Source organism: Frankia sp. AvcI1, from assembly GCF_001420875.1.
Classification (GTDB): domain Bacteria; phylum Actinomycetota; class Actinomycetes; order Frankiales; family Frankiaceae; genus Frankia; species Frankia alni.
The window spans coordinates 2,360-43,240 of the sequence record NZ_LJFZ01000045.1 but is presented as its reverse complement, the minus strand read 5'-3'; the positions used below and the strand labels follow the sequence as shown (position 1 = coordinate 43,240).

Here is a 40,881-nt window from a genome sequence, read left to right as displayed (position 1 = left end):
GTCGCAGTCGGTGCCCTCACCGGCCACACCGAGCCAGTCAACGCGGTGGCAACGCTGGCGCTGCCCGACGGCCGGGTACTGCTCGCTTCCGCCGGGGATGATCGAGCGATCATCCTCTGGCAGGCGTTGGCCGGCACTGTCCTATGACGGTGACTCGCCCTCGATTCACCTTCGGCGACCTTCACCGAGGGGATCGGAGAGGGGCTCGTGAGGGTATCGACCNCTTGCTGGATCGATCCAAGGTCAGTCGGCAGCAACATCCATATCGGGGCTCGTAGAACGTTGACACATCGGTTGATCATGGATTTCTTTTGGCGCTGTGGNGGGTGCCGAGGAGCTGACAGGAGCGTACGTGCGTGTAGACGCAGGGCCGTGCAGAGCTCAGGGATGCGCTTGGCCTTCTCGATCGTCTGCTATTTGTCGGTGCCTGTGGTCTTGCTGAGAAGGTCGAGATCGCCGCGCGCGACATGGGGGTAATCAGGTTTCCGCCGCTGACGCNGCCAGGAACCTTCAGGGAAGATCGGCAAGTCGATGGCCACGTGATCCTCGAGGCCGGACTGGGTCAGTCTCGCCGCCCTCGACTCCTGGCTGCTCGGCGGGGAGGCCTGGAGCACAGTTCCGCGCGTTGAGGTGGACACCCGGCCTGGGACTGGCCTCCACGGCGACGAGATGGTCGCGCAGCGGTATCGACGAGTTCAAAGCCTCGGCCGCAGTTCGGGCGGAGCTGAGCAGGGAACGCAGCAGGGGCTCCGGCAACCTTCCTGCCTCCAGGCCCGAGGAGGTCAGCACGTCGACAAGTGCACTGCCCTGCTCACTGGTCAAGTCCGCCGCCCGCGTGTCTGGATGTCGGAGCACGTCGCGGGCGGCGTAGCCGTCTCCGGCTTTGATCACTTCGTCGNCCACCTGAGCGAGGACGCCGTTGGCTGCCGCCCGGTCGGTCGTCCTGGCGAGCGTGGCGACGGTGAGTCCGAGCTGGGCACGGAAGACCACATAGCCGGGCATCGGTTCCTGTCCGACGAAGTGCTCGATCATCTCGTCGATGTTCCGGCTGNCCGGAGTCCCGTCGGTGCACATCACGTTCAGGCAGGAGGCGACCTGGAGCTCCCATGGTTGTTCCGGGGTGNTGCCGGCCAGTGCCGTAATCGCCGCCGCTGGGCGTCCGTTCAGGCAGTGAGCCAGGATCTTCNCCTGCCGACCTTCCATGAGGTGTAGGCCGATCCCTCGGTGAGCGCGCGCATGGGCGACGGCGTCGTCCCACCGTCCGGCGAGAGCCAGTGCGCGGATTCCGTCCCCGACGAGATGCAGCCACACCCATTCGCGCAGCTTGTGATGGTCGTGTCGCGTGCCGGTGAGACCGGTCGACGGCAGGGCGTGGCCGTCGACGACCAGGTCGGTGTGAGACGTGACGGCCCGGTACATCGACGTCAGCAGCCGCAGCGCCCGGTCGTCGGCGCCGGCGCGGAAGTGGAGCCGGGCGAGGTTGAGGACGGGTTCGAGCATGTACCTGGTCTGGAGCACGGTGAGCGGACGGTCGGCGGAGCGGTAGATGTTGATGTGCTGCCAGCACAGGTCGCGGGCCAGAGTCGGCATGCCGCAGTCGCTCGCCACCAGCGCGGCTTTGTTCAGGGCGTGCGCCCCTTCGGCCAGCCCGTCCGCGCCTTCCTGCACCGCGCCCTGTGCGATGTCCGCGATCTCGTTGACGCGATCGGGGAGAGCGGGGCAGGCGGGCCGGGGACGGCCGACGAGGGGGAAGCGGCGGGAGGCGGCCAGCGTCGCGGGATTCATGGTCAGCTCCGGGGCAGGAGGGCTGTGGTCGCGGCGCGGGCGAGGATGCCCTGGCTGGCGGCGGACAGGCCGAACCGGTTCCAGTGAAAGATCAGCACATGGGTCATGATCGCCCGGACCCCACGGTCCAGGCCACCTCGCGCGGNGGCGTCGTCGAGCCGGCGGCCGGCGGTCTGGAACGCGGCAAGCCAGGGCGCGGCGTGCTCGACNGGCCCACCGGAGGTGAACAGTTCACTGGTGGACAGGTCAGGGATCGACAGGAGAGCGCGCACGTTCTGCGCCAGGCGTTCGATCCGGGCGGCGTCGGCCTCGGCTGGTGTAGGNCGCAGCCGGGCAACCCGGTCGAAGACGTCGCCGCACTCGAACACGTCGAGTCCTGNGGCGCGGAGGAGGCCGCCGAGCAGCAGGANCGACAGTTCGCGACGGCCGAGGCCGGGAGCATCATGGCGCACGTAGTCGAGCACGCCGCGGGAATNGGCGCAGAACAGGTCGTGGGCGACGTCCATCCCGGCCGTCCCGCCGAAAGCGGCGGTCTCAGGCTCGTACACCGTCGGCCACCAGCGTGCGACGACCCCGGTGTCGGTCAGCTCGTCGAGCACCCGATCGACGGCGCCGCGGTCCGCACCGGGCAGGCGCAGTCGCCAACAGGGATACTTGCGCAGGAANCACCATCCCTCGATCTCGCCGCCGNCCTGGAGTCGGTCCAGCCGCGGCCCGAGCCCGGTAGCACCGACCGCCTCGGCAGCCGACCAGTCGGGAAACTGGACACACACCTGGTAGCAGGCGTGCTCGGCGGATCGTTCCAGCGCTGCGAGCCCGGCGGCCTGGAAGACCTCGACGGCTTCGTNAAGGTCAATCGGGTCCAGAGCGCTGTTGGCCGCGGTGACCTCNAGATCGGCGCCCGCGAGCACCGCGAGGACACCGGCGGCGAGGCCGTACGGGGACGTGACGATCAGGTGATCAGCAGGCATGCGTCCCATCCCGTACGTGGCGGCCCGGTGTGNCGGGCGGTTTCCAGCGCCAGGGCCACCCCTGCGCTTCCGGTCAGCAACCCGCCCTTGTCGTCCTGATCCCCGAACGGACCTGCGTGCTGGGCCAGCCGGGCGGCCAGCGCGGGAAGCCGGCGGCCGAGGGCGGGGGTCTGCGCGTCGCGGGCGGCCCGGTAGGCGGTCTGGTAGATCCCGGCCATGCCGTGGCACAGGCCCGGCTCGGTGATCCGATCGAGCTGGATGTCGGTCAGGCTCGCGGCCAGGGCATCCTCTGCCGCTTCGACGCGTCGGGGGTCGCCAGTGGCGATCGCGGCGAGCTGCTGGGCGCGGGCGATGCCGGCCGTCCCGTAACACCACGACCCTCGGTCGGGACGGGGCTGGGCGGGACGGCCGGTCCCCAGCTCCTCCCGGGTGATCCACTGCGGCCACCACGGCCCGTCCGCGCCGTCTTGGCGCCATCGGTCGAACCAGCCGGTCAGAACGGCGATCGCCTCGGGTTGGCCGTCGACCAGGCAGCCGCGGGCGGCGGCGAGAGCGAGGAAGGCGAGCAGCCCGGCCGCGCCGTGCGCCATACCGAAGTTCGCGTGGCCGCCGGGAGTCGGCAGGATCTCATCCGGGTCGTGCGCGACCCACCATCCCGGCAGCTCGATGCTGTCCTGGCGGTGTGGCCTGGTCAGGCTGATCACGTACCGCAGGATCTCGGCGAGGACGTCGCTACCGGGACTACACCGCAACAGCAGCGCACCGATCCCCGTCAGCCCATAGAAGACGTCGAACTCGGCGAACGTGGCAGCCTCACCGCGCTCGATCCTGCCGGCCGCGGTCGCCAGACGCCGACGGGCCAGGGATAGCACGTGCTCGATCAGCGCCTCGGAGGCCGCGCGGTATCGCGGATGTTGATCGGAGACGGTGTGCAGCAGGAAGGCGAGGGCGGGCGCCCCGTAATACAGGCCGGTGTGCTCGGCGGCATCGACCGGCCCGGNCACCGCCCGCCGGATCGTCGTCCGAGCCGTCTCCCAGTCCCCGGAGCCGGCCAGGGCCCGCTCGACCTGCAGCAGCGCTGTCCCCACCGCGCCCCGGGCCAGGGATTGCCTGGTCGCCTCGGCAGCGGTGAGCGTCACCAGGCCGGTGCCCTCGGCGGGGTTCACCGGGCACCAGCCCGAGCANGGCGGCGCAGCGCGGCGGCGCGGGCGAGTCGGCCGGTCTCCCGCTCGTGCGTCGGATCGACGCCGATGGCGCGTACGTGGTGCTCGTGCAGCAGGGTGCGAAGCACGGCTGCCGGATCGCGCTGCTCGGCGAGGGCGCGATGGTAGGCGGTCAGCGCGGTGTCCCTGGCGGCCCAGGCCGCCGCGACCGCATCCCCGCCCGGCAGGGTGCGAATGGCTCGATATCGTCCGTCGGCCTCGGCCAGGCCAAGCGCGTGGTCGCGCAGCGTCCGGTCCAGCGGCCCGTGTTCCTGACGCAGGCAGGCGACGAGCGCCCGACATCCGGATTCCGGTTCGGGGGCGAAGGCAGCGGCCAGGTGCGCCATCGACGCCGCGGCCAGCGCCTGCGCGGGAACCCCGGAGGCCTGCGCCGTCGCGATCTGCGCGATGGCGGCTGCGGTGTCGGTGGCGAACACGCGCTCGGCCGCAGCGAGCGCCGGGCCGTCGCCGTAACGGGCGGGATGCTGCGGGTGGGAGGCGAGGGTGAGCTGGCAGGGGAGCCCGCGCGCTTCCAGCTCGGACGCGAAGGCGGCCACCTTCGCGGCGGCCGGTCCGTACTGTTCGGGGCTGCCCAGGTGCAGGAACACGGCGAGATGCTGATCGGACTCGGGAAGGATCAGGTTGCGGTGCCGACGCACCCACCAGAACCGGACCAGACCATCGAGGTCGTCGAGGAACCTGGGCAGGTGAGCGGTGAGGATCTCGTCGAACCGCGCGGGGTTGCCCACCACCTGCGCGTGCAGCACCGCGGAGTCACCTGGTCGAAGGACGGCGCCTGGCGCTGCGGTCGCTGGTAGCGGCCGGGCGGGCGAGGTGATCGCGGTCAGTGGGATCAGCAGCTCTGCCGGGCGCCCGATCCATCCCTCGCAGCCGGCCGGACCGGCTTCCTGTAGCTCGACTCGCCCGGCTCGCTCCGCCTGAGCCCGTAACAGGGCCCGGTCCAGCTCCTGATCGAGGTCGAGGGGCAGGCGCAGCTCACCGTGGCACAGCACGATCCGGGCCGGCACCCGCCACCGTTGTCGCCAGGAACCCAGAGCATCCTGCGCGCCGCCGCCGGCCGGAGGGCCGGGCAGGTCCGCGGCGGTGAGAATCCAGCGGGCGGCGGCCAGCACCGTACGCCGGTACCGGATACGCGGCACGTAGGGCAGGACGCGGGCCGCGCCAAGGTCGAACCCTCCGAACCGCGCGCTGCGCGCATCGGCGACCTCGGCGAGGAACCGGGCCAGCGGTGGGCTCTGCACAACCGTGTCCAGAGCATGGGGAACCCGNGGGATCACCCGCCGACCNGTGGAGCGCTGAACCAGGTACATCTGGTCGGCATCGGCCGTTACAGCCAGGTCGTCGACCTCGATCACCCTGACATCAGGGTGGGTGGATTCAGGATGCTCCGACAGCGAGACGACGTCCGGGAGCAGCGGCGCGACGCGCACCACGTTCTCGTTGTGCGGCCGACGTGGCGGGAAGGACATCTGCACCGCCACCGCCCCGTCCGGCGCTCCCGCCTCGGGTTCCGCGGTGAACGTGGCGGCCAGCCGGGCGCGGTCGGCGTCGTCGAGCAGGTGGGCGAACCGTCCGGCCATGCTGGTGGGGGCGCGCGGCGCGGCGGTGACGCGCAGCTGGAAATCGCCGCGGTCGATCGCCTCGGTCGAGACGGCGTGCACCTCGACCCCGAGTTCGATCCGCTGTGGCGGGACGATGTCGGCGTGCTCCCCGATGGTCAACGCCTCGATGTCTGCGTCGGTCAGCTCGATCTCCTCGGCCCCGTCCACGGTGGCCTGCTGGATCAACGCCAACAGGGCGGCGTCGCGCTCGGTCAGCATCCGCCAGGCGGGCCTGGCCCGGGGCGCACCGAGATAGCCGGTGGGATATCCGAGCCCGGAGTCGGCGACCATCTCCCGGACCGGCACCAGCGCGCCGGGACCGTAACGGGCGCGGAACCGGGCGTGGTAGTCCAGCCAGGCCGCCGAGCCGAACGGCTGCGTCGTCACCCGCAGCAGCACGCTGGCCGCGAGCGCAGCCTCGGTCAACACCCGCTCGGGGACAGCGATCCGCGCGTCGAGCCGCACGTCGGCGGCCAGCGCGTGCCNGGCGACGGGGACGAGCGCGGTCATCTGCCCGATGACCGCGTTCCGGATCTTCGCCGCCTGCTCCAGGTTGGAGGTGNTGTTGTGGCAAGCCAGCTGCGCGCTGATGTNGTCGAGTTCGTGCAGCAGCGCGCCGAGGTCGGCCAGGTCCTCTCCCCCGGCCGAACGTAACGCGCAGATCAGATAGGCCAAGGCGTCGACGGCCGTCATCGGTGGCCACAGGCTCGTGATCAGGAAGCCCCCGTCGACCAGACCGTCCAGCACCATGCGGATCTTGCCTGGGGAGGCGGACGGNAACCTGGTGGTCATCCGGGCGGCGAGGGCGTCGAGCCGGATCGGCGAGCCGGCCGCAGCCAGCGCGACCTGGACGGGCCGGGTGAGCCGTACCGACGACTCCCGCAGCGGCCCCGGAGATGATGCGCCCACCTCGGCCCGGCTGTGCACGATGACCCGGCCATCCCGCACGGTCCGGGTGTTGTCGGCCACCACCGTCAGCCGGGGGCGCAGCTCCGGGCGTCGTTCGAGCTGGTCGATCAGCGTCGTGACCCATTCCGCGTCCGCCCGCACCACCGCCCGGTGCCCCGCCCCCACCTCGGCCATCGCGGGGCCGAGGGCGGCGGCGCCGACCCCGGCGAACAGGCCGAACGGGGTCGCGCGCCGCTGCCACCGCAGCAGATAGGACGCCACCGAGACGATGGCGCGACGCATCTCCTTCGCCGTGTGGGGCCTGGCGCCCTCGTCGAGGAGCTGGTCGATACGCGCGGCGAGAGCCGTGCTGGCCAGCTGTAGCGCCTCGCGTACCTCCGGGCGCACCCAGATCTTCGCCAACCATGCCCGGCCTTCCTGCTCGACCGCGGCAGGGTCGGACAGGTTCAGCCAGGTCGGCAGCTCGAGGTCGCCGGGGTCCGTGGTCGCACGAACCAGGACGGCGCCGGTGTGCTGGAAGCGCAGGGACACGGTCATGGCGATCCCATCTCGTCGCACCGGACCGCAGCCGCCGCCGGCGCCGGCGCCCAGCGACTCAGGCGGCGGCGCGCCGCGTCAGGACGGGTCGTTGGACGCGGTGCTGCAGGCGCTGGTGCTGCAGCTGCTGCCGCAGCCATCGCTCGTGTCACACATCATGATCACGAGTCGCGTGGTGGACTCCACCACGCGCATGTCGAGCTCGAACTCCGCGTCGTCGATCGCGGAGTCCGTGGACTCGGGGCGATCGACCGCAAGCACTGGCGACATTGAGGCGACTCCTCACGTTGCTGGGGTTGGGGTGGTGCTTCCTGGCCTGCGGTGATGGTCAGCGGGCGGTCGGCCAGGAGATCGTGACCAGGCCNTGGGTCTTCTCCAACGCCGCCGTGCCCTCGCCGATCGGGGTGCGGTCGGCGCCGGTCGGCCAGTAGGCGAAGGTGGGGGCCGGGCCGCTTCGGGCCCAGCGGTCCCAGGCCTGGATCTGTTCGACCATGGCGGTGGCGGCGGTCTCGCCGCGTGCCCCATAGGCGCGCGCGCCGAACTCGACTCCGGCGCCTTCCAGGGCCGGGCGCACCGCCAGGTAGGCGAAGGAGTCATCGCGCACGACCCCGAAGGGGAACCAGCTCCGGCGTTCCGCGGCCAGATCAGTTCCCTCATCCACCGCCAGCTTGCAGAATCCGCGCAGGAAGCTGGCGAACCACAGGTGCAGGTCGGCGAACGAGACGCCATGCCTGATCGTGACCCCGGACCACCTCTCGTCGCGCTCGGTCGCCAGGACTCCGTCCAGCAGACTCATGTCCTGCGGCACGTCGCCGTCGAATCGCAGCTTGACGTTGCGGCCCTGCGCGTCGGGAAGCAGGAAGACCCGCTCGTCATGTGCGCCCGATCCCTGCATCGGGACGAACCCGCACACCTGCGCCGAGGTGCTCACCAGATGGTCACCCTCGCGGCGGAAGCCGATCGAGCGAGTGATTCCGTTCATCCGCAGCGGAACGACGATCCTGCCGTCCTCGGACAACTGCGCAAGCCAGGTCGGCGCGATGTNCCACGCTCCGACCGTCACAAGAATTGCGTCGACCCTCTCGTCGAGGTCGGGCACGCCGTCCTCGGCGTCGGCCCGCACAACCGTGACCCGGCCGCCGTACCCGGTCGCCTCCAGCAGAGCGCTGGCCCGGTCGGTCACCTCCGAGTCGATGTCCACGCTGACCACGCGGCCACTCGGACCGACGACCTCGGCCAGGAGAGCGGCATTGAAGCCACCGCCGCCGATCTCCAGCACGCTCATGCCGGGCCCGAGCCCGGCCTGCTCGATCATCTGGGCCTGGATGAACGGAGCGCTGACCGAGGAGATGATCACGCCGTCCTGGTCGCGTTTGACCGCCACCGAGTCGTCGGCGTTGTAGGAGACCTCCAGCGGCGTGCCCTCGGGGACGAACAGGTGCCGCGGCACCGTGCGGAAGGCCCGCTCGACGACGGGCGAGGTAATCACGCCGTCCGCGCGAAGCTTGTCNGTCAGGGCATTACGGATCTCCGTCGCCCGGTCGCGACCGGTGGACGTGTCAACCATCTGAGTCATCCAGCTGCTCTCTGCCAGTCGGTGGTGAGGATCGGCCAGTCGTGGTGCGGATCGCCTGCCTCCGTCGCCAGGGACAGCGACTATTCAATATTGGAGTGAATATCAGGCAGCATGCCACAGCCTGGCAGCCCGGGGAAGGAGGTTACGGCTGAAAGTCGCGGGCGATGGTGCCCAGCCGGGCCCGCGCCGACTCGCCGAACTCGGCGGCGTTCGCCATCACCTCGAACAGCTGCAGGTAGGTGGCGATGTCGCGGGGGTCGGTGACCGCGACGGTGGCGTGCTCCAGGCCGATGGTGACCAGGCGTTCGTCGAAGATCTCGTACCCGTGCAGCGGGATGTCGCCGGGACGGGCGGTCAGCGGGATCACGCCGATCCGGACGTTGCTCAGGGTCGACAGCGAGGCGATGTGAGCGGCCTGGGCGGCCATGACGTCGTCCGGGCAGAACCGCCAGCGCAGAGCCGCCTCGGTCAGGATGAAGGTGAACTGCTTGCCCGGCGCGTGCAGCGCCTGCTGACGCTGCTGGCGGGCGGCGACCGTCCGAGCCAGTTCCGCGCCGGTCAGCGCAAGCGTGAACACCCGCCGCATGTACTCGGCGGTCTGCAGCAGGCCGGAGATCCCGCCCGGGGTGAAGTACCGCAGGACGGTCGCGTCCGCCTCGACCTCGCCGATCTCGGCCTGCTTGCGGGCGGCGCCGCGATGCAGAATCGTCCGGTTGCTTTCCAGCGNGGCATGCAGGCGGGCGGCCAGGGCGAGCAGCGCGGAGCGTTCCTGCCCGTCGGCCCGGTAGAGGTCGAGCAGGATCTCGACATCGTGTTCGGACGGNAGCAGCCGGCCGTTCTCCAACTTCGAGATCTTGGGCTGGGACATGCCGGTGCTCGCCGCCGCCTGCACGCCCGTCAGCCCGGTCGCCCGACGGAGCTCACGCAGGCGGGCAGCGAGGGTCTCGCGGTCGGCGACGTAGCGTTCCGGGTCCATTCAGCCGCGGTTCCTCGGATCTGTGACCGTCACGCAGGCCAATCCTGCCAGTTCCGCCGCCAGTACTGCGGATGCCCGGCCCAGTAGGCGGGGAAGGGGACCGCCGCCGCCAAGGCCGCGTCCCGGAACGAGACGTGTGCGGCTGCGGCGATCGGATCGTCGAGGAGCTCACCGCCGACGAAGTTGCCCGCCGCGTCGTAGTGCATCCGCAGGACGAGCCGCTCGTCGAACATCCACCAGTCGTAGTCGGGCAGGGCCGGCGGGTCGGGAGTCTCCGCCAGGTCGAGCACGAAGGTGCGCTGCCCGGCCCGCTCGGTCGCCGGGTAGGACCACTCGCATTCCCAGCGCTCGTAGGCGCTCAGCGGACCCTGCAGCACCCNCACCTTGCGGAACCTCAGCCCGCCGGCGACCCGGTCATGGATCTCCGCCAGCCACGCCGTCGGCTCGCTGGCCTGGTCGTAAGGCTCACCAGCCAGGTAGGCGTGTAGCCGTNGCTGCTCGACCGTCGTGCTGTACGTGTGGTGGCCCTCCAGCCGGAACCACTCCGACCGCGCGTCGTTGAACAGCGGGTCGAGCTCGGACTCACTCAACACGCCCGAGCACCTCGGCTACCAGCTCGGCCGGGATCTCCACCACCGACTCGCCCGAGGGAAGCGCGCCGAGCTGCCCCAGCNCTTCCTCGTCGGTGACGTTCCAGCCCTGGACGATCACGGTGCCGCGATCGGTCCGGTACAGGGTGGGGCAGGTCTTGACGTCGTTGCAGGTGCCGCGGACACGGTCGATCTTCACAGGATCTCCTTCGGGAGCCGGGCCGACTCCAGAATCATGCACGACCAAAGTGAATATGCCAAGCGGCCCAGGTATAGACTGCGCCAGGCCGGGGTGGCTCTCGGTCGATCGGTCTACCTCGGCGAGGGGCCGGACCNCCCAGCCGACCGGGACCCGGGACTGGAGCAGAGCAACGTCGCCGCGCCGAGNACGGATACCGCAAAGAGCCGAAGGGATGGATACCGACGGCGAAGGAGGTCGCCTTTCGTTCTCACCACGGTGGCGCGGTCCCGCCGCCGCGGTCAGCCCGCTACAGGTTGAACTCCCGCTACAGGTTGAACTCGCCGTCGCGGGCACCAGCCAGGAAGGCGGCCCACTCGCTCGGGGTGAAGACGAGTACCGGGCCGTCGGGGTCCTTCGANTCACGGACGGCCACGACGTCCGCGACACGGGCGATCTCCACGCAGTTGGTCTGGGTGGCACTGTGGCTCGACTTNCGCCACTCGGCTCCGGAGAGGTCCACCGNGGCTCACCTCCGTTCGTAGCCGTCGGCCGCGGACGTCAGGAACTCCGCGGACCTGATGGGGTCGAGTGCTTGTCCTGCCAGCGTATCGGCGGCTTGTAGGAAGGGCCGGACGTCGGCGGGTTCGTCGACGAAGAGGCTGGATCGCAGGTGCTCGAGGTGGACGATGCTCNGCGCCTTGTCGAAGTCGAAGGCGACATAGGAGCCGTGNACGCCGAGGTGCGCGCCGACCCCGAACGGGATGACCTGCACGGTGATCGAGGGGCGACGACCGGCGGCGATGAGTTGGCGGAGTTGGCTGGCCATGACGTCCGCGCTGCTCACGGGCCTGCGGATCACCGCCTCGTCGAGGAGCACGTGCAGTTCGGGTGGGTCGGATCGGCTGAGCACGGTCTGTCGGCCGAGGNGGGTGACCACGCGGGCTTCGACCTCGTGCGCAGCGACCCCGCCGTCGACCATGACCGCACGGGCGTAGTCGGCCGTCTGAAGCAGGCCCGGAACCAGCAGCATCGAGACATCCACGATCCGCCTGGCCTGCGACTCGAATCCGATCAAAGCGGGGAGCTGGCTCGGTAGTCCGGGCAGGCCGGTCTCCCACCAGCCGGGGCGGTCAACTTCGCGGGCGAGGGACAGCAGCCGCTCGCGCTCTGGGCCCGTGACCTTGTAGACGACGAGAAGCGCGGCCACATCCTCGGCGCTGATGCCCCGCAGGNCGTTCTCCAGTCGGCTCAGGGTGCTCGGGGACCAGCCAAGCTGCGCGGCGACGGAGCGGCTGGTGAGTCCATGACCTGCCCGCAGGTCCCGCAACTCGGCGCCGAGGCCACGAGCACGCGCGGACGGTGGTCGCCGGGGCATCACCACTCCCCTTTCGATCATGATCTCGGTCAGATCGGACGCTACACGGGCCAGGCCCGCGGGACCTTTTCGACCCTTGCGCGCCGTTGCAGCAACGTTCATAGTTGCTGCAACATCCGCATCGTAGCGAGTCGATCGCCTCATGGGGTCGCGCGCGGCACCGGAGGCATCCGGTCGGGAAGGGACGGGGTGAAGATCCTTGGAGACGAACTCATCCACCACCTGGAGAGCCGGCGAGGTCAGCCAGTCCCCGCCACCAGATCCTGCGGCCGCCGGGTTGCCGCGTGTTCACCAGCGTTGCGTGTACGTCCGAGTGCTGTGGGACGACCAGCAGGGTTCCGCTGCGGACCTCGGCCGGGCTGCCGCATGACGCCGACCGGGTCCGCGCACATCCGCCTCTTCCATTTTCCGGTGTCCGACACGGNCGCTCGGGCCGCCCGCAGCCGTGCCCGAGAGACGATTGAGAGCTGGCACATCGACCCCGAGACCACGGACAATGCGGTCCTGCTCGTCTCCGAGTTGATCACCAATGCGGTCAGAGCGTCGACGACCGTCGCCGCGTCGCTCGACCCGTCAGAGGTGCCGAGGCAGGAGAGGGCCATGGCGTCCGTCTCGCTGCGGATCAGCAGGATGGGCTCACGGCTCCTCCTCGAGGTCTGGGACCGCGACGTCCGCCCTCCGGCGTTGCAGGATCAGACGCCTACCGCCGAAAGCGGCCGTGGGCTGTTTCTGGTCGACGCGTTGAGCGCACAGTGGTCCTGGTACCGGCCCGTGACCGGTGGAAAGGTCGTCTGGGTCGAGCTGCGGACCGCGCCTTCCCCAACACCCCACGAACAGTTCGTGCAGGCGGACCCCGGGCCGCCGGAATCACTGGCGAGGCGCACGCGGACCGCTGTGCCGGACGCGCCGTTTCCAGTGACCNTCATCGACGATCCGATGCTGCTGAGACGGGCCGTCGAGGGACTACGCAAACTCGATGATCGGCAACGTGTCCATGTCGGCGGTCTGCCGATCAGACCGAACCGTCGTGACGATCCCGGATGCGATCATGAAGGGCTCGGTGTCTCGGNGATCTCCTCGTCAGGTTCGAGGCGGGCGGTGCCACTCGGATGAGCACGCCACGACCGCGGCTGCGAATGACCGCGCATGCCTTACTGATCGACTCGTCGGGGCGGGTGCTGCTCATCCGCACCGAGACGGGGACGTGGGCGTTGCCGTCGACTGTCCTGACATTCGAGGTGCAGCCCTATCGGCAAACCGTCGCGTTTGTTCGCCAGGTCCTCGGGATCGAGGTGGCCGAGCGCGACCTTCTCCTCGCCCACATCAGCGCCCACCGGTCCGTCACTGGTCTGGCCGGTCTCGGCCTCGTCATCAGCGTCGGACACTGGATCGGCCAGCCTGTGCCCACCCGCGCCAGCGTCACTGACACACCGACCCGGCAGCCGACCAGGCAATGGTGCTCGCCGGGACAGCCACCGGCGCCGCTGGCCGCCTGGGACGCGGCCGTCCTCCCCGCGCTGCTGACCAACACCCCCTATGCCGAGATCGGTTGGAACCCCTGTCCGACTCCGGACTCTGCCCGAGCCCCCTCATGAAGCCGATGAACGCCCTCACGGACCGAGTCGGTCCTGCAGGTGCCTGGCCAGCGGAACCCTGGACGACAGGAGCACGGGTATGACGGCCGACGACCAGTCACTGGGCCGCCCCGGCCTCATCGCACCGACGACGCCNGCCCGGATCGTGGTCGGGCAGGACCTCGCGGGAATGTTGGAGGCGTTCGTCTCCCGGCTGGCACCCCGCCTCTTCGCCCTCGTCGAGATCACCCCCGAGCGACGTAAAGATCCGGTCGTCGCCTGGGGACTCCAGTTCGACGACCAGGTCCACGTCGTTTCCTGCGACGGGCAACTCCGCGGGTCGTTCTCCTCCCCTGACCGCGCCCTGTGGCTGTTCTCCTACCGGGGAACGGAAGTTCGCCTGGTGTGGTGCACCCCGGCCGACCGCCGTCATCACCACCCGCCACGGCGACGCACCATCCGACGTTCCCGCTGACCGTGTCCGGGATGGCCCCCGAGCTGTTGACCAGCACAAGGAACATTCTGGGGACCATCGCCCGGACGAGACGACCGGAACCGCCTCGCCAGCCTCGACCTGCTCGGCAACCACCGGGACCGGCCCCGGCCGGACACCCGGACGTGGGTCGCGCTACGCGGTACTCCGGCCGCGGATGCGATCAAGCGCGTTGAGGGCCGTCTCGTCGGCGGTCGGCAGGGTNTGCAGGTAGCGCTGGGTGGTGGCGATCGAGCCGTGGCCGAGGCGCTCCTTCACGACTTGGAGGTCCGCTCCGCCGGCGAGGAGCCAGGAAGCGTGCGCGTGCCGGAGATCGTGAACGCGGACGCGTCGGCCGATCCCGGCCGCCTCGACCGCCGGATGCCAGACCTGCTTGCGGAACCAGTCGCCGGGGATGTGACCGTCGGTGTCGCGGCGGCGCCGCTTGCGTGGGTTGTCCTTGCCTGCTGCCCGTCGCTTCGCTCGATAGGCCGCGTATGCACCCTTGCAGGGCTGNCATCGGCAGGGGGCCATCGAATACGCGGTGATCGTGCCGTGCCGGTACTGCCTGCCCTTCGCGTTCGGCTCGGTCAGGGCAGGCTCGTCCGGCTCCGTCGGCAGCCCGATCTGGACCGCGGGCAGGTCCTGGTCCGGCATGGGGAACAGCAGGTCGTCTGTTCCGAGTCCCGTCGACTGGATGTACGTCTGGAGCTTGTCGACCACCTGCCGGCTGATCTTGAAGCGGCGGTACTTCTTGTTCTTCGGGTACTCCTGCACGAGGAACCGGCCGCCGGTCGGGTGANCCTTCGGGCTCAGCTCCACCACGGCCCGGCTAACGGTGACGATTCCGGTGGTGAGGTTGAGGTCCCGGGGACGCAGCTCCGTCAGCTCGCCCCAGCGCATCCCACTCTCGATGTCGACCTCGACGAGGAGTTGGAGGACCGCGTCGCTCAGCTTTCCGTAGATCAGGTCGAACTGCTCGGGAGTGATGATCTGTAGCGGCTTCTTCGGAACTTCGGGGATCTTCACGCCACGGCATGCGTGCAGGAACGTCATCTGATCGTTCAGCGCGGTGGTGAAGATCGCGCTGAGAATCGTCATGTTCTTGTCGATCACGTTCGGGCCAAGACCCCGGTTGCTCTGGTCGGTCACCCACTCGCGGACGTCCGCCGGCATAATCTCGGCCATCCGCATCCCGGTGAACCAGGGCAGGATGTGCGCGTCGAGGTTGTACCGGTAGGTCTCGCGGGTGCGCGNCTCCATCACATGGTTGGGAAACCAGGTCTCCTGGACGTACTCACCGAACGTCCGCCGGCCACGCCGCGGGTCGCCGACCCGGCCCTCGCGCTGCTTGACCTCCGCCTGCTGCCAGGCCCGGTCCGCGTCCCGCTTCCCGGTGAACGTCCCTGCCGACCGCACCCGGCCACGCAGATCCAGGTAGCACGCCGTGTACCGAGGCTTGCCGTCCTTACCAATCCGCTTCTTCGCGTAGCCCATCCCGACCACCGTCCCACTGATCATCCGTCCGTGATTTGTCCGTGGACGCGGACGAACCCGCCGGTAACATCCGACAGGAGGCGACACGAAAAGTACCGTCTGACCAGCAGTTTATGGCTTGCCCGAGATCGATTGAACAGGCGTACTTGGACGCAAATGCTCCCTCGCACGGAGGAGGCCAGGGGTTCGAGTCCCCTCACCTCCACCCCGCAGCGTGACGAACCGCCTGACCTGCAGAAACAGGTTGGTTCGCACGTTGTGGACGTGCTCGTGCCCGCCGAAACTGCAGGTCGGCGGGCCGGGNAGGTGGTTCGAGTCTCCTTTGGCTCTGGAGCAGTCGAGTCCTGTCGGTAGCCACCGCTGCTGGGACTGGGTCAGCATGCGGTCGTTCGCGGCCTTTGATCCGGGCTGGAGACCGCCGGAGCCGGACACACCACCCGCGCCCCGCGTCTCCCTCGTCCACGAAGGCCGGTACCAGCAGGCGCTGGCCGACTACGCCGCCAGGTCGACGAATGGCACCGGCGTGCCGGTGGCACGGCTTCCGATCCGGTGACCGTCGAGCGGGCCAGGCTCGTCACGTGCCCGAAGTGCGGCGCCCCCGCATCAAGCCCGTGCACGGACGCTGCGAAGCCCCGGAAGGCGAATCTATCCGTGCTCGCGTTGCAACGTTCGCAAGAACATCAAGCTTGTCCCTCGCCATGCGAACCAGCGGCCGTGGCCAAGCAGCACAACAAGCCGGCTGCCACGCCTCTGTCTGGACAGGGTGTGGCAGCCGGCTTGACGACCATCCACCGTGCGGCTCGTCAGCCGCCCAAGGACGTAGACAGCGTGGTCAACACCTGCTTCTCGGTCGCGGGGTCAGGGTNGGATGCCCGCAGTGCGCTCAGGACGTCGTCGATCCGACCGTCGAGGAACGTCCAGGCATTGCCGTCCATGGGCTTGAGCTTGGACTGATCGTCGTCCCAGGCCGTCTCGAGATCCTTGATCCGAGCCGTGGCACCGCTCTGGTCGCCCGAGTCCAACCTGGTGAGCGTGTCGTCGACGATCGTCTTGAAGCTGGCGACGTCGGCCTTTGGGAAGTTGGCGACTGCCTGAGCGGGCGTGAGCTGGATGTTGTTGGAGGCCGATCCGCCGCCCTCCTCCGCGGCGAGCGGNGACGTGTGCGGGATCTGCGAGGTGTGGTGGAGCAGGAGCCCGGCCGCGACCGCAGCCACGACGTAGAGGCCGAGGGCGAGTGGCTCTCGGCTGGGACCTGAGCCGTGGACGCGGGTGTCCGGGGCCTCCGACTCGGGGATGACGTCCGCCTTCGACCAGGTGAGGTAGAGGACGGTGGCCCCGATGGCGACAAGGAAGATCACACTGGTGAGAGCGGTGCCGAGGCCCAGTCCCTGCTCGGACTTCGGGGTCGCGAACCAGTCGCCGATGTTGGCGCCCAGCGGCCGGGTGAGGATATAGGCCAACCAGAAGGCGAGCACCGGCTGCCCGCCGAGCCGCCAGGCGACGACGACGGTGGCGATGAGGGCGGCCGGGAGCAGGACCGACTTGCCAGGGCCCCAGCCGCTGAGCTCGAGGGTCCAGTCGCCGGCCGCCGTACCGAGTGCGAAGGTCACCAGGACCGCGAGCCAGTAGAACGCCTCGCGGGGCGTCGAGGCGATGCTGTGGATCGACAGGGTGCGCTCGCGCGCGTACCAGATGCCGAAGACGATCGCCAGGAGGACAGCGAAGACCGTGGTGCTCACCTTCAGCGGAACGCCCCGGCTATCCGTGAGGATGTCGGTGTAGAGCGTGCCGGTGATACTCACGACCACGACGGTGAGCCAGTAGGCCAACGGCACGTATCGGCGGAGTCGCATCTGCACGTAGAGCACCGCGGCCAGGACGGCGGTGAAGATGAGCGCCGTGTTGGTGAGGCCGACGCCGAGCGTCGTGTTGATCCAGTCGGCGAAGCTCTCGCCGACGGTCGTACAAAGGATCTTGATTACCCAGAACCAGATCGTGATCTCGGGAACCTTGTTCAGCATCTCGCGCGCCCGGGAGGATGGTGGGCCCAGGGGCAGTTCGGTAGTCATGTCCGGCAGCATCGCGAAGGGATCCTGCAATCAACCTGTGCGAATGTCGGNCCGGGTTCGTGGGTCAGGGTGGCGATGACGGCACTCGCAGCCGCAGGCGTGGCCGCCAGGCTCGCCGATGAGTTCGAGGTGCCCGCGTTTTTCTCGGCCAGGCATCGGCTGATCGCAAGGCGCTGCTGCTGGACGGCCCGCGACGCTGGCGACGAGGCAAGAACCCTCCCACCTCATCGTGAGGGCCCGGCTCGGCCGCTGGCAGCGGCCGGGGAGGTCCCTCATGGGCGGACCTCCCGAGCTGGGTGAGCTAGTGTGCTGGGAGAAGTGGAAGGAACATCTCGGCGAGGACGTCCCGGACGTCGCCGCGGGCCTGCAACCATCCTGAACAAACCTCCGTCCGAGATGCGGCTCCCGCTGGCCGATGACCCCATCAGACGATCAGTGCGTGCGCTCCGGGGCTGCGGCTACTGGGCTCACGCCACGGACAGATCGTGAGCCCGACGTTCAGCTACGCAGGTCTCGCGTGTGGGGCTCTCTACCGGGCCGAGGCTCGCACCCTGTACCGACCTTCAGCCCGCCCGACGCCNCCGTAGCGCGGCACATCTCCGCCTGGCNCTCGCCGTCAAGGTTGCGTGCAGGTTCTGCTTGTCACCATGCGGGGACATGAAGGGTCGCGCAGTACTGACGGAGGAAGCGATGATCGCGATCGGGGTATGCGAGGACCAGGAATCCATCCGGACCATCCTTGTCCGGGGGCTGCGCCAGGCTGGCTACGAGGTGGTCGTCGCCCATGATGGCCGTGAGGCGCTCCGCCAGTTCAGTCCGGACAACAACATCAGCGTGATCATAATGGACATCGGCCTGCCGGACGCTGACGGCCGAGATGTCGTCCAGGCGCTTAAGTCAGCCGGGCAGCACGCTCCCGTCCTCTTCCTGACTGCGCTCGATGCGACGCACGACCATCTTGCTGGTTTCGCCGCTGGCGCGGACGACTACGTCACCAAGCCGTTCGACCTCAAGGTGCTTCTGGCACGCCTCGAGGTTCTGGCGCGCCGTGGACCTGCCGGCGGCATCAGCGCCGACGGGCTTGTTCTCGACCCAATCACGCACTCGGCCCGGACCGCGGCGGGACAAGTGCGCCTCAGCCCCACGGAGTTTCGCATGCTGGCGGCGATCATCGCTCGGCCGCACGAGGTGGTGCGCAGAAGGAGCGTCATCGCCGCGGCATGGCCCGACGGAGCGATCATCAGCGACAATACCGTCGACTCCTTCATCCACCGCCTGCGGACCAAACTCGAGTCGATCGACTCACCGACTGGAATCGAGACGGTTCGAGCAGTCGGATTCACGATGACGCGGATGGATGGCTAGGCGAACGGTGGCGAACTGGGCTTCACGGGTTGTGACCTGGTGGCGGGAGTGGCGCGACCGACTCAGTCTGCGGGCACANCTCGTCACGATCANGGCNGTCCTCGCCAGCGCCATCGCCGCCGGTCTGGTGATCGTCGTCCAGATCTCCCTCGCAGGCGCCGCGAGCAGCACCACGGAGCGGATACTGAACGATCACGCCAGGGCCCTGGTGACCGGCATCAGTGCGGCATCGCCCGACGGCGTCCTGAACGTGCCGCGGTCCCAGCTCGACCCGGGCGTCGCGGTCTACGACAAGTCGGGGTCACAGGTCGCCGGAACCGTTCCGCCCTCGATGCAGGAGGAGTTCAAAGGACTGTCCGTAGCTACCAAAAAGCGCATTGTCGAAGGCGGTGACCGCTTCGCCATCATGGCCCTGCCATTCATGACCTCTCCGAAGCTACAGGGGGTGGTGATCATCACCGAGCCCTTAGCTCCATACGAGCGGAACGAACAGGTAGCGATGGTGGTCTCTATCATCGCTGGTGCGCTGCTCGTCCTCATGNCCGCCGGCTCGGCGGCGTGGATCAGCAAGCGGGTGCTGAGCCCGGTGGCGCAGATGGCGCGTACAGCCGACGAGTGGAGCGAGCACGACCTCGAGCGCCGGTTTGCACTCGGAGCCCCGACCAACGAGATCCGAGCTCTCGGCAACACCCTAGACGGGCTGCTGGACAAGGCGGTCACTGTCATCAGGGCCGAGCAGCGTCTCACTTCGGAGCTCGCCCACGAGCTTCGGACGCCGTTGACCACCATCCACGGAGCCGCGTACCTGCTTGCGCTGCGAACCGATCTGGACGACCAAGCGCGCGAGGACGTCGCGCTCATCAAGAACTCCAGCGCGTCGATGTCCAACACGATCAGTGTGCTGCTGGACCTTGCGCGCCGCCACAGCCAGGCGCTTCACAGCGACCGTACGCAGCTAGACGACCTGGCGGTCGAGCTCGAGGGCCTGNCTATGCCCGGCGGCCACCTGAACGTCGACCTGTCCCCGGCACTTTCGATCAACGTTCCCGCGGCACTCGCAATCCGCGCGGTCTCTCCGATCCTGAACAACGCACTCCAGGTCTCAGACCGCGCCTGGGTCAGTGCGCGGGCCGACGGCCGAAGCGTGGCTCTGCTCGTGGCCGACAGCGGCCCCGGGGTGCCAGACCAGTGGGTGGAGACGTTGTTCGAACCTGGCTGGAGCGGGAACGGGGGCTCTGGCCTCGGCCTCTCGCTTGCGAGGCGTGTGGCGCGCAGCGGCGGAGGCGACGTCTCGCTCGTCGAGCAGCGCAACCAGCATGGCGGCGCCACGTTCGCCGTCACGTTTCCGGGCGGCCGCGCCGCCCGAACAAGCCCAGCCCGAGGCGGGTGAATCGGTGAGTCAGAGCTCGAAGTGCGTAGCTCGCCGAGGAGGGCCGAGTCCGGCCCGGTAGGTGCTCTGGCAGTCCAACCGCAGCCCGGAGCGTGCGCAGCTCCAATGCCAGATCAGCGTTCGGTCGGNCGGCCAGGTGGTGGATATCGGCGCGGTCAAAGGAGGTGCCTGGTGCGCTGTCAGTCGTGGCGGGCTCCGGGCGGCGGATCGGGTAGGCGACCGGATCGACGCCAGCGGTCTCGCAGAGCCGAGTGAGCCAGTGGTCGACAATGGCGAGACCGTCGCGGATCGCACCACGGTCGATCGCAGCCAGGGTCGGGTTGAGGGCAGCGGGGAGCGATCCGGCGTCGAGGAAGGCGTGGATCGCCGCGGTCGCGCGGTCGGCCGGCCGGACCACGGATGTCCGGCCGGCCGTGCGCTCCGGGGCGCGACATGAACGATGGGGTCCTGCTGGATTGCCCAGCGCCGGTGGCAGGGCGGAGTTGGCGGCGCAGGGCGGTCAGCTCGGCCAGGGTTGTACTCACGGCGCAGCCGGACGACGGCCGCGTCCGGGGCGAGGGCCTGGACGAGCCGGTCAGTCCGGGAGGCGGCCAAGTGGCCGGCCAGCCGGTCGAGCGGGTCACCGCGGGATCATCTTGACAGGCAGGGCAGCGGGAAAGCCGGTCCCTGCCACTGTGCCGCTGCCGGACCTCGGCAGTTTGCGACATCCATCACCGCATCTCGGCAGCAATCCGAAACTCGGCCAGAGGGTACACATCGGCGGCGGTGGCGGGCACCCGTCGCGCGTCAGACCGAACGCATCAGACTCCAAGCCCAAAATACTGGCCGGGGTTACCCCCTTCATCGATCCCGTACACGTCGGATGGCTACGTCCTGTCGGACTACGACCAAGACCACCGGGTAAACCAGGCTAGGTCGTGCCGAGGATACACACCGAGCTATGCCCGGTGTTCGCTGTAAGAACGCATGTGTCCGNAATGTAGAGAAGGGANCAGCCCATGCCTACGTCTACCGCCGTCCGGCATAGTCCAATCGCCAGCATCAACCCATATAACAACGAAATACTTNGCGAATTCCCTCCCATGGGCGAGNAGGACGTCGACCGCGCGATCCGAGAGGCACATCAGGAATTCCAGTCCTGGCGCGGTACCAGCGTTGACGATCGGGCCGCGCTGGTCGGTCGAGCCGCNCAGCTGGTGCGTGATCGCTCCGAGCACCTGGCCCGACTGGTGACCCTTGAGATGGGCAAGCTCATCCGGCACAGCCGCGCCGAGATTGACCTTTCCGCNCGGATTCTGCAGTACTACGCCGACAAGGCCCCCGTGCTGCTCGCCGACGAGCCGCTGGATTTCAGAGACGGTTCGGCCGCTGTCATCAATGATCCACTGGGGGTGATCCTTGGCGTCCAGCCCTGGAACTTCCCGGTTTACCAGACCGTCCGGTTCGCGGCGCCCAACCTGGTGTTGGGGAACACCATTCTACTCAAGCCCGCAAGCAATACGCCACAGTCGGCGCTGGCCGTGGAGCAGCTGTTCGCCGACGCGGGCGCACCGCGAGGCGTGTACACCAACCTCCTGATTCCCGGCCGCGAGGTCTACCGGGTGATTGAGTCTGATGTCGTTCGGGGCGCATCGCTGACCGGAAGCGACCGGGCCGGCGTCAGCGTCGGTGAGACCGCCGGCCGAAACGTGAAGAAGAGCGTCCTCGAGCTGGGCGGCAGCGACCCGTTCATCGTGCTNGACGACAACAACCTCGACCGCACCGTCGAAGCGGCCCTGATCGGCCGCCTGCACAACATGGGGCAAAGCTGTGTGAGCGCCAAGCGGGTGATCGTGATATCCGAGGTATTCGACCGGTTCGTGACCGCGCTGGCCGAACGGATGCTCGAACTGGTTCCGGGCGACCCCGTTGACGAGGCCACCANACTGGCACCGGTGTGCTCCGAGCCGGCCGCCCAGACGCTGGTGGACCAGGTCCGCGACGCGCTGGACAAGGGAGCGACCGCGGTCGTCGGCGGCGGGCACGTCGACCACCCCNGAGCGTTCGTGCAACCGACGGTCCTCGTCGGCGTGACGCCGAAGATGCGCGCCTATCACGAAGAGCTGTTCGGGCCGATCGCAGTCGTCTATCGGGTACAGGACGATGACCAGGCGGTCTCCTTGGCGAACGACTCGCCTTACGGTCTCGGCGGTGCGGTGTTCAGCAGCGACATCTCCCGGGCGCGTGCAGTCGCCAGCCGGATCGAGAGCGGGATGGTGTGGATTAACCATCCGACGTCATCCGAGCCGGAACTGCCCTTCGGCGGCATCAAGCGGTCCGGCTACGGCCGGGAGCTGTCCCACCTCGGCATCAAGGAGTTCGCCANCCGGAAGCTGATCGTGACGATGGGGACGGACGCGCCGATCACCGACGCTCTGGGCTGATGCCCGCTCGGACGGTGTGCCCCTGCTCACTGCGGCGCCCATGTCCCTTGTGCCTGACGCGGGTTGTCAGGACAGCAGACCCAGGCCCTCCGCGAGGGCACGCCACTGTGCCGTAGGCAGCGGCGCGTCTGCCTGTGCGGTGAGTACCTGGATGGCGACGTGGTCGGCACCCGCGTTGTGATGCTGCTCGATCCGGCCGCGGATCGTAGCGACGCTCCCCCACGCAACCAGGCTGTCGACCAGGTGGTCGCTGCCCGAGCCGACGAAGTCGTCCTCGACAAATCCGAGCCTGAGCAGGTTTTCCGTGTAGTTCGGCAGTGCNAGGGAGACGGCGAGCGCGCGGCGGGCGATCGTCCGCGCCTGGGTCGCGTCGGTCGTGAGGACGACCTTCTGTTCCGGCGCGAGCAGCGGGCCGAGGCCGAGAATGTCGCGGGCCCGCCAGGTGTGCTCCGGGGTCACCAGGTACGGGTGCGCTCCGGCGGTGCGTTCGGCGGCGAGCCTGAGCATCCGCGGTCCCAGCGCGGCGAGCAGCCGCGCATCCCGNGGGACCCGCGACTGCGGGAGGTCCAACCGGTCGAGATAGCTTTCCACGGCCCGGAAGGGATGCCAGTAGCGCTCGCCGACGAAGGCCGCGTGGCCGGCGCCGACACCGATCAGCAACCGGTCAGGGTGGGACTTCGACACGCGAGCATAGCTGTCCGCCACCACCTTCGCCGGTTCGGTCCAGACGTTGAGGATGNCGGTTGCCGCGACCAGCCGGCGGCTGGCATCCAGCAGAGCCTCCGGAAGCTCGAGGCTCGCCGTCGCGCCGCCGAGCCAGATTGCGCCGTATCCGAGTTCGTCGAGTTCGGCGGCAGCGTCCGCCCTTGCCTGCCGGTCGTCCGGCCATCGCGCGATGGAGGTCCAGACACCGAACTTGCCGACGTTTACCGGCACGATTTCCCCCTCGCCGAAAGAGCCGGCGGGATCACCGCCTGATCACCGCCTCCACCGTCAGGAGCGGTGGGCGTGATCCTCGCCGACCTCGACATCCTTCTGGCTTCTGGCTTCTGGCCAAGATCGGCGGATGGCCACCCAGCGGACGGTTCGTGGGGTCGGGGTTGATGGCAGGCCGAATCCTGCGGGGCGTGGTTGGGGACGAACCGTCCCAGTAGCCAGGGTGAAACCGCCGCCCGGGTTGCGCAACAGGTGGATGTTCCTGAGCCAGGGCCGCGGCGGGAGTGTGGTTTCCCCCGCACCTCCGGCGGTGCCCTGCTGGACGGCCAGGGCCGCGGCCGAGCTGACTGTCCGGGCCGGCCTGTGTTCGCCGACGCCGGACGGGGNACACCCGCAGGGGAAGCATCCGACCACCCACTGTGAAGGGGAGAATCATGGCTGCCGCCACAAACACCCTCGAGGACGAACGTCAGTTGCTGGTCGGCTGCATCGAGGACGCCTTCGAGGCGATCCGGCTGCTACCGGGGCTGGACGCAAACGGCCCCGCTCTGGTCTGNCTCGCCGACCATCTCCTGGACGCCCGCCGCCAGACCGCCAAGGAAAGTTAGACGGTCAGCAGGCGGGCGCCGGGTAGTGATCCCTGATGGCACTCAGCGACAACCTCGCCGACTACCGAGCGCGGCGTGACGAGCGCCGCGGCCCCGAACCGTTCTCTCGCCAGGGCCAGGAAGAGCCAGCCCAGNCACATCGAGGTCACCTCCACCGGCGGAGGTGGACGCCGCTGACGTGCCGCAGGAGGCCCGATCCGCGCTTTCTCGGAAACCGGCCCGCGGCAGTCCGGGTCTGCCGTGTCCACCGGCGCGGGATTGGGCGGCGGTGCCGCGAAGCGCCGCGACACGCCGCGACGTCGTATCGGCCGCCCGGGGGAGGTCCTCACCGTGGAGATGCAGATGGATTACGACCAGTTCATTGCGAACCTGGAGCGAATAGCCGGCCTTGACCCGGACGCGGCCGTACAGGCGGCGCGCGCGACCTTGGAGACGCTCGCCGAGCGGCTGTCCAAGGAAGAGGCTCGCGATCTGGTGAATGACCTGCCGCCGGAACTGGGTCCGATGCTCTTCACGGACAGCCCGGCCGAGCGGTTCGATGTCGACGAGTTTCTCCGCCGGGTATCAGAGCGGGAACGGGTGGATATCGCGGCCGCCCGGCGGCACTCCGAAGCGGTGTTCACCATGCTGGCCCGGACGATCAGTGCCAAACGGTTGGCCCACCTGATGGCCCAGCTGCCCAAGGACTTCACCCCACTTCTCCCGGTCGGCCCGGATACCGAGGTTCTGTCGATGGAGACGTTCCTTGACCGGGTGAGCAGGCGCGCCGGCCTCGACTCGGCCGCATCCCGCCGGGCGACGGAGGCCGTGCTCGAGACGCTGGTCGAACGCGTCGCCGAGGGGTCCGTCGACCACATGAGCGTGCGGCTGCCCGCCGACCTGCGTCTCGTGCTTAAACGCGCGAAGGCGGCCAGCCCCGGTCCGGCGAGCCGCATGCCGGTGGACGAATTCCTCCGCCGGGTCGCGGAACGAGCAAAGATCCCGGCGTACCTGGCGCCCGTCCAGGCCCGTGCGGTCTTCCACACCCTCCGCGAGGCCCTCGGCGACAAGGAGTTCTTCGACCTGGTGGTCCAACTGTCCGGTGACTATGAATGGCTGTGGATCCGGCGACGGTCCGCCGCCTAGTGTCCCGTGATCCAGATTCCTCTACTGGCTGACNCAACACTGGGCGGAACTGCCGGAGAGAAGAACGCCAATGAGTACTTTCCGACTGGATACGACGCTGGNCGACAGGTTGGTTGACGGCAGCCTGGANCCNCCGGGAGAGGCGGCCCTCGCGGAGCAGGTGGCAAACATCCTGCCATTCCACTGGGCGCTTCCCCACCCGATCGAGGCCGCGTTGTCGAGGATCATCGTTCACCTCGGTGGGCAACGCGCCCTGCTGGCATGGCTGGACCGTTACCCCGGTCGGCCACGGCTGGTAGCCCGGCTGAATGTGCTCATGGGGCTCCTCGAACGCCTCAGCGACGAACCGGCCATCGTGACCGCATTGCAGGAGCTGCGAACACAAACGCCCTACCCGCCGGGCCTGTCCGGCTACCTCCCNCCGAGCACCGACGAAGCGACGCTCGCCAGTCTCGCTGGCCAGATTGAATCGCTCCTGGCGGCTGACCGCGCGGACGAAGCGGTACGGCTTTCTCTCGCCGTCATAGCCATGCTTCAGCAGGCTGCCCCGCAGATCGGGACACTCGACCTGGGCGGACGCGACATCACCGATCTTCTGGAGCAGGTTCGGCAGGATATCGTCGCGGTCGGCCCTGCCCGGCAGCCACGATGAACGAACGACAACTACGACCAGACTACTTGTCGGCGAGCTCGCCCAGGAACCCGGTGGGCACTTGGCCGAGAAGCTCGGTGACGCGGGTAATCTTCGGATCCCGGAAGTAGGAGCCGAGTACGGCTTCGCCCTCGCTCCGGGTGTTCNAGCGAGTGACGATGACAACGTGGCCGGGGTCCGCCAGGTCGCGGATGACGTCGTACCCGGTGCAGCCCGTGGTTGCTGNCATGTCAGCCCCGATGGCAAGCGCGAGGTCCATGCCCTCCTCCGCAGACTCGGGCGAGAAGCGCATGTCGAACACCGATGAAATGGTCATGAACTGGCTCCCGGGGACTAGTACGACCATACTAGAAAACCATAACTAGGATGACCGTACTAGTCAAGGTTGTTCGGCGAGGGCTCGCAGCAATGCCGACGCGCTCTGCTCGAAGACAGCGACCGTGCCGGCGGCGCGGGCCAGGACGAGGCTCCCCTCCAGGAACGTGACCATCAACTGCGCGGTCGCGCTGGCTTGCGATGAGGCGACTCCGACGTGGCAGAGTCGCGCTTCGAGGACGTCGATCCATGATCGGAACGCCGTATCCGCCGCAGCACTCAGTGCGGGCTGGTCCGGTGACGCTTCTACCGTCACAGCAGCCACCGCGCAGCCCGTACCACCTGCCGCCTTCGCCACGACGGGGCCGATGAGCTCGATGAAGCTGCGCAACACGGCGTCCGGATCGTCCCCGCCGATGCTCTCGAACTCGGCCCGGACTCGGCGACCCGTCCATGCGACGGCTTGCTCGGCGAGGTCGTTCTTGCCTCCTGGGAAATGGTGATAGATCGCCCCGCGAGCCGCGCCGCTCGCGGCGAGGACGTCGGTGAACGATGTCGCAGCCAGTCCCCGCTGGCGCAACGACAACNCCGCCGACTCCGTCATGCGTTGCTTGGTGTCGCGAGGCATCAGCACCTCCAACTCGTACGACCGTCCTAGAGTAGTCGGCCGCCTGGCCGCCAGCGACGGTGCCTCTCGGGTGCGTGCGGTGGTGGTCGAGGCGGACCGCGCGGCGGCGGTGAGCAGCGCCATGGTCACTGCGGTCCCNCTGCGGCTCGACGACCTGGCCGGGGTTGCGGAGGCAACGTGAACGGTCCGCGTCGGGGTGGCCCTCCGTCCCACCGTCCCCTCCCGCTCCGCCGTACTCAGCCGATCCGACTCGCAGGCACGCAGGATGGCGCGCGTCTTCCCCAGCCAGCTAGTCGATCACGGCCTGGTACACGAGGTTCTTGAAANCCCGTTGGTAGTGCCTGGCCCGCCAGTATTTCTGGGTCATGAACAGCCCGATCAGATCCTCGGCCGGGTCGACGAAGAAGCTGGTCGACCCGCGTCCGAGCCACCAGTAATCGCCCGCGGAGCCGAGGACTTCGGAGAGTCCCGACTGCTTGCGCACCGCCACGCCCAAGCCGAACGTGTACCCGTCGCGCGGCATGTAGTCGGGCCCGGTGCCATACAGCGAACCGAGGTGGTCGGAGGTCATCAGCTCGACCGACTTCCGGCTGAGCACCCGCTGGCCGTCCAGTTCACCCATTCCCAACAACATCCTGGTGAACCGGAGATAGTCCCGGACGGTCGAGAAAGAGCCGCTGCCGCCGGAGATGAAGGTTGGACGCGAGGTGAGGTCGCGCATCACCGTGTCCGCGGCGAAAGGCTCGGCCGGCTGCACCATCAGGTGAGCACGCTCCGGTGGGACGAAGAACCCGGTGTCGGCCATGCCGAGTGGGGTGAACACGCGATCCGCGAGCAGAGCGTCCAGCGGCTGGCCNCTGGCCACCTCCAGGAGGCGCCCCACGACATCGCCGGATCGACCATATTCCCAATGGGATCCCGGCTGCATGGCCAAGGGCAGCTTGCTGAACGAGGTGACGAGGTCCTGTGTGGACGTGGAATAAGCGACGTCGGTGTGATCGAACGCCCTGATACCGGCCTTCTCGTACAGCTTCAGGATCCAGGGGGTTCCGAAATACCCGCCAACGATGCCGGACGTGTGCCNCAGCAGATCGATAACAGTGATCTGCCGCTCCGCGTCCACGAGGCGGTGTCCACCGTCCGACGTGGATTCGCCGACCGGCAGGTCGGCCAGTTCGGGCAGAAACCGCCCGACGGGATCGCCGAGGTCGAGGAGCCCCTCCTCGTGCAGGGACATGGCGGCCACGCTCGTGAGCGGCTTGGTCATCGAGTAGATGCGGAAGATCGCGTCCAGCGGCATCGGGGTGCCGGTTGGCGGCGTCACGGTGCCGGCCTGCGCGGTGTACGCGACATGACCCCGGCGGTACACGAGCGCTACCGCGCCGGGCAGCCGGCCGTCGTCCACATGCGACGACAGCATCCGGTCGATCCTGGCGAGCCTGCCGGACGACAGACCGACCTCTTCCGGTATGGCGCGGTCACCGAGATCTGTTTCTGGTTCCACCGGTTTCCTCTTCGTTGGAGAGCAGATCCCGAGGGGCTGGCAAGCTCTCGCGACGGCCGATCGAATAGGTTCGATGCCGCGTTTCGTTGCTTGCAAGACTACGCCCGCGCGNCCGCCTTGCGCTGCCGATGTATGGGCGATCGAGGAGATCTCGATCGAGCGATAGGAGATGCGGGCGGCACCCGAGCCTACCCATTGACATGTCGCCACGATCCGGTTAGATCATCACCACACGGATTCTTGGTCACGCCGCAGGTGCGTGGCCGATCACGCGTGAATCGGCGGTGGAGGGGGCACGTTGCTAAGGGTCCTGCACACGATCGAGGATGTGCGTGAGCAAACGCGCGAGTGGCGCGCCACCGGTTCCTCCATCGGCTGCGTCATGACCATGGGCGCTCTCCACGAAGGGCACCTGAGCCTTGTCGACGCCGCGAGGAGAGAATGCGACAAGGTGGTTCTGACCTTGTTCGTCAATCCGATTCAGTTCGGACCTTCCGAGGACTTCGACCGCTATCCCAGGACCGAGGAAGCGGATTTCCGTGCCTTGCGCGACCGGGAATGTGACGCGGTCTTCGTGCCGGCCACCGAGACAATCTTCCCTTTGGGTGAGCGGCGCATCGACCAGGTGCGCACCAAGGTCGTCGTGCGCGGGTTGACCGATGTGCTGTGCGGCCCNCAGCGCCCGGGGCACTTCGACGGGGTCACCACCGAGGTCCTCAAGATGTTGCACATTGTCGACTGCGATCGGACCTACTGGGGTGAGAAGGACTACCAGCAGTACGCCGTCATCCGGGCGATGGTGGAGGATCAGGGCCTCCCGGTGAAGGTCGTGCCCNGCCCGACTATGCGCGACGTCGACGGCCTGGCGTTGAGCAGCCGCAACACGTATCTGGACTCCGGCCAGCGGGCGATCGCCCCGCGGCTGTACGCGGCGTTGCGGCGCGGCGCGCGTCGGATCGCCGAGCACGGCATCGACGTCATCGGCGAGACCACGAAACAGATCGCGGAGACCCTGCTGGCGCACGGGTTCGACCTGGTCGAGTACGTCGAGGTGTACACCGGTTCGCTCGGGCCGGCCGTCGCGGGCACACCAGTGGAGGAGCTGCGCGTCTTCGGGGCGGTGCGCCTGGGTGGNGCACGCCTGCTCGACAACGCCGCCGTCGCCGACGAGGTCGGCGGATGAGCGCGGAAAGGGGTCTGTTCTCCGGTGGCCGGTGGTCGCCCGGCGTGGGCGTCGCGGAGGTGCGCAACCCGTACACCGACGAGGTGGTGGGGACGGTGGTGCGCGCGAGCCCGGAGCAGGCGCTCGAGGCGGCGCGCGGGCTTGCCGGAGTCAGGTCCGAGCTCACCGCCTACGACCGAAGCAACNTCCTCACCGCGACAGCGGAACTTCTCCACCGCGAACGGGACGACTTCGNGAGCACGATCTCCCAGGAGTCCGGTCTCGCGATCATGGACGCCCGGCGCGAGGTGGACCGCGCCGCCACGCAGCTCCGGTACTGCGCGGAGGAGGGCAAGCGCATCACCGGCGAGGNGATCCGAACCGACGTCACCAGCGCTCGGCAGCGACGCCTCGCGATCACGACCCGGGAGCCGATCGGCGTCGTGTGCGCTGTCACGCCGTTCAACCGACCGCTCAACCAGGTCGTCACCAAGGTCGCCCCCGCGATAGCCGCCAACAACAGGGTGGTCGTCAAACCGTCGGAGAAGACCCCGCTGAGCGCGATCCGCCTCGTCGACGCGCTCCTGCGATCCGGCCTGCCACCCGACCTGATCGCGTTGGTGTGCGGCGAACCCGGCGAGCTCGTGGACGCGCTCATTCATTCCGGACACATCGACATGTTGACGTTCACCGGCAGCACCAGAGTGGGCCGGCTGCTCGCCGCGTCAGCCGGGATGATCAGGCAGACCTACGAGCTCGGGGACAGTGGCGCGCTGGTCATCATGGCGGATGCGGACATTCCCGCGGCCGTTGCGGCGGCCACCGCGGGCGCATTCGCCACCTCCGGGCAGTCGTGCCGCGGTGTCAAACGCATCATCGCGCACGAGGACGTCGCCGACGAGTTCGTCAGGGAACTCGCCGCCGCTGCGTCGGCCCTGGTGGTCGGCGATCCGGGGGACCCTGNGACCGACATCGGCACGCTGATAGACCGGCACGCCGCCAGCGAGGTGGAGGCCCGCGTGGCTCGTGCCGTGGCCGNGGGCGCGCGGGTGTTGTGCGGGGCCCGACGGGTGGGCGCCCAGTACTGGCCGACCGTCCTCGACCACGTGCCACGGGACGCGGATCTGGTGCGCCTCGAGACCTTCGGCCCGACGGCGCCGGTGATCAGGGTGAAGGACTTCCCCGAAGCGGTGGAGGTCGTCAACGACTCTCGGTACGGCCTCCAGGCAGGCATCTTCACCAACAACCTGGAGCACGCGCGCCGAGCCGCCGAGCTTTTCGACGTGGGCGCGGTCGTGGTGAACGGAGGACCGCAGTTCGAGTCGCCCAACATCCCGTTCGGCGGGGTGAAGGACAGCGGTATCGGTCGCGAAGGTGCGAGATACGCGATCGAGGAGATGACCAGGGTCAAGACCCTCGTCATCTAGTACTTCTACCTGATCAAAAAGCGTCGCGAACCCGAGAACACGGTGTGTTTTCGAACCGAGGAGGACAGGTGACCGTTCTCACCGCCGGCCGTGCCACCNCCGACCGGCGTGGCCGCCCACGGGAGGACCTCCGTGATCGCTGACCACGAGATCACCAACTCGAAGGCGGGCGCCTGGGACCGGCTGGGTAGCGCGTACTGGAACCGCAACTACGACGGCGGTCCGAACCCCGCAGCGTGTGCCCAGTACCTCGAAGGTCTCGCCGCTGGTGAGCGGGTGCTTCTGGTGGGCGCCAGCACCGTTGCACTCGCCCGTGCGGTGCTCGACGCCGGCGCGGAGCTGGTGGTCGCGGACTTCTCCGCGGTGATGCTTGCCGAGCTGGAGAACCTGATCCCGGGAAGGGCCGAGTTCGTTCGGGTCGACGTGACCCGCGCCGACTCACGGTTCGACGGTGCGTTCGATCTCGTGATAGCTGATCGACTTGTCAACCGGTTCGTCCGCGCCGAGCTCCGCAGCGCCCNGCGGACCCTGTCCGCCGCGGTGCGCCCCGGCGGGAAGATGCGGCTGAGCTACCGGTTGGGGCTGTACGAGCGGGACGGAGCGGTGCTCTCCGAAGCCGCTCGACGCGGCGTGCTGTCCACCGTTTTCGACGAGGTGGAGTTCGACGTCGACTACAGCGCCGCAGCAGAATGGCTCGGCACGGTGTTGCCACCACACGGCGACATCCCGACGCACGCCCTGGTCGACTTCTACGTGGCCAGGGGACGAGAACACCGGATCAGAACAGGCGAACTCGACGAGCTCGCCGCCCAGGAGGTGCCGCGCGGCCTCCGTTACGAGACCGCGCACCTGCCGGTGCCCGGCCAGGGTGACGACTTCCTCCTCCAACTCNCCCGCCTGGCATGACCGCCGACACCGGGTCGCGCGACTTCCGCGTCCTGTGGCGCGGTGAGTCGATCAGCCTGGTCGGCGACCGGGTGGCCACGTTCGCCGTGCCGACCATCGCGATCCTGACCCTGCACGCGACGACGTTCGAGGTCGGGCTGTTGACGATGGCCACGTACATCGCATATCCGGTCTCCGGTATCGGTGCGGGGCTGCTCGTCGATCGTTTCACCCGCCGGCGGATGATNGTGGTGGCCGGTGCCGCGCGGCTCGTGCTGTTCATNAGTATTCCGGTCGCGCAACGGTTCGGTGTGCTCACGATCGAGCAGCTACTCCTGGTCGTCGCGGTGAGCGGCGGTTTCACCCTGCTGTACGACGTGGCGTTGCAGGGGNATCTGCCCATTCTGCTGCCTGGCCACGAGCTACTGCNAGGCAACGCCGCAGTCGAGACCTCGCGGAGCACCTCGCAGGTTATCGGACCCGCACTCGGCGGCGCGCTGTCGAGCGCATTCGGGGCGACCTATGCGGTGGCTCTGAACGCGACGTCCTTCCTCGGCTCCATTCTCAGCGTGATGTCCGTGCGGACGGACGAACCACCGCCCGAGCCGCGCTCACCGGGGGACACCGTGGTCGGCAGGCTCCGGGAGGGATTCGCGTTCGTGTTGACCCACGACCTGCTGCGACCTCTCACGCTCTGTGCCGCGGTGCGAAACCTGGNCATCACGGTGACCAAGACGGTGATCTTCCTGTACGCCTACCGGGCGCTCCACCTCTCCGTCCACACCACGGGAGTGATCCTGGCAACCGGAGCGGTCACGTCGGTGCTGGGCGCATCGGTCGCGGGACGCGCCGTGCGGAGATTCGGTTACGGCCGGACGCTGCTGTTCACGGTCTCCGAAGGGGTGATGTGGCTGATGGCGCCNCTGGCCCTGCTCGGTCACCCGGCCGCGGTCCTGGGGGTGATCGTCACGTTCGCCTCGCCCTGGTTGCCGATCTGGAACAGCCAGGTCGCCGTCGCGCGCCAGGTGCTGGCACCTGCCCGGCTACAAAGCCGCGTGCTCGCTTCGATACGGACGATCGGTTGGGGAACCCTGCCGCTGGGATCGCTGCTGGGCGGAGTGCTCGCCGTCGTCTTCGTCGGNGCGTTCGGTGAACGGGCCGGACTCGCCCTCACGATTGTTGTGGGTGGCCTTATCGCGACGAGTGCGGGCAGTTGGCTGCTCGCACCGGCCGTACGGAACTCGCGGCAGGTTCCTCGGGCGCATTGGCTCGCCAACCGGCCGGCCGTTGNAGTTTCTTGACGAGGGANCGGCGAGAATTGCTGTTGGATACGTTCAGGATCGTTCACTGGATGAACGCCAGGAAGATCACCAGTCAGGAGCTTGCGGTTCGGCTGGAAATCGGCGAAGAGGAGTTCGGTCAGCTACTCGCCAAGGATGAGTTCGACGTGGCGGACGATTTCGCNGAGTTGCTGGTCAGGCAGCTCGAGATCGAACTTCCGCAAATATCCGTGGGTACCGGAAAGAACGTCGTGGTGNTCCGCACGGCGGCCGAGATGCGAGCGACCTGCCGGGCCGTGCGGCGTGACGGGATCCATTTCTACAACTACTACACGATGGCGGCGCCGGCCGGAAGGGTGGCACCGGTCATCCTCGACATACTGTGTCCCGCCGACCGNCTGCCCGCGTTGAACAACGGTCACCTCGAGCCGGCGATCACGGTGAACCTGGGCCCGGGTGACATCAACGGTCGCTGGGGAACCGAGCTCACGGCGGCGACGTGGCGACGGATGCGCGCGGGGACTTCAGCCGTGCCGTGGGTGGCCGGCGATTCCTATGTGGAGCCCTCCTTCTGCCCGCACACGTACTCCCTCGCGACGGACGTGCCCNCTCGGATCATCTCCTACACCGGAAGGTCCGGGCTCCAGGCGTTGGTGGAGGAGACGAACTCCTGGGCCGACCACGCCTTCGAGGCGATGGTCGAGTNGGTGTCCGACGGCTCGCCCGCCGCGATCCTGCGCAGCGTGCTGGCCCGTCGTGGTCACGACCTGACCAGCCTGGCCAGGCAGACCGGTATCCCGCAGGAGCGTCTCGCCGACACCGCGGACCTGACGCTCGACGAGGTGCGCGCGGTGGCCAGGGTGCTCGCGACGGACTACCGGATCCTGCTCCCCGCGATGNGCGAACACGACCAGGTCGGCAAGACGTTCCGGTCGGTGGAGAGCAGTGTCGCGAGCATCCGCCCGTTTCGCAGCTACGAGGTCGCCTCCCTCGCCGCCGCACCGCACCTGCCCGACCTGACCGGGCTGTACATGCACGTTGACAACGGCACGCCGAAGCCGGTGCTCGATCTCTGCGACTTCGCGGAGGCCCACTACCTCGTGCTGGACGGTGAGATCACGCTCTGGTGGCGGCAGGAAAGCGGGCGTCGGCAGGAAAGCGGGCGTCAGCAGGAAAGCGATGGGATCGGCTCCGCTCGGCTGACCGGGGACGGCAGCGCATGGGTGTCGCCGTTCGTCGCGCACGGCTGGTCCGGCTCCGGATCGGTGGTGAAGCTGGGCAGCGGAAAACATCTGTCCTATGTGGACTACCTCGAGCTGTCCAACACGTTTCAGGCGCAGCGGGTGCTGCGCCGAGGACGTCGCGATCGGCTCGGCTGGGGCTACGACGGCCAGAAGGGGGCACCGGGCTGATGCGGGTGGTGTACACCGATCCGGCGTGGGCCGTCAACGGGCTCGGTGAGCTCGATCCGTCGCTGGCGACGATCGAGCGCGAGACCTACGGGGAGNATGTCGAGCTCGGCCTCGGCGTCCGTCGGGACGGCCGGTTCCTCCTCGACGGTGCGGAGTTCGACAGCCACGTCGCTGGTGCGGACGCGCTGGTGGTCTACCGTGCCCTGGTTACCCCGCGACTGCTGGACGCGGTGGGTCCGTCCTGCCGGGTCGTCGCACGTCAGGGGGTGGGGCTGGACAACCTCAACGCCGAGTTGCTGCGTGCGCAGGGGCTGTGGGGCTTCCACGTCCCCGACTACTGCGGNGACGAGGTCAGCACACACACCCTGGCCCTGGCACTCGCCCTCGAACGCGGCGTCTGTGTGCAGGACGGGCTGGTGCGCAACCGCTCGTGGAACATCCACGCCGGCCGGATTCCCCGGCGTACCGCCGGGTTGACCGCGGGCATCGTGGGTTTCGGCAGGATCGGCCGTGCCACCAGCCGCAAGCTGCACCCCTTCTACGGGCGCGTCGTCGCCTACGACCCCTATGTTCCGGCGGACCTGATGGCCAGCCACGGCGTGTCACCCTGCACGTCACCGGTCGAGCTCTTCGCCGTGTCGGACGTCATCGTGCTCCACCCGGAGCTGACCGCCGAAACCGAACGTCTGGTCGACCGGACCGTGCTCCGGTCGTGCACGCCCGGTGCGTTGCTCGTGAACACCGCCCGCGGCGGTCTCGTCGACCTCCCCGCGGTGNTGGACGCCCTTCGCGACGGACGCCTCGGCGGGTTTGCCTCGGACGTCTTCTCGCCGGAGGACCCCAACGACGACGAGATCGGTCGCGAGTTGTTGCGCAGGCCCGACGTCATAGTCACCGCTCATCGGGCGTTCCTGTCCGCCGAGTCGGAGGTCAGCCTGCGGCAGCGGGTCGCCGCCGGAGTGCGGCACGTGCTGCGAGAGGGGCAACCTCCGCCCTCAGGCCGGGTCGCGTGAGCCTGCTGTGCCCGATGTGAGACGTGGCCCGATGTGGAGGACATGAGATGCGGAGAATCACCAACAGGACCTTCCGGGAGGTGCTGGCGGAGGGTCAGGCCGTGCGCGCCGCGGGGGTTCACGACGCGCTGGGAGCGATGCTTGCCGAGCAGGCGGGCTTCGCCGCAGTCTGGGCGTCCAGTCTGGGAATCTCCGCGGCGCGTTGTCTACCCGACGCGAGCCTGCTCACCATGACCGACTACCTCCAGGCCGCGGTACAGATGCAGCGTCGGGTGGGAATCCCGGTCGTCGCCGACTGCGACACCGNTTTCGGCAACAACCTCAATATCGCCTATCTGGTGCACGAGTACGAAGCGGCGGGAATCAGCGCGGTCTGCATCGAGGACAAGCACTATCCGAAGATGAACAGCTTCGCCCCCGGCAATCACGACCTGCTCGAAACCACCGCCTTCGCGCGGAAGATCTCCATCGCGAAACGGGTCCAGAGCGGCGACGACTTCTTCGTCATCGCCCGCACCGAAGCCCTGATCAGTGGACTCNGCGTCGACGAAGCGCTGAACCGCAGCTACGCGTACGCCGAAGCCNGCGCGGACGCGCTGCTGGTCCACTCCAAGCACCGGACCAGCGCCGAGGTGCAGGCGTTCCTCGAGCAGTGGGACGGACGCAAGCCGGTCGTGCTGGTGCCGACCACGTACCCCGGGTGGCACTTCGACGACGCGGTCAAGGCGGGTGCATCCGTGATTATCTACGCCAACCAGGGACTTCGGGCGACGATCGACGCGCTGCGGGCCACCTTCCACGCGATCATCACGCACGGGAGTTCGGCCGACCTCGAGGCCGACCTGGCGTCATTGAACGACGTGTTCGAGCTTCAGCGGCTGCGGCAGTGGCAGGAGCNGGAGCGGTGATCGACGCCGACCGGTTCTGTTCACGGTTGATCGCGCATGGCTTCAGCTCCGCCACCGGTGTGCCGTGCTCGTATTTCGCCGGTCCGATCGAGTGGCTGTCGCGCGACAAACGGTACGTGCCCGCGGCGAACGAGGGCGCTGCTCTGGCCATTGCCGCGGGTGCGGCCCTCGCGGGCTCGCGCACCGCGGTCTTCGCACAGAACTCCGGGCTGGGCAACCTGATCAACCCACTCGCCTCGTTGCAGATGACCTATGACATTCCGGTGCTCGCGTTCGTGAGCCTGCGAGGCTGGCCCGACCCGTCGCAGGACGAACCACAGCACGCCGTCATGGGGCAGGCCACGGCACGGCTGCTCGACGCGCTGGGCGCGGCCAGGTGGTTGTTGACCGCCGCGGCGAGTGACCTCGACGGCATCCTCGACGAGGCGGAGCGTGAACTGGCCCGCGGACGTCCGGCGTTCGTCCTGGTCGAGAAGGGAGCCATCGCCGGGGTCGTCGAGGGCGGAGAAGGTGGAGAGGGCGGAGAAGGTGGAGCGGGCGGAGCGGGCGACCTTCCCACGCTGTGCACCCGGGCCCAGGTACTCCGTGCGATCCTGCCCGACCTGGGTGACCTGCCGATCATTTCCACGACCGGCTACACCTCGCGCGAGCTGTTCGCGCTTGGCGACGCGGACAACCATTTCTACATGCAGGGCTCCATGGGGCACGCGGCGGCGATCGGCCTGGGGCTCTCCCGCACGTTGTCCGACGCNCAGCCGGTGGTCGTCCTGGACGGCGACGGGGCGGCGTTGATGCACCTGGGCACGATGTCGACCATCGGTTTCACCGCCCCCGCCAACATGGTGCACGTCCTGTTCGACAACGGCTCCTACGAGTCCACCGGCTCGCAGGCGACCACCTCGCCGATGACCGACTTCACCCAGATCGGGCTGNCCTGCGGGTACCGCCAGGCGCGCGAGTGCTCGGAGCTCGGGGATGTGCAGTCCGCACTGCGCCTGATGCTGTCCACTCCTGGACCGCACCTGCTGGTGGTGCGCGTGGCGTCCGGTCGCGGGACCGCTCCTCCCCGGGCGACCTCCGCGATGAGCGCACCGGAGATGCACCGGCGCTTTCGTTCCTGGGTATCCAGCCATGCGGAGAAACCGTGCAGCCGCCGGACGTGATCAGCGCGGCCGGCTGCGTGTCGGTGCTACCGCGGTTGGTGGGTGCGGGCAGGCGCGTGCTGGTGGTGGCCAGCGCCCGCGCGTTTCGAGCGGCCGGGGTCGAGGAGTTGCTGGNGGTCAGCGAGGTTGCGTTGTTCTCCGGCTTCACCCCCAACCCCCGCCTGGGCGATGTGGTCGCTGGGTGTCGGTTGCGGGACCGCTGGCGGCCGGAGGTGATCGTCGGCGTCGGCGGCGGCAGCGCACTCGACGTGGCGAAGTTGGTCCGCCTGCTGCCCGCCGACGTCGAGCACGCTCGCGGGTCGCTGCACGCGACGCGGTACGAGCCACCCGCGCAGCGAAGGCCGCTCGTGCTCGTGCCGACGACCGCCGGCCCGGGCAGCGAGGTCACCCGATTCGCGACGGTCTTCGATGACGACACCAAGCTGTCGCTGGACCATCCGTCGGTGCTGGCCGACGTCGCCGTCATCGATCCCGACCTGGCGGCGTCCTGCCCACCGAGCCTCGTCGGAAGTTGTGGCTTCGACGCGCTGTGCCACGCCGTCGAGTCGTGGTGGAGCAAGCGGTCGACCCCGCATTCCCGCGAGTTCGNGAGCGAGGCGCTGACCGCCCTCGTCCCCTTGTTGCGGCGACCGGTGTCNGAGCCGGACGCCGCGCAGCGGAGCACGTTGGCGGCCGCGGCGCTCGCTGCGGGCCGAGCCATAGACATCACGAGGACGACGGCGGCGCACGCCTTCGCGTACCGNTTGACCACGCAGTACGACGTGCCGCATGGCGTGGCCTGNCTGCTGAACCTACGGTGGCTGCTGCGCCACCACCTGGCGATGGCCGAGCGGCCCGGCGTCGAGACGCGGGTCATCGAGCAGCTCGCGGCCATCGTCGAGGTGCTCGGCCTTGGGGACACGGAGCCGGCGGACTACTTCACCGACTACCTCACCGGATTCGGCTGGTCGCCGCGGCTGAGGGACTACGGGATCAGCCGCGAGGCGCTTCCGTCCATCGTGGACGCGGGGCTGGGGTCCCGGGCCAGGGTGGAGAACAACCCGATCGAGCTGGACCGCCATGAGGTGCTGCATGAGCTTTCTGCGATCTTCTGAGCGCGGATCCACGACCTGAGCACCCGCCGGACGGTTCTCGCATCGTCGTTTGGGTCAGCCGCCCGAGGCCCGGGTAGGCACATAACCCAGTCGCTTGTCCACGACGTTACGGAGGGGATTTCCGGACAGCCAGCACCGGTAATTGTCGACGAACAACTCGGCGAGCGCGGGCAAAGAGCCGACGAAGTCGCCCGACATGTGCGGCGACACCANCACAGCGGGCATCGTCCACAGCGGTGAGGAGGTGGGAAGGGGTTCGGTGTCGAAGACGTCCAGCGCCGCGCCCGCGATGACACCGTCACGCAGGGCCGCAACCAGGTCCTCGGTAACCACGAGCGCCCCCCGACCGACGTTGATCAAACGGGCGGACGGCTTCATCGCGGCGAACGTCGAGGCGTTGAACATGCCCTCGGTCCGCTCGGTCAACGGACTCGCCGCGACCACGAAATCCGCGTGCGGCANCCGCCGCGTCAACTGGTCGAAGNCGCGTACCACGCCGAAGTCCGGATCGTGGTCGCGACGGGTGCGCCCGATACCCTCGACGCGCATGCCCACCGAACGCAGTGTCCGCGCAACCGCGCGACCGATGGGCCCCGTGCCCGCGATCACCACGGCACTCCCGTCGATCCGCTCGGTCTCCCTGTGCTGCCATCGGCGTTCCCGCTGCGCCGCGAACGTGCCGGCGAAATCCTTGGCGAAGGTGAGCACGAGCCCGAGCACATACTCGGCGATGGGGCCTTCGAAGACACCCCGTGAATTCGTCAGCACCACGTCGCTGTCTCGCAACGCGGGGAAGAGCACGGCGTCCACGCCGGCGCCGGCGACGTGCACCCATTGCAGCGCGTCCGCGGCGAGCCAGGCCNCCTCGACCCCGGTACACCGGAAGTCCCACACGAAGAGCGCGTCCGCTCCGCGGAGGTCCTCGGGAAGTCTTTCGGCCGTGGTGTAACGGACCTCGGCGCCGGACTCGACCATCTCCATGCCGGGTGGGCGTCGGCCAGCGCACAACACCGCGACCACCGGACGCCCCGCCCGACCACGCCTCGTGGCAGTGCTCACGTTCCACCGGCGCGNCCACCGGCGGCCGACCAGACCAGCTCTATGCCCTCGACCAGTTGCGCGTCAGGAATGGTCAACGGGGGCGCCATGCGGATGCGTTCACCGTGCCGGCCCCCGCTGAACACGAGCGCGCCNCTGGCGAACGCTCGGCGTACCAGTTCCCGGCTGACGACCGCGGTCGGCTCGAAGGACAGCGCGGGGCCGGTCGCGTACACCGCGCGCGCCAGGCCGGCCGCCTGAAGCCGGTCGGCGAGTTCCTCCAGCCGGGCGCCGACGGCCGCGCCCATACCCGCCACATCGTTGCCGTCGATGTAGCGGGTCACCTCATGCGCGGCCGCGGTGCCCAGGGTGCCGGTCTGGAAGGTGTGCGCCAGATACACCGGATCCGCTCCCGCCTCCAGAAAGCGCTTGTACACCACGGCCGACAGCGGGTACATGCCGTTGGTGAGCGACTTGCTGAACAGGACGATGTCCGGGTCCAGGCCCCACGCCGCGGACGGGCTGAAGACGCCGTGCCGGTAGAACCCGCACTGGATCTCGTCGGCCACGGTGACCACGCCCGCCGANGCTGCCGAGGCGGTCACCTCGTGCAGCCACTCGCGGTCGAGAGGCACGTACCCGTTGGCGCCCTGCACCGGCTCGTAGATCATGCACGAGACGCCGTCCCAGTCCCGTGGCACGGTGCCGGGAGTCAGGTGGATCACTTCGGGCGCGAGCAGGTCGACGAAGCCGGTGTCGTGCAACGAGAACCGCCGCTGCACGCTGGTGAGTGCTNCCGCGTCGACACCGAGGCCGTGGAACGCACCGTCGATCGACATCACCCGGCCCGGACGGGTGCGGCGGGCCAGGGCCAGCGCGGCCGCCACCGCGAAGCTGCCACCCACCTGGTACAGGACGCGCCGGCTGTGCGGTTCGGGCAGCCGGGCACACAACCACCGCGCCACCCCGTCCGCCTCCGGGCCGTAGAACAGACCCGTGAGGTCGGACGATCGGGCCAGTGCCCGCTCGATCGCCGGGTTGCGGTGGCCGAAGTTGACAGCGGCATAGGCCGACATGAAGTCGGTGCACCGGTGCGGTCTGCCTGCCTCGTCGATCAGGTCCAGGGTGGCGTTGTCGGCGTGGACCAGGATGTACCGCTGGTCGAGCACGCCCGCCTCGTCCAGCCGGCTCTGAAATAGCCGGTCCTCGGTACGCGG

General features: G+C 68.6%; 16 protein-coding genes and 52 pseudogenes. 32 read left to right on the top strand and 36 right to left on the bottom strand.

The window, feature by feature from the left end:
* Positions 1 to 1,787 precede the first annotated feature (1,787 nt).
* The 24 genes and pseudogenes from UK94_RS70320 to UK94_RS70195 all read right to left on the bottom strand — a co-directional run.
* Positions 1,788 to 1,930, bottom strand: a pseudogene (locus UK94_RS70320) (lantibiotic dehydratase C-terminal domain-containing protein); the annotation flags it as partial.
* A gap of 1 nt (position 1,931) precedes the next feature.
* A pseudogene (locus UK94_RS70315) lies at positions 1,932 to 1,994 on the bottom strand (hypothetical protein); the annotation flags it as partial.
* Position 1,995: 1 nt separating this feature from the next.
* Positions 1,996 to 2,108 (bottom strand): annotated as a pseudogene (locus UK94_RS70310) (hypothetical protein); the annotation flags it as partial.
* Between the two features lies 1 nt (position 2,109).
* Positions 2,110 to 2,164 (bottom strand): annotated as a pseudogene (locus UK94_RS70305) (hypothetical protein); the annotation flags it as partial.
* A gap of 31 nt (positions 2,165 to 2,195) precedes the next feature.
* Positions 2,196 to 2,260 (bottom strand): annotated as a pseudogene (locus tag UK94_RS70295) (hypothetical protein); the annotation flags it as partial.
* Between the two features lies 1 nt (position 2,261).
* Positions 2,262 to 2,450 (bottom strand): annotated as a pseudogene (locus tag UK94_RS70290) (thiopeptide-type bacteriocin biosynthesis protein); the annotation flags it as partial.
* Between the two features lie 26 nt (positions 2,451 to 2,476).
* Positions 2,477 to 2,558, bottom strand: an 82-nt coding sequence (locus UK94_RS70280) for a hypothetical protein (protein WP_235490617.1), incomplete at its 3' end; no start/stop codon positions are given.
* A gap of 231 nt (positions 2,559 to 2,789) precedes the next feature.
* Positions 2,790 to 3,756, bottom strand: a pseudogene (locus UK94_RS29775) (lanthionine synthetase C family protein); the annotation flags it as partial.
* A gap of 1 nt (position 3,757) precedes the next feature.
* On the bottom strand, positions 3,758 to 3,844 hold an 87-nt coding region (locus UK94_RS70275), incomplete at its 3' end, for a hypothetical protein (protein ID WP_235490614.1).
* A gap of 97 nt (positions 3,845 to 3,941) precedes the next feature.
* A pseudogene (locus tag UK94_RS70270) lies at positions 3,942 to 5,247 on the bottom strand (thiopeptide-type bacteriocin biosynthesis protein); the annotation flags it as partial.
* A 19-nt stretch (positions 5,248 to 5,266) separates the two neighbouring features.
* Positions 5,267 to 6,065, bottom strand: a pseudogene (locus UK94_RS70260) (lantibiotic dehydratase family protein); the annotation flags it as partial.
* Between the two features lies 1 nt (position 6,066).
* Positions 6,067 to 6,142: pseudogene (locus tag UK94_RS70255) on the bottom strand (hypothetical protein); the annotation flags it as partial.
* A gap of 32 nt (positions 6,143 to 6,174) precedes the next feature.
* Positions 6,175 to 6,357, bottom strand: a pseudogene (locus tag UK94_RS70245) (lantibiotic dehydratase); the annotation flags it as partial.
* 1 nt (position 6,358) lies between these two features.
* The coding region (locus UK94_RS70240) for a lantibiotic dehydratase (RefSeq protein ID WP_235490605.1) at positions 6,359 to 7,026 on the bottom strand (668 nt) is incomplete at its 3' end.
* A gap of 78 nt (positions 7,027 to 7,104) precedes the next feature.
* Positions 7,105 to 7,296 (bottom strand): FxLD family lanthipeptide, encoded by a 192-nt coding sequence (locus UK94_RS29765; RefSeq protein WP_011607392.1) that lies wholly within the window; start codon positions 7,294 to 7,296, stop codon positions 7,105 to 7,107.
* Positions 7,297 to 7,391: 95 nt separating this feature from the next.
* Positions 7,392 to 8,070, bottom strand: a pseudogene (locus UK94_RS70235) (methyltransferase, FxLD system); the annotation flags it as partial.
* A gap of 1 nt (position 8,071) precedes the next feature.
* Positions 8,072 to 8,536, bottom strand: a pseudogene (locus UK94_RS70230) (methyltransferase domain-containing protein); the annotation flags it as partial.
* A 1-nt stretch (position 8,537) separates the two neighbouring features.
* A partial coding sequence (locus UK94_RS75445; RefSeq protein ID WP_268761715.1) for a hypothetical protein occupies positions 8,538 to 8,593 on the bottom strand: 56 nt, incomplete at its 3' end.
* A gap of 2,081 nt (positions 8,594 to 10,674) precedes the next feature.
* A pseudogene (locus UK94_RS70225) lies at positions 10,675 to 10,767 on the bottom strand (DUF397 domain-containing protein); the annotation flags it as partial.
* A gap of 1 nt (position 10,768) precedes the next feature.
* Positions 10,769 to 10,842 (bottom strand): annotated as a pseudogene (locus UK94_RS70220) (DUF397 domain-containing protein); the annotation flags it as partial.
* Positions 10,843 to 10,875: 33 nt separating this feature from the next.
* Positions 10,876 to 11,041 (bottom strand): annotated as a pseudogene (locus UK94_RS70215) (Scr1 family TA system antitoxin-like transcriptional regulator); the annotation flags it as partial.
* A 39-nt stretch (positions 11,042 to 11,080) separates the two neighbouring features.
* Positions 11,081 to 11,275 (bottom strand): annotated as a pseudogene (locus UK94_RS70205) (Scr1 family TA system antitoxin-like transcriptional regulator); the annotation flags it as partial.
* 1 nt (position 11,276) lies between these two features.
* Positions 11,277 to 11,581 (bottom strand): annotated as a pseudogene (locus UK94_RS70200) (Scr1 family TA system antitoxin-like transcriptional regulator); the annotation flags it as partial.
* 1 nt (position 11,582) lies between these two features.
* The coding region (locus UK94_RS70195; RefSeq protein WP_235490612.1) for a helix-turn-helix transcriptional regulator at positions 11,583 to 11,724 on the bottom strand (142 nt) is incomplete at its 3' end.
* 1,070 nt (positions 11,725 to 12,794) lie between these two features.
* Here UK94_RS70195 and UK94_RS29725 point away from each other — a divergent pair.
* Positions 12,795 to 13,319 (top strand): hypothetical protein (locus tag UK94_RS29725; protein ID WP_235490602.1); only part of this gene is annotated, 525 nt, incomplete at its 5' end.
* Positions 13,320 to 13,455: 136 nt separating this feature from the next.
* On the top strand, positions 13,456 to 13,773 hold a 318-nt coding region (locus UK94_RS33235), incomplete at its 5' end, for a hypothetical protein (RefSeq protein WP_235490599.1).
* Positions 13,774 to 13,996: 223 nt separating this feature from the next.
* On the opposite strand, the gene UK94_RS70190 is transcribed toward UK94_RS33235, so the two are convergent.
* The 3 genes and pseudogenes from UK94_RS70190 to UK94_RS70180 all read right to left on the bottom strand — a co-directional run.
* On the bottom strand, positions 13,997 to 14,187 hold a 191-nt coding region (locus tag UK94_RS70190), incomplete at its 3' end, for a tyrosine-type recombinase/integrase (RefSeq protein WP_268761714.1).
* A gap of 386 nt (positions 14,188 to 14,573) precedes the next feature.
* A pseudogene (locus UK94_RS70185) lies at positions 14,574 to 15,026 on the bottom strand (site-specific integrase); the annotation flags it as partial.
* Between the two features lies 1 nt (position 15,027).
* A pseudogene (locus UK94_RS70180) lies at positions 15,028 to 15,291 on the bottom strand (site-specific integrase); the annotation flags it as partial.
* Between the two features lie 280 nt (positions 15,292 to 15,571).
* Between UK94_RS70180 and UK94_RS70175 the strand changes: the two are divergent.
* Positions 15,572 to 15,820, top strand: a pseudogene (locus UK94_RS70175) (hypothetical protein); the annotation flags it as partial.
* Positions 15,821 to 16,422: 602 nt separating this feature from the next.
* On the opposite strand, the gene UK94_RS29710 reads toward UK94_RS70175, so the two are convergent.
* On the bottom strand, positions 16,423 to 17,288 hold an 866-nt coding region (locus UK94_RS29710; protein WP_235490607.1), incomplete at its 3' end, for a hypothetical protein.
* A gap of 657 nt (positions 17,289 to 17,945) precedes the next feature.
* Here UK94_RS29710 and UK94_RS29705 point away from each other — a divergent pair.
* From UK94_RS29705 to UK94_RS70135, 10 genes and pseudogenes are all read left to right on the top strand, one after another.
* Positions 17,946 to 18,701, top strand: a 756-nt coding sequence (locus tag UK94_RS29705; RefSeq protein WP_235490597.1) for a response regulator transcription factor, incomplete at its 5' end; no start/stop codon positions are given.
* A 562-nt stretch (positions 18,702 to 19,263) separates the two neighbouring features.
* Positions 19,264 to 19,689: pseudogene (locus tag UK94_RS70170) on the top strand (histidine kinase dimerization/phospho-acceptor domain-containing protein); the annotation flags it as partial.
* Between the two features lie 3 nt (positions 19,690 to 19,692).
* On the top strand, positions 19,693 to 20,091 hold the full coding sequence (locus UK94_RS70165; RefSeq protein ID WP_235490595.1) for an ATP-binding protein: 399 nt from the start codon (positions 19,693 to 19,695) through the stop codon (positions 20,089 to 20,091).
* Between the two features lie 998 nt (positions 20,092 to 21,089).
* Positions 21,090 to 21,158 (top strand): annotated as a pseudogene (locus UK94_RS75440) (hypothetical protein); the annotation flags it as partial.
* Between the two features lie 25 nt (positions 21,159 to 21,183).
* Positions 21,184 to 21,280: pseudogene (locus UK94_RS70160) on the top strand (hypothetical protein); the annotation flags it as partial.
* A gap of 1 nt (position 21,281) precedes the next feature.
* Positions 21,282 to 21,379, top strand: a pseudogene (locus tag UK94_RS70155) (hypothetical protein); the annotation flags it as partial.
* Position 21,380: 1 nt separating this feature from the next.
* Positions 21,381 to 21,829 (top strand): annotated as a pseudogene (locus UK94_RS70150) (aldehyde dehydrogenase family protein); the annotation flags it as partial.
* A 1-nt stretch (position 21,830) separates the two neighbouring features.
* Positions 21,831 to 22,014: pseudogene (locus tag UK94_RS70145) on the top strand (aldehyde dehydrogenase family protein); the annotation flags it as partial.
* A gap of 1 nt (position 22,015) precedes the next feature.
* Positions 22,016 to 22,127: pseudogene (locus tag UK94_RS70140) on the top strand (hypothetical protein); the annotation flags it as partial.
* A gap of 1 nt (position 22,128) precedes the next feature.
* Positions 22,129 to 22,455 (top strand): annotated as a pseudogene (locus UK94_RS70135) (aldehyde dehydrogenase family protein); the annotation flags it as partial.
* 125 nt (positions 22,456 to 22,580) lie between these two features.
* Here the strand turns inward: UK94_RS70135 and UK94_RS70130 are convergent.
* The 4 pseudogenes from UK94_RS70130 to UK94_RS70115 form a co-directional block, all read right to left on the bottom strand.
* Positions 22,581 to 22,835: pseudogene (locus UK94_RS70130) on the bottom strand (LLM class F420-dependent oxidoreductase); the annotation flags it as partial.
* 1 nt (position 22,836) lies between these two features.
* Positions 22,837 to 23,057: pseudogene (locus UK94_RS70125) on the bottom strand (LLM class F420-dependent oxidoreductase); the annotation flags it as partial.
* A 1-nt stretch (position 23,058) separates the two neighbouring features.
* Positions 23,059 to 23,253, bottom strand: a pseudogene (locus UK94_RS70120) (LLM class F420-dependent oxidoreductase); the annotation flags it as partial.
* Between the two features lies 1 nt (position 23,254).
* Positions 23,255 to 23,450 (bottom strand): annotated as a pseudogene (locus tag UK94_RS70115) (LLM class F420-dependent oxidoreductase); the annotation flags it as partial.
* Between the two features lie 848 nt (positions 23,451 to 24,298).
* On the opposite strand from UK94_RS70115, the gene UK94_RS33225 reads away from it, so the two are divergent.
* The 19 genes and pseudogenes from UK94_RS33225 to UK94_RS70015 form a co-directional block, all read left to right on the top strand.
* A complete protein-coding gene (locus UK94_RS33225; protein ID WP_157734505.1) occupies positions 24,299 to 25,183 on the top strand; it encodes a DUF2267 domain-containing protein in 885 nt (294 codons plus the stop codon).
* A 421-nt stretch (positions 25,184 to 25,604) separates the two neighbouring features.
* A pseudogene (locus UK94_RS70110) lies at positions 25,605 to 25,835 on the top strand (hypothetical protein); the annotation flags it as partial.
* A 3,626-nt stretch (positions 25,836 to 29,461) separates the two neighbouring features.
* Positions 29,462 to 29,650, top strand: a pseudogene (locus UK94_RS70105) (aldehyde dehydrogenase); the annotation flags it as partial.
* A 1-nt stretch (position 29,651) separates the two neighbouring features.
* Positions 29,652 to 29,699, top strand: a pseudogene (locus UK94_RS70100) (hypothetical protein); the annotation flags it as partial.
* 1 nt (position 29,700) lies between these two features.
* Positions 29,701 to 29,816, top strand: a pseudogene (locus UK94_RS70095) (hypothetical protein); the annotation flags it as partial.
* A gap of 1 nt (position 29,817) precedes the next feature.
* Positions 29,818 to 30,407, top strand: a pseudogene (locus tag UK94_RS70090) (aldehyde dehydrogenase family protein); the annotation flags it as partial.
* Between the two features lies 1 nt (position 30,408).
* Positions 30,409 to 30,482: pseudogene (locus tag UK94_RS70085) on the top strand (hypothetical protein); the annotation flags it as partial.
* A gap of 1 nt (position 30,483) precedes the next feature.
* Positions 30,484 to 30,871: aldehyde dehydrogenase family protein (locus UK94_RS70080; RefSeq protein WP_235490592.1), on the top strand; the 388-nt coding region annotated here is incomplete at its 5' end.
* Between the two features lie 3,673 nt (positions 30,872 to 34,544).
* Positions 34,545 to 34,791, top strand: a pseudogene (locus tag UK94_RS75435) (C-terminal binding protein); the annotation flags it as partial.
* A gap of 22 nt (positions 34,792 to 34,813) precedes the next feature.
* Positions 34,814 to 35,224, top strand: a pseudogene (locus UK94_RS70060) (NAD(P)-dependent oxidoreductase); the annotation flags it as partial.
* Between the two features lies 1 nt (position 35,225).
* Positions 35,226 to 35,461 (top strand): NAD(P)-dependent oxidoreductase (locus UK94_RS70055; RefSeq protein ID WP_268761713.1); only part of this gene is annotated, 236 nt, incomplete at its 5' end.
* A gap of 47 nt (positions 35,462 to 35,508) precedes the next feature.
* A pseudogene (locus tag UK94_RS70050) lies at positions 35,509 to 35,767 on the top strand (isocitrate lyase/phosphoenolpyruvate mutase family protein); the annotation flags it as partial.
* Between the two features lies 1 nt (position 35,768).
* Positions 35,769 to 36,000 (top strand): annotated as a pseudogene (locus tag UK94_RS70045) (isocitrate lyase/phosphoenolpyruvate mutase family protein); the annotation flags it as partial.
* A 1-nt stretch (position 36,001) separates the two neighbouring features.
* Positions 36,002 to 36,045: pseudogene (locus tag UK94_RS70040) on the top strand (hypothetical protein); the annotation flags it as partial.
* Between the two features lies 1 nt (position 36,046).
* A pseudogene (locus UK94_RS70035) lies at positions 36,047 to 36,358 on the top strand (isocitrate lyase/phosphoenolpyruvate mutase family protein); the annotation flags it as partial.
* Positions 36,359 to 36,365: 7 nt separating this feature from the next.
* A pseudogene (locus tag UK94_RS70030) lies at positions 36,366 to 37,120 on the top strand (thiamine pyrophosphate-binding protein); the annotation flags it as partial.
* A gap of 1 nt (position 37,121) precedes the next feature.
* Positions 37,122 to 37,301: pseudogene (locus UK94_RS70025) on the top strand (thiamine pyrophosphate-dependent enzyme); the annotation flags it as partial.
* Position 37,302: 1 nt separating this feature from the next.
* Positions 37,303 to 37,532 (top strand): annotated as a pseudogene (locus tag UK94_RS70020) (phosphonopyruvate decarboxylase); the annotation flags it as partial.
* A gap of 782 nt (positions 37,533 to 38,314) precedes the next feature.
* Positions 38,315 to 38,626: hypothetical protein (locus UK94_RS70015; protein WP_235490589.1), on the top strand; the 312-nt coding region annotated here is incomplete at its 5' end.
* A 54-nt stretch (positions 38,627 to 38,680) separates the two neighbouring features.
* Here the strand turns inward: UK94_RS70015 and UK94_RS70010 are convergent.
* The 4 pseudogenes from UK94_RS70010 to UK94_RS69990 form a co-directional block, all read right to left on the bottom strand.
* A pseudogene (locus tag UK94_RS70010) lies at positions 38,681 to 38,838 on the bottom strand (D-2-hydroxyacid dehydrogenase); the annotation flags it as partial.
* 1 nt (position 38,839) lies between these two features.
* Positions 38,840 to 39,087: pseudogene (locus UK94_RS70005) on the bottom strand (NAD(P)-dependent oxidoreductase); the annotation flags it as partial.
* Between the two features lie 24 nt (positions 39,088 to 39,111).
* A pseudogene (locus UK94_RS69995) lies at positions 39,112 to 39,488 on the bottom strand (NAD(P)-dependent oxidoreductase); the annotation flags it as partial.
* Between the two features lies 1 nt (position 39,489).
* Positions 39,490 to 39,607, bottom strand: a pseudogene (locus UK94_RS69990) (D-2-hydroxyacid dehydrogenase); the annotation flags it as partial.
* Between the last annotated feature and the right edge of the window lie 1,274 nt (positions 39,608 to 40,881).

What these genes read in the sequence shown, in the direction of transcription:
- UK94_RS29765 (WP_011607392.1), bottom strand. Translation starts at nt 7,296, where the DNA reads ATGTCGCCAGTGCTTGCGGTCGATCGCCCCGAGTCCACGGACTCCGCG.
- UK94_RS70165 (WP_235490595.1), top strand. Translation starts at nt 19,693, where the DNA reads ATGCCCGGCGGCCACCTGAACGTCGACCTGTCCCCGGCACTTTCGATC.